The organism is Flavobacterium adhaerens (assembly GCF_040045115.1).
In the GTDB taxonomy this organism is placed as follows: domain Bacteria; phylum Bacteroidota; class Bacteroidia; order Flavobacteriales; family Flavobacteriaceae; genus Flavobacterium; species Flavobacterium adhaerens.
The window spans coordinates 115,344-173,014 of the sequence record NZ_JBDLZX010000008.1; the positions used below are offsets into that span (position 1 = coordinate 115,344).

Below are 57,671 nucleotides of genomic sequence, written 5' to 3' on the forward strand. Positions count from 1 at the left end.
AAAAACTGCTGCTTCCAGAAGCTAACATTTCGTTTACCCATGCAGCAGGCTCTAAACCTTCCGCTTTCATAATTTCAATTCCTTTTTCAACACCAATAGCATCCCAAATTTCGAATGGACCATTTTCCCATCCAAAACCAGCTTTCATAGCGTCGTCAATTTTATAGAATTCGTCTGTGATTTCAGGAACTCTGTTTGAAACGTAAGCAAACATTCCAGTAAAACTTTTACGGTAGAATTCACCCGCTTTATCCGTTCCTTTTACTAAAACTTTAAAACGATTGATTGGTTTATCGATAGTTTTAGTTAATTCTAAAGTTGCAAAATTTGCTTTTTTTGCAGCTCTATATTCTAATGTATTTAAATCTAAAGAAAGAATGTCTTTATCTACTTTTTTGTAGAAACCTTGACCAGTTTTGCTTCCTAACCAGTTATTCTCCATCATTTTGTTGATGAAATCAGGAAGTTTGAATAATTCGTGTGCTTCGTCGTTCGGACAGTTTTCGTAAATACCATTGGCAACGTGTACCAAAGTATCCAATCCAACAACGTCAACGGTACGGAAAGTAGCCGATTTTGGACGACCGATAACTGGACCAGTCAATTTATCAACTTCTTCAATTGTTAATCCCATTTCTTTTACAAGGTGGAATAAACTTTGGATTCCGTAAATACCAATTCTGTTTCCAATAAACGCCGGAGTATCTTTAGCCACAACCGATGTTTTTCCTAAGAATTTAGATCCGTATTCGTTTAAGAAATCTAATACTTCTTTTGAAGTTTTTGACCCTGGAATAATTTCAAATAATTTTAAGTAACGCGCAGGGTTAAAAAAGTGAGTTCCGCAGAAATGCTGTTGGAAATCTTCGCTTCTTCCTTCACTCATAAAATGAATTGGAATACCAGAAGTGTTCGAAGTAACCAATGTTCCCGGTTTACGGAATTTGTCTATTTGTTCAAAAACCAATTTTTTGATGTCTAAACGTTCTACAACCACCTCGATAATCCAGTCCACATTGGCAATTTTTGCCATATCATCTGTTGTATTCCCTGTTGTGATTCGGTTAGCGAATTTCTGACTGTAAATAGGAGAGGGTTTTGATTTTAATGAATTCGCCAAATGTTCGTTTACCACACGGTTGCGAACGGCTTTGCTTTCAAGCGTAAGTCCTTTTTTAGCTTCGGCTTCGGTCAGTTCGCGGGGTACAATGTCCAGAAGCAAAACTTCGACACCAATGTTAGCAAAATGACAAGCTATTCCTGAACCCATGATTCCGGATCCAATTACAGCAACTTTTTTAATTGTGCGTTTCATAAATAAATATATTTTGTTTTAAACGTATTTTTATTTGGATTGAAATAGTTTAGATAAAAAACATTTCAGTTTTAATAAAGTAATACGTTGATTGTTTTAGCTTTTGAAAAGAAAACGCCTTTTTCTTTATTTTTTAGAATCTAGAATTGTAGCGTTTTCTTCATCTGATTTAAATATGTTCTTATTTTGAATTAGTTCGTTGATAATCTCTGCAACTTCAATGAAATTGTTTATTTTTTCCTCAGAAATATTTTGTCTTACAGATTCATTAAATTTTAGAACGGTATTTTTAGAAAGTTCCCTTTTTTCTTTTCCAAATTCGGTTAAGTAAATCAAAACACCTCTACCATCTTCTGGGTTTTTCTTTCTGATAATTAACCCTTTTTCTTCCATCGATTTAAGGGTTCTGGTCAAACTCGTAGCTTCCATTCCCATTCGAGGTCCCAAAGCTGTCGAAGGTGTACCTTCTTCTCTATCTATACTTAATAAAGCAAATCCTGTTGCCATTGTAGCATCATATTTATTAGCTTCTTCGTTGTACATTCTGGAAACGGCTTGCCAAGTTGCTCTTAGGATATAATCTAGTGTTTTGTTTTTCATATGTTACTATATCGTTTTCAAATATAATAAAAAATACTATGCATGCATAATACATGTTGATTTTTTTTAAATTCTTTGTATAAATATAACGAAAACTATTGATAAGTAAAGTGCTGATAGGATATGTAAGTTCTGTTTGTATTGTATTTGAAGAAATTTCTAGGGGTAATTATTTTTTTGTTAGAGCTTATAATTATATCATTTAAAGCAGAAATAATTTTAATGAAACAAAGTTTGCTATACAAAATGTTTGAGCAGAATTTAAATTTTGAGTAAAAAAAAAACGGCTGTCTTACTATCTAGACAGCCGTTTTTGTTTGGTAATAATTTGATTAATTAGGATTGTATATTTTATCATAAAGATCTTTATAGATTTCTTTTATGATTTTACGTTTCAGTTTTAGAGTAGGTGTCAAATGACCACCATCTATAGACCATACATCTGGAGTTAATTCAAAACGCTTAATTTGTTCCCAATTCCCGAATTTTTTATTTAAACGATCAACTTCCTCATGAATACGGTTTACAACCTTTGGATTAGTTATGATTTCTGCATTGGTTTTTCCAGCTTCGATACCGTGTAGTTTTGCCCATTCTTTTACAAATTCAAAACTAGGTTGAATAAAAGCACCTGGCATTTTTTCCCCATCTCCAATAACCATAATTTGTTCGATAAAACGAGATTGTTTCATTGTGTTTTCTATAAGTTGAGGAGCAATATATTTTCCGCCTGAAGTTTTAAACATTTCTTTTTTTCTATCCGTAATTGATAAGAAACCATCTTTGTCAACATTTCCAATATCTCCGGTATGAAAATAGCCATCAATTATTACTTCTGCTGTTTTTTCGGGATCTTTGTAATAGCCCATCATAACACTTGGACCTTTACAAAGAATTTCGCCGTCTTCGGCAATTTTTACTTCTACATTGTTGATGATTTTTCCAGCAGTTCCAATTTTAAACCCTTTGTTACGCAAATCATTTACGGAGATCACAGGTGAGGTTTCTGATAATCCATAACCTTCCATGATGTAGATTTCTGCAGCGGCAAAAATTCTAGCCAATCTTGGTTGCAATGCAGCACTACCGTTTACAATTAAATCGAGTTTTCCTCCCAAAGCTTCTTTCCATTTGCTAAAAATGAGTTTGCGAGCAATTTTCAATTGGAATTCATACCAAAAACCATTTACTCCATACGGTTCGTATCGGTGTCCAATTGCTACAGCCCAAAAGAAAAGTTTTCTTTTGATACCAGTAAGATCTGAACCTTTGGCAATAATTTTTTCATAAACTTTCTCGATAAGTCTTGGAACACCTGTCATTACAGATGGACTGATTTCTTTTATGTTATCGGATATTTTTTCGATAGATTCTCCAAAGTAAATCGAGCAACCGTGAAATTGATAAATATAAGTTACCATTCGTTCGTAAATATGACAAATCGGTAAAAAACTTATTGCACGACTGGATCCAGCGTCAAATGGAATTCTATCGGCACTATTCAAAACATTTGAAACAATATTTTTGTGGGATAACATTACACCTTTTGGTCTTCCTGTTGTTCCAGAGGTGTAAATAATGGTTGCCAAATCTTCGGCACTTACATTGTTTTTTCTTTCCTCAACTTCATTTTGATTGCTTTTGTCTGCGCCAAGTTGTAATAGTTCATTCCAATTTTTGCAGCCTTCAATTTCATTAAAAGAATATACTTCTTTAAGCGAAGGAATGTTTGCTTTTATAGTATTGATTTTCTTGAACAAATCTGCATCAGATACAAATACATAACTTGCTTCAGAATGATTTAGAATGAATTCATAATCGTCTTCGGAAATTGTTGGATATACAGGAACGTTTTGAGCACCAATTTGCAAAATACCAATATCCATAATATGCCATTCGGTTCTATTATTACTCGAGATAATAGCTATTTTATTATTTTTTTGAACACCTATTCTTAATAATGCTCTTGAAATGGCATTTGCCTTATCAATATATTCTTGGGTCGAGGTTTTAACCCATACACCATTTTGCTTAGTTGCCAAAGCATCAGGAAGGTTATATTTTTCCAATTGATAATATGGAAAATCGAATAGGCGATTGATAGTTATCATTATGTGATTGTTAAATTGTATTGCAAATTAAATAAAATTTAATAATAATATTTGGTTTCTAATAATTAATTATGGCTATTCTAATTACAATATTGGAAATCAACGAAATCGTTTTCTTTATTTCTTTGAATTTGGATGACTTTAATAGAAAAATCCCTGCTTCATTTTTGTTTTTAGGAAATGAATAATTTCTAAAACATAAGAAAAACAGGGATTTTAATAGTGGTTTTGACTTGAAGGATCTATTCTATGTATTCTTTTACACGATCGCCTGAAATGAATATTTTCTTTTTGTCATAATGAATGGTAAATGATTGCTGAATCCAGTTTTTGTCATCACTTGATTTGGCTTCGGCATTGCCTGTTATTCTATACCAAAATGTATAAGATGCACTATTAAATCCTTCTTTGAAAATTGGAATTCCAGATTCTGAACATTCGATTCCCCAAATAATATTGTTTTTTTCCAAATCTTCATTTTGTATCATTCCTGTACCATCAGGGTTAAGGATGGTTATAGGTTCTAGTTGATTTACATAGTTGTATTGACCGATGATAGGATATCCAATTGAGTTGGCAATAAAATGCTCTTTCTGGTCAATTGTGATTTTTGTAATATTAATTTGTGCAAATGAATTCATTGCACTAGCAATAAGTGCAGTTAGCAGTAAAGTAATTTTTTTCATGAAATGTAGGTTAGTTAAGAAAGACTAAACAATATTGGGATTATTCTTTAGTCTAGAATTAGAGTTTGATTTAGGCTAATGTACAAACTGATTTTTATATAAAAAAACTACAAATAGATATAGTTGTAAAGATATAAATAACCTTCTGTGAATCTTTTGGTTCCCTTTGGAGAATAGACATAGGTTTTTGCTTTTTTCTCTACAATATTACCATTTGTATCAAGCTTGTAGATAAATAAAGTCTCTTCGTTGGGTAATTTAGTATTGTTATCGGCTTTTATGGTAGTAATGCGAACCAGTTTTTTACTGTTGTCGTATCTGTATATGTTCTTATGAGATAAGATACCGGATTTTAAAATCCGCGTTTCTGTGACTAAGCCATTCGCATCATAACTATATTGTGTAGCACTATCAATATCTTGATTGACAATTTGAAAAATTTGATTTTTATCATTAAAGTGATAAAAATATTCTTTTCGAGTAGTTATTTTTTTAGGTAGGTTTACAGCGTAGTCTTCACCTTTGAATAATATGTTTTTTTTCTGCACATATTTATAATCAAGGGTAGAAAAGTCAGGTTCTATGGCTGTACTGGTAATTGAATCGTGTGCATCAATGTTATTAGAAAAACGAGTGGTTTCAATATCAATATGCGAGATTAGCCCTTTGTTGGTATAGCTAAAAAACTTTTTTTTGGATTCTAAATTCCGCAAAGTTTCTTCAATTTCTTTTGTCAATCCGTTTTGATCAAATCGGTATAGATTACTTATAGAGGCTGAGTCATTTATAGTGTGACCTTGTTCGTTAATTACAAATTGATGTTCTTGCATTTCGGCAATTTGACCTTTTAAGCCTAGTGTTTTTGTGTTTATTTCTAATTCTAATAAAGGATTTACTTTAGCAATAGTATGAATAGATTGTGCCGAAGTTGGCGTAATGAAAAACAGAAGATTTAAAATAATAATGGCATTTTTTAAAAAAATCATAGGGGCGCTTTTTAAAATTGATTTTAATATATCTAATTGAATTTCTCATGAAAAACCCGTCTCAAAAAGTAGGATCAAGAGACGGGTTTTGAATTATTTTGAAGAACGGTTTGGATTATTTTTGATTATCAATCCATTTTCTAGCATTCACAAAAGCTTCTAGCCAAGGTGTTACTTCATCGTTTCGGTCGCTTGGGTAATGTGCCCAGTTCCATTGAAAAGTAGAGCGCTCAATATGTGGCATCATTACTAAATGACGACCTGTAGCGTCACACATCATGGCTGTATTGTAGTCAGAACCGTTTGGATTTGCTGGATAGTTGTCGTAACCGTACTTTCCAACAATGTTGTAGTTAGCTTCTGGTTCTGGTAAATTGAATTTCCCTTCTCCGTGCGAAACCCAAACTCCCAAAGTGCTTCCAGCTAAAGTTGATAACATGACCGATTTGTTTTCTTGAATGGTCACCGATGTAAAGATACTTTCGTGTTTGTGACTGTTGTTGTGGTGCATTTTTCCGTGAACTTCGTGTTCTGGATTAATCAATTCTAATTCCATTAATAATTGGCAACCATTACAAATTCCGACAGACAAAGTATCTTTTCTTGCATAGAAATTTTTAAGAGCAGTATTCGCTTTTTCGTTGTATTTGAAAGCTCCAGCCCAACCTTTGGCAGAACCCAATACATCCGAATTTGAGAACCCTCCAACAGCTCCGATGAACTGAATGTCTTCTAAAGTTTCACGACCCGAAATCAAATCGGTCATGTGAACGTCTTTTACATCAAAACCTGCTAAGTACATCGCATTTGCCATTTCACGTTCGGAATTACTTCCTTTTTCACGGATAATAGCTGCTTTTGGTCTCTCAACTGCGCTCGAGATGACTGGTTTTTTACCAGTGAAGTGAGCAGGGAAAGTATAATGTAAAGGTTGATTTTTGTAATTATCGAAACGTGCCTGAGCAGTTCCGTTTTTAGATTGTTTTTGGTCTAATAAGAACGAAGTTTTAAACCAAACGTCTCTGTATTTAACGATGTCAAGCTTACATGGGCCAAAATCTAAAGTAGCTTCAGTAGTTGCTTTTCCTAGTTTAAAGAATGAAATATCATTAGCGTTTAATTTGTTTTCTAAAACAGCATCTTCTTTGGCTTGGAAAACGATACCAATATTTTCAGCAAACAAATATTTGATGATGTCTTTTTCTTCAAAAACAGAGAAGTTTATTTTAGCTCCCAAATTCACATCTGCAAAACACATTTCTAATAAAGTAGTGATCAAACCACCACTTCCTATGTCGTGTCCAGCTATAATTTGGTTGTCACTTATTAATTCCTGAATAGTGTTAAACGCATTTTTAAAGAAAGAAGCATCTTTTATCGTTGGAGCTTCATTTCCGATACTATTCAAAATTTGAGCAAATGATGAACCTCCTAATTTGAATTCATCTTGAGAAAGATTGATATAATAAATAGAACCGCCGTCTTTTTGCAAAACAGGTTCAACTACTTTTTTAACGTCAGTACAATGTCCAGCAGCAGAAATGATTACTGTTCCTGGAGCAATTACTTCGTCATTTGGATATTTTTGTTTCATCGAAAGTGAATCTTTTCCAGTCGGAATGTTGATTCCTAATTCGATTGCGAAATCCGAACAACCTTCTACAGCAGCATACAAACGAGCGTCTTCACCTTCGTTTTTACAAGCCCACATCCAGTTGGCTGATAATGAAACTCCTTTTAGACCGTCTTTAATTGGAGCCCAAATGATGTTGGATAAAGACTCTGCAATTGCAGTTCTACTTCCAGCTACTGGGTCAATCAAAGCAGCGATAGGAGAGTGTCCGATAGAAGTAGCGACACCTTCTTTTCCATTAAAATCCAGTGCCATTACCCCAACATTATTCAAAGGCAATTGTAATGGTCCTGCGCATTGTTGTTTGGCCACACGACCACCCACACAACGATCGACTTTATTGGTCAACCAGTCTTTAGACGCAACCGCTTCTAACTGCAATACGGCTTCTAAATATGTTGCAATGTTTTTAACATCATAATTTAAACCGTTGTATTTGTAATCTATCGTTTTATCGGTCATGATTGTTTTTGGTGAACTTCCAAAGAAATCTTCCAAAGCATAATCCATAGGTTTTGCACCTGTTGTTTTAGATTCGAAAGTAAAACGGTGATCGCCTGTTACATCACCCACTTGGTACATTGGGGCGCGTTCTCTTTCGGCAATTCTTTGTAGTGTGTCAATGTCTTTCTGACCAATAACCAATCCCATTCTTTCTTGAGATTCGTTTCCGATAATTTCTTTAGCAGAAAGGGTAGGGTCACCTACTGGTAATTTATCCAAATCAATCAAACCTCCTGTTTCTTCAACCAATTCCGAAAGACAGTTTAAGTGTCCACCTGCACCGTGATCGTGAATAGAAACAATTGGATTGTTATCACTTTCTACCAAACCGCGAATGGCGTTGGCAGCACGTTTTTGCATTTCTGGATTTGAACGTTGAATAGCGTTCAATTCGATTCCTGAACCGAAAGCTCCTGTATCTGCAGAAGAAACCGCAGCACCACCCATTCCGATTCTATAATTTTCTCCACCAAGGATAACGATTTTATCGCCTTCCTGTGGTTTTTGTTTGATAGATTGATCTAATTTTCCGTAACCAATTCCACCCGCTTGCATGATTACTTTGTCGTAACCTAATTTTCGATTAGCTTCTTGGTGTTCGAAAGTTAAAAGGGAACCCGTAATTAACGGTTGACCAAATTTATTTCCGAAATCCGAAGCTCCATTTGAAGCTTTAATCAAAATATCCATCGGAGTTTGGTACAGCCACTTTCTTTCTGCTACACCATTTTCCCAATTTCTATCGTCAGCTAAACGGGAGTATGAAGTCATGTAAACCGCTGTTCCTGCCAATGGCAAAGAACCTTGTCCACCTGCTAAACGGTCACGAATTTCTCCTCCTGAACCCGTTGCAGCACCGTTAAAAGGCTCAACCGTAGTTGGAAAATTGTGTGTTTCGGCTTTTAAGGAAATAACCGAATCAAATTCTTTTGTCTCATAAAAATCAGGTTTGTCAGCTGATTTTGGAGCAAATTGTTCTACTCTCGGCCCTTTTACAAAAGCCACATTATCTTTGTATGCCGAAACGATATCGTTCGGATTTTCTTGAGATGTTTTCTTGATAAGTTTAAAAAGAGAAGTCTCTTTTTCTACACCGTCAATAATAAATGTTCCGTTGAAAATTTTGTGACGACAGTGCTCTGAATTCGCTTGTGAGAATGCAAAAATCTCTGAGTCAGTTAATTTTCTACCCAATTTGGTAGCCAAATTATTCAAATAATCTTCTTCTTCGGTGCTCAAAGCCAAACCTTCTTGCTTGTTGTAAGCAGCAATATCATCAATCTCTAAAATAGCTTCTGGCTGAATGTTGATAGTGAAAATATCCTGATTTAACTCGCTGTACTTTTGCGAAAGCATTGGATCGAAATCAGTAAAATCCTCAGTAACTTTTTGAAATTCCTCGATGCGAATGATTCCAGAAATACCCATGTTTTGAGTAATTTCTACTGCATTGGTACTCCAAGGGGTAATCATGGCTGCGCGAGGTCCAACAAAAAAATCCGTCAATGCGGATTTCTCTATTTTATGTGCGTCGGCAAATAGCCAGTTAAGTTTTGAAATGTCTTGAGCTGAAATTTCGTTTTGCGTGTGTACGGCAAAAACGGTGTTGCTTTGGTTTTCAAAGAAATGGATCATTGTTGTGTAGTTTGTTGTATTTAACGGTGCAAATTTAGGTTAAATAAATAGTAAGCGCAAATTTGAAAACGAACTCTTTTGAAAAATAAATAACAAAAAATAAACACGAATTTCACGAATTAGTACGAACTGGATTATGTCTGAAATTTTCACAAACTGTGTCTATAATTTCAGATTGTCGCTTTTTTTTATTATTTTTTTCTTCGTGTTAATTAGTGTAATTCGTGTTGGAATTTTTAAAGGTTTGTGAAAAAAATCATAGCAACAGTATTCGTAATAATTTGTGTTTTTAATCTATTTCGGAAACGGTTTACTTTGATATGCTCCTAAATCGGGGGGTAAGGTTCTTGTTATCCCTAAAATATCCAACGGAATCAAATAATCTGAATTCCCTTTTGCGAAAGCGGAAGAAGAATCATCTATGTTGAAATTGTTAATATTTGGGTTAAAGAATTTAGGGTCTTTATTCAAGATTATGGCGTTATAATGTGCTGGGTCGTTTTCAAATTGGTATAAAGCATCATTTGTTTTGTTCGATTTAATCAAACAATTGTTGAATTGGTATTCAAACAAAGCAGTTGTTTTTTTGTCCAAAAACAGTTCGTTTGAATACGAACCGTAAATGATACAATTATTGAAAGTGGCAGCTGTTAAGTTGTTTGTTTCTGGGTTGGCAGCTGTGATATAATTGCTAATATACACAGCGTTTTGTTCAGGACTTGACCAGTTGTTGTAGAAAGTGGAGTGGGTAAATTTGTAATTTCCGCCATAAGTGCAAGCAAGACTAGCTTGTCCTGTATAATTGATAACGATGTTCTCTCCATCAATCAACGCATTTTTTCCTTGAATACCATAGTGTGTGCAATTGTAAATCTGAGTGTTTTTTATGGATGTTGTTGTTCCATCATTACCATCAATTAATAATCCAACAGTGGAATTTTTCAGCGTCAGATTTTGAATTTTATTATTGGTGCTTCCATTTTGTAACCAAATGGTTCCCCATTGGCCAGGAATGTAAGCAAAATCGGGTTGTTGACGGTCGCTGCTGAAAATGATTTCATTCTCTAATTTGTCTGTAGTCGATGTGGTTCCGTTAATTTTTAACGAAGCATTTTTGGAAACAATCAGTCCAGAATTGGCATGAAAATAGACTCTGGTTCCAGGATCAAAAGATGCGGTTTCGCCTTCTGGAACAGTGGCATAACCGTAAATTACGTAGGCTTTTTGGTTGGTAAAATGAAGTTCATTACCATTAATAGGGTCGTTTTTGTCTAAATAAAATCCATTTACTTTTTCATCACCAATCGGAATGGTTTCGATTGTTCCGTCTGAATTTTTATTTGGATACAATAAAATAGCATCTTGAACCAATGTTACCAGTTCAACCTTTTGTAAATTCGTGCCGCTGTCAAATTCAATTTGGTCGGTGTATAAAAATTCGGTTGGAGTCGTATTATCACTTTCGACAGTGGTTTCGATAAAAATATACAAACTGTCTTTCGCTAAAAGAGTAATGTTTTCGAATATTTTACCCTGATTTCCTTGTGTTCCATCAACAGACATTCTGTATTTTGAATTGAGCCCTTTACTAAGTTTTATGATTGGAATATTAATATCATTTTTAGAACGATTGTAAACTTTTAAAGAATAAGTGCTCGAACTCAAATTGGTGAAAATTGTATCTAGATAAACGGTGTCTTTAGAAAAGGTTAGATTGCCAGAACTCGCTATGGTGTCAAAATCGGAGCGGCAGGAACAAAAATAAAATAGTATTCCGATTAGAAGGAGTGTTGTTATGCGAGGCATTTTATTTCTTTTTTTGGTAAAAATAGGAATAAATTAGTTTTTAAATACAAATTTTCGCTACACCTCTTGTTGGTTGTTTTTTAAATCAGAATAGAACTGTTTTAATTTGCAACTGAAATTAATTTTTATAATTGCTTTATTTTTTGAATTGTCATTTTAGCGTATTTTTACAATCTTTAAAATAAAAAAATGCTAATGGATAAAGATAAAATACTCCAATATTGCAATGAGTTTTCCAAATATACTTTGATGGAAACATTGAAAATTGAGTTTATAGATGCAGGTGAAGGTTTTTTGGTGGCCAAGATGCCTGTGAATTCAGCAGTTCATCAACCAATGGGATTGTTGCACGGAGGGGCTTCTGTAGCTTTGGCAGAAAGTGTTGGGAGTGCAGCTTCGCATTTTTTTATTGATGCTAAAAATCAAGAAGTACGTGGAATCGAAATTTCAGCAAATCATTTGAAAAGTATTCGGGAAGGAATCGTTTTTGGTACAGCAAGAATCATTCATAAAGGGAGAAGTTTACATCTTTGGGAAATTAAAATTACTGACGAAGAAGGAAATCTGATTTCACTATGTAAATTAACTAATATGGTTTTGACAAAAGGAAGTTAGGGAATGATGAATGAGTTTTTTAAAAAAGTAGCAGAACATAATCTGCAGAAAAAACCTTTTGTATTGTATCGCAAACCCAATTCGAATACTGTAATAGGAATGTTTCAGCTTAACGATGATTTGTATGATGTAAATAATTTTACCGAAAAAGGTTTTGTTTTTGCTTCTTTTGATGGGAATAAAATCTTTTTGATCCCAGAATATCAATCAGAAAAAATTGAATTTGTTTGGGAAAATGAAGCGTTTGATAGTATTGATAATGTAGAGAATGTGCTCAATACAGCAGATAAAGAGTATTTTGAAAATTTAGTTGCAAAAGGAATTCAAGCCATAGAAAATGGAATATTTCAAAAAGTTGTGCTTTCCCGTAAAGAAATAATCGAACTTGATGATTTTGATTTGATCTCCACTTTTCAAAAAATGATTCAAAGTTATCCAGCAGCCTTTGTGTACTGTTTTCAACATCCCCAAATTGGTGTTTGGTTAGGAGCAACACCAGAACAATTGTTGAAAGTTGAAGGTAATGTTATTAAGACAATGGCTTTAGCTGGAACGCAAAAAAATACTGGTAATGAATATGTTGAGTGGGAAGATAAAGAGAAAAATGAACAACAATTTGTTACAGATTACATTGTGTCAGAGTTGGGTAAAATAACAGAATCTATTTCGATTTCTGAACCTCGCAGTGTGAGAGCTGGGAATATTTGGCACATAAAAACGGATATTTCTGGAATAATTAGAAGTGACCAAAATTTGAAAGAAGTGGTTGAATTATTACATCCTACACCAGCTGTTTGCGGTTTGCCAAAAAAGGAATCTCGAAAATTTATCATTGAAAATGAAAATTACGATAGGAGTTTTTATACTGGCTTTTTAGGTGAATTGAATTTAGATACCAAAACAGATTTGTTTGTCAATTTGCGAAGCATGGAAATTGTTATAGAACAGCTTTCACAAAAAACAAAAGCAAATTTGTTTATAGGTTGTGGTATTACTAAAGATAGTATTCCAGAGAAAGAGTGGGAGGAGAGTGTAAACAAATCGATAACGATGAAAAAGGTATTAGGATAGTTTAGAATGGTTTAAGTGTTTAAAAAATTAAAGGTTTAAGAGTTTTGTTTTTTTAGCTTTTTCAATTTTTAGATCTTTTTAAAATAAAAAATATGAAATTAGATATATTAGCCTTTGGTGCCCATCCCGATGATGTAGAATTAGGGTGTTCAGGAACTATCTTGAAAGAGATTTCTTTGGGAAAAAAAGTAGGAATTGTTGATTTGACAAGAGGCGAATTAGGAACACGTGGTTCTGCCGAAATAAGAGATAAAGAAGCAAAAGCGGCTGCTGAAATCTTAGGGGTTTCGATACGTGAGAATTTGAAGATGCGCGATGGTTTTTTTGTAAACGATGAAAAACACCAATTGGAAATTGTTAAAATGATTCGGAAATATCAGCCCGAAATAGTATTGTGCAATGCAATAGACGATAGGCATATCGATCACGGAAAAGGGAGTAAGTTGGTTTCGGATGCCTGTTTTTTATCTGGATTGATGCGAATAGAGACAACTTTGGATGGGAAAATACAAAAAGCGTGGAGACCTAAAGTAGTGTATCATTATATCCAATGGAAAAATATCGAACCCGATTTTGTGGTTGATATAACTGGATTTACAGATACTAAAATCAAAGCAATTTTAGCCTATAGTTCGCAATTTTATGATCCAAATTCTAACGAACCAGAATCTCCAATTTCAAGTAAAAACTTCTTAGAAAGTTTAAATTATCGATCTAGAGACTTAGGAAGACTAACAGGAGTAGAACATGCCGAAGGTTTTACAGTTGAAAGGTGTTTGGTTGTCAATAGTTTAGGGGATTTGAAATAAAAATGTTTAATTTTTTTTATTTTTTTGTTTGTAGAAGTAAACATTTGTTCTATCTTTGCAACCGCTAAGCAGAAATGGTGGTTGTAGCTCAGCTGGTTAGAGTAGCGGTTTGTGGTGCCGCGGGTCGCCGGTTCGAACCCGGTCAGCCACCCAAAATAAAAGCTCCTTCATATGAAGGAGCTTTTTTTGTGGAGTAGATTTTACAAACTTAAATTGGGTAAAATAAAAGATTTAGTATTCGGGTGTAATCGTATCCATAACCCTGGATTAGCATTTAATTGCAGTACCGCCTCTTCTTTATTTGAACTCAATTGTGTGTGAAGTACTTTTGCATAGGTTTGGATTTTTGCAGGAGCTGTATCGGCATCTACTACAGATTGCACAACTTTTTTTGCTTGTAATATGGCAGCGGGTCCTAAAGTTAGGATATACTCAGCAGATCTACATTCTTTTTCATCACTTTCATTTACAAGACTTCCTCCTGCTTTAAATTTACTAATGTGATGTTCCAAAATACTGCTTGATATAGGAATTATTCCCGCAACATGATGAGATTGTGCACCAGAAAAAGGTTTAATATAGGCAAGGTGAGATGCTTGATTTTCTTCAGGTCCATGACCAATGAAAAAAATATCCAAACCACCTAATTTTTCTAATTGAGTCAAATATTCTATAAGTGAGGATTCTAGATCGTTGGTATCCGTTCGCATAGGGGTAAAGCTTTTAATTTTTTTGAAAAAAGCATCTCCCAAAATACGTTCAAAATCACGAACAAAACTCAAACTATTATTCATACCCATGGGGGCAAGTGCATCCTGAGTAAACACATTTAATCTAGCGAGTAGTTCATCTTGTTGTGTTGTTTTAGCTAATTCTCCCAGTAATCTGTGTAACTCTTGAGCGCCTCGCCCTCCTAGAAGTGCAATATTAATATCGCCTTCTTTAGATTTGGCAGTGAGGTACAGTTCGTTTAACATTGCCAGTCCAACTTCGGCTTCGCTATTAAAGACTGTTGGGATTATGCCAAAATCGTTAGAATTAAATTCTGTTTTTTTTATATGAGATAACCATATAGTATTGTTGTCTTTATTTTGTATAAATTGGGTGTTGTTTGAATTCATTTTGTAATTAATTTATTCTGATGTATTACTAATTGAGGTTGATTACTAATGAGCAAGATAAACTTTCTCAACGGATTATTGTTGTTAAGATTTAGTAAAACCCCAATACAACAAAAAAAAGCGTCAATGGTTTGAACCTTGACGCTTTTTTAAATTTATTTTTTTCAAAACTAATTGCTAATAGTTTGCAATTCTCCGTATTTATAACTTGTTCCTAATTGGAAGTTACTATTTCCTTTTTCCAGAGTAACATTTTTAAGAACAATAGTGTGGGTAAAAGCATTCCCTGATGTTGTAGTTGTAACTTCTATTTCTCCTCCAACTCTTCCTAGCCATTCTTGAGCAACACTTGGTAAAGCTGGATCTGTAGTTTGACAAAAATAATCTTCTGTCACAATACCATTTTCATACGTATGATACACTAATCTGTTATTTTCTAAACCAATTGTTCCTTTTCTTGGCTGGTCTAACGGAGTAACTTCATTTTTAATTAAATTAGGATCAATGTCGAGAGTCAAAGATTCGCTGTCATTAAATTCATATATCAACCCACTATCACATTGCAACAACAATTGCTCAAAATCTAATTCTAATGGCGTAATCGTTCTTAGGTAATCCCCAAAACTAAAAACATCATAAAATTGAGTGGTACCATCTCCTTTTGCAAAAGTGATGTTTCTAAAAACAATTGTATTTTTATACCCCGTAATTCTGGTACTTCCATCATCTTCATCTGCTGTTTTTACGGCTTCGGTAGTAATTTCTATAACTCCAGAAGCTGCTGTCCATTGTGTATTTATATTTGGAGTAGCAGGCGGTATCAAATCACATATATTATCCGAAGAAACTTGTCCGTCATAAAAATTATATACCACTCTGTTGGTCGAGTTAATATTCAACGTAATTGGTTCTCCTGTTTCGGTAACATCATCTTCAAAAGTATCCTCAGGTACATCCAAAATTAAAGATTCACTATCTTTAAGCTTAAACAAAAGATTGTTTTCTGTACAAGTACTTGTAGATACTTCATCAAAATTAATGGTATCTACTATTAAATCGCCATCATCACAAGCTGAAAAAGCAATTGTACAACATAAAATTCCGAAAATTCTTTTCATTCTTTTTCTATTTTGAGCAAAAATAGAATTTTTAATCTGTATCCTAAACTTTACCGATTAAAAACCCATTATTTAATATTTTTTTATGTAAAAATCGACTTAATAATCCTAAAGTATTCATAGAATTTGATTTCGGAAGACAAAACCTCGGATCTAAATTTAAAGTGTGCCATCATAAATTCTTATCTTTGCTTTGAATTTTACTTTCAATGAAAAAATACAATTTTTATTTAGCTGCTTTTACAGCATTTTTTATTTGGGGCTTTTTTAGTCTAGCGTTAAAACCAATAGCCAATTATCCTTCTCTCGATATTCTTTTTTACCGTGTGTTTTTTAGCGTTTTTACGATGACTGCTATAAACCTCTGTTTTAGACGAAAACACATTCAAAAAAACTGGGAAGATTTTAAAATTATTTCAAAAGAAAAAAAAAGGAAAATCATTCAGCTTACCTTAGTTGGTGGATTAATTCTAGCCTGTAATTGGTTTATTTTTATTTATGTGGTAAATCATGTGAGTGTCAAGGCGGGCTCTTTAGCCTATTTGATATGTCCTATTTTGACCACTGTTTTTGCCTTTTTTATGTTACATGAAAAATTGAGCAAATGGAAATGGGCCGCAGTAATGATTAGTAGTTTTAGTTGTATTCTTTTATCATTAGATCATTTTCAAGATATTTTTTACAGCTTAATCGTTGCCTCAACTTATGCTTTGTACTTGGTGAGTCAAAGAAAAAATAATGAAATTGATAAATTTCTAGTTTTAAATATTCAATTGTTATTTGTTGCCATATTAATTTTACCGTTTTATCCAAGTTATAGTGGTGCCATACCAACTGAACCGTTGTTTTATATGTGTTTATTTTGCATCGTTGTATTTTTTACCATTATACCTTTATTTCTAAATCTGTATGCTTTAAAAGGTCTTGACTCATCGACGGTTGGAATTTTAATGTATATCAATCCGATAATAAATTTCTCATTGGCAATTTTTTATTTTAGAGAAGATATAAGCTTTGTACAAATGATTTCATATTCACTAATTTTGGTCTCAATTCTTATTTTTAACAAAAAGGTTCTTTTTGGAAAGAAAAACAAAACGTTAGTTGAGGGCTCAAAATCAATTTAGCACATGAAAAAAGTATATCTCGACAATGCTTCTACAACAGCTCTTCGTCCAGAAGTAATTCAAGAAATGACCAAAATATTATCCGAAGATTATGGTAATCCATCTTCAACACATAGTTTGGGGCGCAATGCCAAGAGCATTCTTGAACTTGCTAGAAAATCTATTGCTAAAGAGTTGAATGCTTCGGCATCGGAAATTATTTTTACTTCTTGTGGTACCGAATCGAACAACTGGATTATGCGGTCGGCAATAAAAGATTTAAAAATAGAACGCATTATTACCAGCAAAATAGAACATCATGCGGTGTTGCATACAGCATTAGCACTCGAATCCGAGTTTAAAACTCAAATAGATTACGTAAACATAAATTCAAATGGAGAAGTAGATTTGACTCATTTGGTCGAGTTATTATCCGATGGAAAAAAAACTTTGGTTTCCTTAATGCATGTCAATAACGAAACCGGAGTTATTTTAGACTTAGAAAAAGTTAGCCAAATTTGTCAAGAGCACCACGCTTTATTTCATTCTGATACAGTTCAATCTATTGGAAAAGCCAAAATTGATTTGCAAAAAAATCCGATTGATTTTATTGTTGCAAGTGCACATAAATTTCATGGCCCAAAAGGAGTTGGATTTGCTTATCTTAGAAAAAATTCTGGATTGCAACCTTTATTTTTTGGAGGAGAACAAGAAAAAGGATTTCGTCCAGGAACCGAAGCGGTTCACCAAATTGCAGGAATGGCAAAAGCACTTGAACTTTCGTGTCAAAATCTGGAAGCCGAAAGTAATGATATTGCCTCTTTGAAAAATTATACCATTGAGAAACTTACCGAAAAATTACCCGGTTTTAAAATCAATGGTGAAAATACTTTCTACAATTTATTAAATGTAACATTACCGCTTGACGAGAGTAAAACTGCTATGATTTTATTTCATCTTGACATGAAAGGAATTGCAGTCTCAAGAGGAAGCGCTTGTCAATCAGGAAGTATTAAACCATCGCATGTTTTAGCCGAAATGCTAACTGAAGAAGAATTAAAAAAACCAAACATTCGAATATCATTCAGCCATTACAATACAAAAGAAGATATAGACATGCTCATCGAAGGGTTAAAAATGCTTGAATAATAATGTAATCTAACTGTTAATTTTAGTAAATTAGTCTAATAAAACATTCTTTAAAACAATAAAGAAATTAGTTTATGGCTAAATTACTCTCCTATTTCAATTGTTTAAAATCAATAAACCAACAACGGTTTGCATTGATTCTTTCAGTGAGCTTTTTTTTATTGAGTGACCATTTTATAAATGCCCAAAAAAAAGATCAAATTAGCATTAATAAAGAATTGATAAAAGACACGATCGATGGTAAAATCGATTTGAGTAATTATATTATCAATGCGCATGGAGTTATTGTACTTCCTTACATCATTACAGAACCAGCCATTGGAGGCTTTGGAGTAGCACTTGCCCCATTGCTAATTACGCCCAAAAAAAGACCAGAAGGTTATAAAGGCTACATTCCACCAGATATTACGGCAGGCTATGGCATGTACACTGTAAACAATAGTTGGGCTGCTGGAGCTTTACGAGTGGGGAATATTCCTAAATATGGTTTAAAATATCGTGTTGGTTTTACTTATGCCAAGCTTAACTTATCTTTTTATAGAGATATTGAAGGGTTCGGAAATCAAGAGCTTGATTTTAATATTCGTGCAACACCAATTACCCTTGAAATATCCAAAAAGATAGGCAAAACTGAACTCTATTTTGGGACCAATTATTCGTTTTCTAAAAATGTATTAAAACCAAATTTTTCTGAAGACTTATCAGAATTTTACAGCGAAAAAGAACTGAATAGTAATATAGGAAGTTTAGGAATCTTTTTGGATTATGACAAGAGAAACACCATTTTTACACCCGATCATGGTTATAGAACCAACTTGTTGTATGCTGTCAATGACAATTGGACAGGGAGTGATTATAAATTTCAAGACTTAAACGGATACTTACAGTATTTTCTCCCCATAAAATCCAATTGGATAGGAGGGTTTCGTTTAGATTACAAACAAAATTTTGGTGATACTCCTTTTTATAAATTACCTTATATCGATTTAAGGGGTATTCCAGCCGAAAGATTTCAAGGAAACACAGTTCTTGTAGCCGAAACAGAACAACGATTTGACATTAGTTACCGCTGGAGCATTATTGGTTTTACTGGAATTGGAGAAACTATTAATGACGGCCAAAACCTAAAAACCGGAAAATTTGCTTTTACTTATGGAACGGGTTTTAGGTATTTTTTGGCTAGAACTTTTGGTCTTAGAACTGGAATTGATATTGCAAAAGGCCCTGATAGCTGGGGATATTATTTGGTTTTTGGTCATAGCTGGAATCGTTAATTTACTTTACCAAATTTATTATACAAAGGATTGAAAATCCATATATAGATATTAAAAAATATCCAGCCTACCGTTATTAATACCAACAATGCGATTTTTTGTTTTACTATACTCTCGATATTTATAATTTTTGCCAAAAATTTAGACAAAAAGCCTACCAAAAAGATAATCAATGTAAATCCTATAAGTTTGAATGAAATATTAATTTGTTTAAATGGCTCAGGATTATTCCAATTGTAAATTAAATAATAGAGTGTTGTTAGTAGTAGAACACTACCTATTCCAATAACCAAAAACTTAATAAAATTTGACATCCGTACAATTTTAAAAGGAACAAAACTGCTTACTTTTAATTGCTTAACTAGTTTTTTATCTTTTGCTGGATACGTACAACTCTCGCTAATTTTCAAAAATTTCCAATCTACCTTGTCTTTATTTACAGTACCAATTTCATGAATCATTTGTTTGTATCCGCTATACATTAAGGCATAAGCTTCTAGATCATTAAAAGAATCCAAATCGGTTCTCACTTCGCTAAGACGTTTCTGGATTTTTTTCATCAAACCATATTTCAAAAGCGCATTTTCATCTTCGATTTCTTTATCATACAAAATACCTCTATTGACATCCGTACAATCAATCCAGCTCACAGGCAGTTGTGCTAATCCATTTTTTAGATGAACGATAGAAAGTTTTGCCAATATCGAAGTGTATTTTCGGGATTTTAAATCTAATAATTGAATTTCACGCAAACGTTCTTGTAAAATAGAATCGACTCTAAAAAATAAAGACATAGAGTTTTCGGTATTTACTGCATTATCGGCCATTTGTGCACTAGCATCGCTAATAATAATTTCATTGCACTCTTGTTCCAGTATAGAAGCAATTCCTTGATTATCATGAACACCTCCATCTATGAGTTCCAAATCAAAATTTTGATAAAGCTTTTTTAAAACCAAAGGTTGAAACAAAACAGGTACACAAGAAGAAGCGGCAACAGCATAACCCAATCTAAATTTTTGATACTGTTCTGGAGCATTTTCGTAATACATCCTTCTCAAACGAGGTTTTACATCAAATTCATCCGAAATGTAAGTGGGCGGTTCTCCCATCCAGGATGCTGTGAATTGCCAGTTATGTCCTGTGTTTACAACTGTAGCGTTTAGAATCAGCTGAGGGATTTTATTTATTCTTTTCCAGTTATCATCATTCAATCTAAAAGTCTCTTCACCAAAAGGAGTAATAAATAAATCATTCATATAAATTGGTTCCAACGAATCTTTGTCCCCTTTTTTGAGTAATGAGTTATAAAAATATTCTTCGTACAATTCTCCCAATCGGTTAGAACGAGAATAAGAACTGCCTTTCCACATTTTTATATTCTTATAAAAATTAGTCAGCAAACGCATTCTAATGTTTTTTTGAACAGCATTTAAAAATTCGGTTTCAATTTCCTTTACAATCCGAATGTAATCTTCTTGTTCGATGGTTTCATCTGATTTTGTTTCGAATAATTGTTTGATTTTTAAATAATAAAAAGCGCCAATAATTGATCCCCCCGAAACACATGAAATAACTTCTATATCTTTCAATTTATCTTTCTCAGCAAGGGCTGCCAAAACTCCAATGTGAAAAATAGCCGCTCTAAAACCTCCTCCGGAGAGTCCTACCCCTAATTTGGTTTGTTGCTTTTCTTTTAATTCGCGTTTGTCTGAATTCTCATTAGCATTAAGGTTTAAAGCTATTAAACAAATATTTTGTTCCTCCTCTTTTATTTCATTTTTTTGAAAAGGGTCTTTGTTTATAGATTTTTCTTTTTTTTGGGCTATTTGATAATGAGCCAAATTATAAATTTGCTTACTAAAGGACTTAATTTGCCAATTTTCATTTTTGTCCTGAGTATATAATTTGATGAAATGAAGTGCTTTTTTATACATTCTCAACCCAAAAAAAGCTTCAGCCAAAGCAGCATATAATTTTTCTTTAGCTTCAATTCCTTCTCTAAAAACAATTTCTTCTCCATCAACCAAGTAAGCATCTACAATTTCTCTTCTAGTTGTTTGTGCAGTTTCAAACCTCGTAATGGTTTCGGCGGTAATCTCACAAGTTTCGGAGAGTCTTTCTAAATTTTCGATTACAATTAATTCATTACTGTTCGCATAATTTACAGCGGTATTAATGCACTCTGTTTCTGTTTGAATCGATTTATGGGGCTTGTTTTTCCAAATTAAATAGCCTTTTTTGTAATAAGCTCTCGATTGCAATAAGTTATGAAACTGATGATCGAATTTCCATTTGCTTTTATAAATATCGCCAGCAATTCCAAGTGTTTTAGAATTTTTGGTGTGTTCCAAATCACAAAATGATTTAAGAATATTGATGGCTTTATCAAATTTAAAATAAGATGACAACGAGCTGTCTTTGTGCACATTATCAGCCAAATTCTGATATTTAGTAAGTTTTACTTCGGCACCCTGATCTTCATCTTCTTCAATTTTTTTTAGCAATATCTCGGTAGCATAACCATATTGTTCAAATTGTATTAGATTCAAATACAATTTATCAAAATAAACATCATTCGAAATATCTTCGCCACGCAAATAACTTTTTGCCCATGCTATTGCTTTCTTTTTATCTTCCATTGGGTATAATATTGAAAATCAATTATTAAGTTTATAAAATTATGAAAACATAAAGATATTTTAACAAAAAACTTAAAACATTTCTTATTTTTAAATAAAACTATTCTTTCTTCAAAAAAAAGCATATTTTTACTAGACAAACCTTACAACCAATAATAAAAATGAAAAAAACATTTCTTGTCTTGACCATCGCATTTGCATTGCTATCAAAATCCTATTCACAAGAAGCAAAACTAGAAGCTTCGGTTGAAGGAATCAAAGAATACAGTTTACCGAACGGATTAAAAATTTTGTTGATTCCAGATGCAACACAATCCAATGTAATCGTGAATATTGTTTATGGGGTTGGATCACGTCATGAGGGATATGGAGAGTCGGGTATGGCTCATTTATTAGAGCATATGTTATTCAAACGTTCTTCAAAATTTACCGATATCAAAAAAACCATTGCCGACAAAGGGGCTCAGGCAAATGGTACTACCTATTACGATCGCACCAATTATTATGAGGTTATGCCAGCAACTGACGAGAATTTAAAATGGGCACTCGAAATGGAATCGGATCGTATGACAACCTCTGCAATTCTTCAATCTGATTTGGATAGCGAATTTAGTGTGGTTCGAAATGAATTTGAAATTGGCGAAAATGATCCTCGAAGTGTCTTAAATGAGCGTATTCTTTCTACAGCTTATTTGTGGCATAATTACGGAAAATCAACTATTGGAAGTAAAGAAGATATCGAACGTGTAAAAGCTAATCGCTTAAAAGTGTTTTACCAAAAATACTATCAACCTAATAATGCCACACTAATTATTGGAGGGAAATTTGATGAGAAAAAAACATTATCATGGATAAAAGAATTCTTTGCTCCTATCCCAAAATCAAAAAATGAAATTGAAAAAACCTATACGGTAGAGCCAGCACAAGACGGAGAACGTTTTGTTGAACTCAAAAGAAACGGTGATTTACAATATATCGGAATGGCTTACCACACCCCAAGCTATTCTGACAAAGAGTTTGCAGCAAATGATGCTTTAATTTCAATTCTTACCAATAACCCTTCTGGGGCTCTATACAAAGCTTTGGTCGAAACTAAATTATCAACTAGTGTTTATGGCTATACCTTATCACTAAAAGACCCCGCCTTTAGTTATTTTACATGCGAAATAGCAAAAGACAAAGACATCAACGTTGTTCAAAAGGCTTTTCTCGAAACTATGAATGCCGTTCCAACCATGACATTTACGGAAGAGGATTTGAAACGTGCCAAAAATGAATTATTAAAGCAATTCGAAAATACCTACAACAAAACGATCAATCTGAGTGTTGCTTTGACAGAATTTATTGGAGCTGGTGATTGGAGACTCTTTTTTATCAATCGAGACAATTTAGAAGCTCTCACAGTTGCTGATATTCAAAATGCTGCAAAAAAATATTACCTTCAAAGCAATAGAACTTGGGGACGCTTTATTCCTGAAGCTAATAATCCAAGAACTACTGTAGCTGAAATAACAGATATTGATGCCTTAGTAAAAAATTACAAAGGAAAAGAAATGGAAGCCAACACAAGTGCTTTTGAAGCTACTGTAGCCAATATTATTAAATCGACAGAAGAAGGAAAACTAAGTTCAGGGGGCAAATATGCATTATTAGAAAAACCAACCAAAGGAAATAAAATTGAAGGCAGAATGATTTTGAGAATGGGAGATGAAAAATCATTGAGCGAAAAATCACTCATAGCCTCTCTTACAGCTAATATGCTAAAACGAGGAACTAAAAACAGAACCAAAAAAGAAATTAACGATCAAATTGATCAATATAAACTTAACCTTAGTTTTGGTGCGATTGTCGATGGTTTGTATGTTCGAATCAGTACAGACAAAGCCAATTTAAATAATGCTTTAGACTTGGTTACCGACATTTTGAGAAACCCTTCATTTGATGTTGAAGAATTCGAAAAACTAAAATTGGAAACCAAAAATAATCTAGAAGCCAACCGTAACGAACCTCAAGCTGTAGCAACCGAAGAGTTAACAAAACTTACTCAGGCCTATCCTAAAACACACCCTTATTATTCTGAAACCACTGATGAAAGCTTGGCTTCGTTAAACAAAATCACCTTAGAGGATTTAAAAAACTTTTACAACACTTTCTATGGCGGAGGTAATAGTGTTTCCTCGTTTGTTGGCGGAATCGACAAGCCTGTTATAAAAGCTTTCTTAAACAAAACCTTAGAAAATTGGACACCAAAAATAGCTTATAAAAGAATCGCGTCTCAATACTTTGATGTAAAATCTAATGATAAGACTATCCAGATTAATGATAAAACAAATGCTGTTTTATTCGGAAAAGTGAATCTGAATATTAGCTCTCAAAATCCAGATTATCCAGCAATAGAAATGGCAAATGAACTATTGGGAGGTGGTTCTTTTTTAGCATCAAGAATCCCACAGCGTTTAAGAGAAACAGAAGGGTTAAGCTATGGTGCTGGTTCGTTTTTGCAATCAAATTATAACGATCCAACAACTGATTGGGGGATTTATGCTTTTTATAATCCAACCATGAAAGATAAATTAACAACGGCTTTGAATGAAGAAATTCAGAAAGCTCTTAGTAAAGGTTTTACCAAAGAGGAATTTGATAATTCTTTGAATTCTTGGTTGCAAGGAAGACAAACAATGCTAGGAAGTGATGAATTCCTAGTTCGCGAATTAAGAGATAACTTAGATCTTGGAAAATCATTTAAAGAGTATGAAATTTTTGAAAACAAAGTTAAAAGTCTAGATGTTCAGAAAGTAAATTCGGCTCTAATTAAATATTTCAATCCTAAAAAATTTGTGGTTGTAAATGCTGGAGATTTTGTAAAAAAATAATCCTCACAAAACAAGGAGCATCAAAAAGTATTGAGAAATCAATACTTTTTTTGTTTTAAAATCGAAATAAAGTTTTAAAAAAAGTAATTTTAATAGACCGTACAACTCTTAAAAATAACAAAATGAAATACCGAATAGAAAAAGACACCATGGGGGAAGTTCAGGTTCCAATTGATCGATATTGGGGAGCACAAACGGAACGTTCTTTAAATAATTTCAAAATTGGCCCTTCTGCTTCTATGCCTAAAAAAATCATTGAAGCTTTTGCATATCTCAAAAAAGCTGCCGCTTATACCAATTGTGAATTGGGAATTTTGTCTATAGAAAAGAGAGATTATATCGCTTTGGTGTGCGATGAAATTCTAGCAGGTAAACTTCAAGAAGAATTTCCTTTGGTAATTTGGCAAACTGGTTCGGGTACACAAACCAATATGAATGTCAATGAAGTTATTGCTAATAGAGCGCAAGTATTAAAAGGATTGCAAATTGGTGAAGGCGATTCCTTTATCAAGCCAAATGACGATGTAAATAAATCCCAATCCTCCAATGATACTTTCCCTACGGCCATGCATATTGCCGCTTACAAAACCATAGTAGAAAACACAATTCCTAATATTGAAAAACTGAGAGATACTCTTGATACAAAGGCCTTACAATTTCAATCGGTTGTCAAAATAGGACGTACACACCTAATGGATGCCACTCCTATAACACTGGGGCAAGAGATTTCGGGTTATGTGGCACAGTTGGATTATGGTTTAAAAGCATTACAAAATACATTACCCCATTTATCTCAAATAGCATTAGGAGGGACTGCAGTGGGTACAGGCTTGAATACCCCAAAAGGCTATGCTGAAAAAGTTGCGCAATACATAGCTCAATTTACTGAACATCCATTTATAACTGCACCCAATAAATTTGAAGCATTGGCAAGCCATGACGCTATTGTTGAAACCCACGGTTCCTTAAAACAATTGGCAGTTTCTCTTAACAAAATTGCAAATGATATCCGAATGCTTGCCTCTGGCCCTCGTTCGGGGATTGGTGAGATTTTGATCCCCGAAAATGAACCTGGATCGTCAATAATGCCAGGAAAGGTAAATCCAACACAATGCGAAGCTTTAACTATGGTTTGCGCCCAAGTAATTGGAAACGATATGGCTATAACCATTGGTGGAATGCAAGGTCAGTATGAGTTAAATGTTTTTAAACCTTTGATAGCATCCAACTTTCTTCAATCGGCTGAATTACTAGGGGATGCATGTCAATCATTTAACGAAAACTGTGCTCAAGGAATTGAACCCAACTACAAACGTATTTCCGAATTGGTTGCAAAATCATTAATGTTGGTCACTGCCTTAAACCCTAAAATAGGCTATTATAAATCGGCCGAAATTGCCCAAACAGCTCACCAAAACGGGACAACTCTCAAAGAAGAAGCTATTCGTTTGGGTTACCTAACTCCTGAAGAATTTGACGAATGGGTGAAGCCTGAGGATATGGTTTAAAAAAAATTATGAATTATGAATTATGAATTATGAATTATGAATTATGAATTATGAATTATGAATTATGAATTATGAATTTTAAAATATTTTTTAATCCATAAACTCTATTTAACTTGTAAAAGCATCCTATCCTTATAACATAAATCATTTTTCATCTACATAATCTTGTAAATAACTAAAACGCTGGGTCAGTTTTCCGTTTTCGGTTATTTTGGCTCTTTGTAGAATTCCATCTTTATCTCCGTTAAAAAAAGCTGGAATGACAGACTGCGAAAACATTTCGCCAAAACCTTCGCTAGCATCTTTTGGTAATTCGCAAGGCAAATTATCAACGGCCATCACCACAACCGCTGCTGGATGAAAAAGATCTACTTCTTTGTCTTCATTTGGCAAATAACCGTATAATGGTTCTGCAATTGTCGAAGAACGCAAAGTGCAAGCGATTGGACCATTAACATCACAAGAAATATCAGCTACAATTTTTAGCTTGCAATCACTTGCATTTAGCATTTCACGAGTTAAAATTACAGGTGCTTCATTGGCATGAAAATGTGCCGTAATGTAAATATCTGAAACCTTGGTAAATTTCTCAAAGTCTGATATATACTCAGAAGGATTGTTGTGAAAATCGGTAAAATCAAGTACTTTACCGTCTTTTCGTTTATTGTATTCTAAAACATCTAATTGAGTATAAACGGCTTGTGTGTAGTTTTTGGACAAAAAATTACCTGGTTCGACTTCTTTGACTTTCATGGCGTCCAGAATTTCTTTGGCACCACTTCCCACTTTTCCAGTACCGGTTACTACAATTTTTAGTGGAGGTATTACGATTCTTTTTAAATGAGTGATTAAAGCATCTCTACCTGAAAGCGTTTCTGCTTTTGGCATTTTGTACAATTCAAACTTGATCCCAAAGGCTCTAAAAGCGTTGTAAACCCCAACCATTCCAGCATAGCGCCCAAAACCTATTAATCTGAGATTATGAGCATCAACAATTGTCTCATGATCGTACAAAGTAATTTTTTTTTCTAAAACTGCTTGAAGTAATTTTCTATTATGAGGTTGTTTTTTTATGGTATGCGAAAAAAAGAAATACGATTTATTGGCAATTAAATCATCAACGGGAACTTCTTTTACTCCAAAAAGTACATCACAATCACCTACATTATCTGTAACTTCTATCCCCATGTTTTTATAATCGATATCCGAAAAAACACGTATATCCGAACTCTCTACTTTTACCGTACAATTAGGATACAATTGCTTTATTTTGACAATTTCATTTGGAGAAAAAACGACTCTACGATCAGGTGGATTTTTTCTTTCTTTTATAATTCCGAATTTCATTATTTTATTTTTTTAATTTATTATAAATATAACTTTTTTATTTTAATTTGTTACAAGTGTAACTTTTAGATTGTTTTTAATACTTTTTAAAATAAAAAAAAATACTTCAATAACTTCATATAGTGTTCATTAATCAGTGGTGAAATCTGTTATTAAAAAACTTTTAAAATTTTCATAACAATTCAAAAAAAATAATCCAAAACCAAAGGATTATATATATTTGCTTTTTAAGCATCAAACAAATGAATTTTACCCAAAAAGCAAATATACTATTTTTACTGCTCGCAAATATAACCTTGAATTCCTGTAAAAACGAATCCAAGGATCCCAAAAAAGAAGAAATTACCGAAGTTAAAGATGCTGATTTACCTAAAAACGTTTTACCTAAAATGAAACCAATGGGTAAAGAAAAAACGTTATCAGCTTCATACCTAACAGAAAAGAAAAACCAGATAGATTCATTTTATAGAAAAAACTGGCCAAATCATACAATGAATGGCGGTTTTCTTGTGGCAAAAAATGGTCAAATTATATATGAAAAATATGAGGGATATGCTAACTTGAGAGATAAAACTCCTATTTTGCCTGAGACTCCTATTCATATTGCCTCTGTAAGTAAAGTGATTACTGCAACAGCAATTTTAAAATTAGTGAATGCCAAAAGAATAGATTTAGACCAAAAAGTAACTGATTTTTTAGCTGAATTTCCTTATCCAGATGTTACTGTAAGAATGTTATTGGATCATAGAAGCGGTATGCGTAATTATGCTTATTTTACAGATCGTGATAAAAGCGTTTGGGACAGACACAACACGCTCACCAATCAAGATATTTTAACCATTATGGCTACCAAAAATATCGGATTAGAGCATAGAACAGGAACTCGATTTGCTTATTGCAACACTAATTACGCCATGTTAGCATTGATTATCGAAAAAGTTACCAAAATGTCATATCGAAATGCAATGGAAGAAATGATTTTTAAACCACTTGGAATGAAAAATACTTTTGTATTAGATTTTGACAAAGATAAACACAATGTTGCCCCATCCTATAAAGCAAACCGAGTAGAAATAGGTATTGATTATCTTGATAAAGTGTATGGAGATAAAAACATTTATTCAACACCTAGAGATTTATTGAAATTTGACAGAGCTCGAAATTCTTCTTTCTTTTTAGAACCTGAATTGTTAGCACAAGTGTACAAAGGTTATAGTAATGAGCATCCTGGAACAAAAAATTATGGCTTGGGAATCCGAATGATAAATTGGACAACTGGAAAAAACTTTTATTTCCATAACGGTTGGTGGCATGGTTTCACTTCTTCCTACATTACTTTGATGGATGAAGAAGTAACCATAATAGCTTTGTCTAATAAATTCACTAAAAACACCTACGCTGTTCGAAAATTAGCGACAAAATTTGGTGATTATCCGTTTAAGGTTAAAGATATTGATTAAGTAGGCAGTATTCAGTTAATGAGTATTGGAAATTGCAACTTAATAATGTAAATTTGCAAAAAATATAAAAACTAAGTTTTTTAATTCATGTTCCAGAGTGGATATTAAAAAACAAAGTTCTGAATACTTAAAACACATGGGGTCGACTGGTTTTGACAGCAAGTCGAATTGAAATGTAAGCACGTCGAGAACTGGGATAATTCTCGTAAATAAAAGGTCTCAAACTTTTTACACGGCGAAGGAAACTACGCTCTTGCTGCATAATCTGAATCATAGTAAGATTAGCCTCGTCCTACAAGGTAGGAAAGCAGGATTCATCTCGAAAGCTTTGGTTTATAGCGGTCGGCCTAGATGAATCGTAAAGATAAACCTAGATTTCTGCAGGCTTTGGGCGGATTTCGAAATTAATAAAGCTAAGCAAAGTGTGGCTGTTTCTGGCCTAGCACCGAGTCGAAAATTTAATCAGGAAATAAGCGTGTAGAAAGCCTTTTGGTTGCTTGTTTGGACCCGGGTTCGATTCCCGGCGATTCCACAAAAAAGCCTGTAAACTCTTTGTTTACAGGCTTTTTATTTTTCGGTTGACAATTTCGTTGATATTTTTTATTGTTGATAAATATTAATCTTCAAATATAATTTGTCCATTAATTATCTCATGAACTTCAGATATACCCGATAGCGCGGATTTGCAATCCGTGCCCGCAATCAAAGACTGCTAAGACACTGCTAAAACAAATCTAGTAAAATAACTTCCAAATCATTTTCTAATCCAGCATAATTTCTGGCAGAGCTAAAATAATAATCCTCAGGCAAAGTGACAATTTTATCTTTCACGGGATTGTTATGAGTGTATTCTACTTTCTGTTTAATAAACAAATTACTGTAAATATGCTCGGCATGATAACCGTCTTGCCAAACTTTAAATTGTTGTTCTCTTTTTAAATGTTCGCAAGATTTTTTAAAATAATCCAACATCCATTCTCTTCTGCTCTCTGGCTCGTCATTTATTTTTTGAATTATTTTTTTAGAGGTAAACTTTTTAAAATCCCTTATTACATCTGATAAAACAAAACCATTGGTTGCTTTGCAGAACAAATGCAAATGACTGCTCATTAAACAATAAGCATAAATTTCTAAGCCTCTGTTTACTTGACAATATTTTAATGAATCATTGATAATATATTTTTGATTTAATCTGGTAAATAAATCAATCCATCCTACAGTTGTTATTGTTACAAAGAATACTTCTTCTGTTGTCGTTGCTTTGTATTTTGTTGACATCTTTTTTTTGTTTAAAATACAAAAAAAGCTACAAAAAAAACATCTTGTAGCTCTTTTAAGTGACCAAACTTTGTGTCTCATCGTTGCGGGCACGGAAAAAATTTCCGCGCTATCGTTGCATGTACACACAAAAGAGATTTAGACATGTCCGAGCGTTCGGGTAACTTTATTCAGTAATTAAGGTATGTTAAACTGTAATTTATATAAAAATAATTCACAAAAAAAGTTGAAATTTATAAACAATTCTAAATGCATTAAATGATAAAATTTTTTATACATTAGTATTTATATAGTGATAACAAGTTCCTGTTTGTGAAATAGTAATAATTAGATGATGGTCTCAAAAAATTACGAATACAAAAGTTTCAAACGATTTCCGGTTTTTCCGGTTTTTTTTGTTATAATTATCATTTTGGGTTTGGTGTGCAAGGCAAAAACCACTTCGGTTTCTTCTTATGATGTGATACCATTAACTAAAAAGAAAGATAGTGTAGCTTCTGTAGTTGCTTTCAAGAAAGTATATTCTGTACTTACACATCCCAGATGTATGAATTGCCACCCAATAGGAGATATTCCGCTACAAGGTGATGACAGTCATATTCACAATATGTTACCCCAACGAGGTGTGGATGGAAAAGGAATTGCAACGATGAAATGCATTACTTGTCATTCCTCTACGGGAGTTCCGGGCGAACATACACCTCCAGGTAATGCCAATTGGCATTTGCCTCCGGCTGATATGAAAATGGTTTTTCAGGGACGTTCTCCTAGAGCGTTGGCGTTACAATTGGTAAATCCAAAATTAAATGGACATAAAAATTTAAAAGATTTACGAAAACATGCTGAGGATGCTTTGGTAAAAGGCGGATGGGAAATGGGAGGCGATCGTGAACTTCCTCCATTGACTTACGAGGAGTTTAAAGAGGTTTGGTACACTTGGATTGACAATGGTGCCTATGCACCAGCAGAATAATTTGGATATTTTTAACAATAATAAAGAACAAGTTATGGCACTCTATACGATTAATGTAAACGGAAAATCAATCAACGTAGATGTAGAACCTGATACGCCAATTCTTTGGGTATTACGAGATAATTTACAACTGTTAGGAACCAAATACGGCTGCGGAATTGCTCACTGTGGGGTTTGTACTATTCATTTAGATGGAGATGCTGTTCGTTCTTGTGTATATCCAATAAGTGATGTAGGAAAGAAAAAAATTGTAACAATCGAAGGCTTGTCTCAAAAAGGAGATCACCCAGTGCAAAAGGCTTGGTTGGCATTAGATGTTCCGCAATGTGGATATTGTCAAGCAGGGCAAATCATGACTGCTTCAGCCTTATTAGCGCAAATTCCAAATCCTTCCGATGAAGAAATCAGACGTGCCATGAACGGAAATCTTTGCCGTTGTGCTACCTATACCCGAATTAATCAAGCCATTCGTGCCGCTGCTAAAGAAATGTAATTATGGCTACAGTAAAAACACACTTTGATAGACGCTCTTTTCTAAAGCTATCCGCTGCAGGAAGTGCTGGGTTAATGCTTCAATTCAGTTGGTTTTCTGGTTTGGCGGCAGAAAATCCAAAACTAGAAAAAGCTTTTGAACTCAATGGTTTCATCCAAATAGATACTAATGGTATAGTAACCATTGCTTCTCCTAATCCTGAAATTGGCCAAAATGTAAAAACATCTATGCCGATGATTGTAGCTGAGGAATTAGACGTGAATTGGAAAGATGTTCGCGTGGTTCAAGCGCCTCTAAATACTACAATTTTTAAAAGACAATTGGCAGGAGGAAGTCAATCGATTAATGCCAGTTGGAACGCTTTGCGAATGGCTGGTGCTGCAGCAAGATATATGTTAGTAGCCGCCGCTGCAAAAGAATGGGGTATTCCTGTAGCCGAAATAACGGTGCAAGAAGGTATTATTTCAAATAATCGTAACAATAATAAATTGAGTTTTGGTCAAATAGCTGAAGCTGCTACAAAAATAGAAGTACCAAAAGAAGTTGATGTTAAAAACATCAAAGATTTTAAAATTGTCAGACATTCCCAATTTAATGTAGATGGACCAGCAATAGTTACTGGAAAAGCGGTTTTTGGTTTGGATGTTTATCATGATAATATGGTATTTGCCTGTATTGTGCATCCGCCTGCTTTTGGAATGAGATTGAAGTCTTTTGATGCTTCCGAAGCGTTAAAAATGAACGGAATTCAAGAGGTTTTTACCATTCAAACCTATCCAGAAGGATTTGAAAATAATTATTTTGACGTTTCTGCTTTTCCGGAACTTATTGTAATTACGGGAGATTCCACTTGGCAAGTGATGAAAGCCAAGAAAACCATTAAAGCAGAATGGATTCCATTCGAATCGTATTCTATAAAAGTGAAAGGATTTGACGGTAAGGCAAACGACCAGATGGTACCAGCTGGAAATGAAGATACAGCTGAAAAATATGCCGCAATGAGCAAAAAAAGCCAAGAAACTGCAAAAGAAGTCCGCAAAGATGGTGATCCCGACAAAGCTTTTTCTGAAGCTACAAAAATTATCGAACGTTCTTATACTGCTCCGTATTTGGCCCACAGCCCTTTAGAACCGCTTAATTTTTATGCTAATGTTACTGCGGACAAAGCAGAATTGATCGGACCTATTCAAACTCCAGAGTACATGGAACAGTCTGTGGCGCAACGATTAGGAATGAAATTGGAACAGATCGATATTCAAATGACGCGTATCGGTGGCGGTTTTGGAAGAAAGTTATTCGGACATTATTTGGTAGAAGCTGCCGTTATTTCTCAAAAAATAAAAAAACCAGTAAAATTAATGTACACCCGAGAGGATGATATGACTTTTGGAGCTTATCGTCCAACGTATCATGCCTATTTTAAAGCCGGTTTAGATAAAAATAATAATCTGATTGCTTTTCAAGTAAAAGCTGGAGGTATTCCAGAAAGTCCTTTGTTTGCGAATCGGTTTCCTGCTGGAGCAGTTGATAATTATGTAGCAGAATCCTGGACCATCGAAAGTAATATCACAACGGCTGCATTTAGAGCGCCACGATCTAATTTTATGGGAGCTGTCGAGCAAGCTTTTTTAGATGAGGTTGCTGAATTGGCAGGCAAAGATCCTATCGATTTTAGATTAGAACTTTTTGAAAAAGCCATTAAAAATCCAATTGGAAAACGAAATGACTACGAAGCCGAACGTTATGCTGGAGTTTTAAAACTTGTTCGAGAAAAAGCCAATTGGGGTATGCCAAAACCAGGTTTGAGCAGAGGAGTTGCAGCCTATTTTTGTCACGATAGTTATGTAGCTAATGTGGTAGATCTTAGAATGGAGGGCAACAAACCTGTAATTGAAAAAGTATATTGCGCTGCCGATTGCGGAATTGTAGTAAACCCAATAGCAGCTTCTAATATGGTGGAAGGTGGAGCTGTGGATGGAATTGGTCACGCATTGTACAGTATGTTAACCGTTAAAAATGGTGTGCCTCAACAAAACAATTTTCACAATTATCATTTAATAAGAAATAATGATGCGCCTTGGGATGTGGAGACACATTTTGTAAATAGTGATAAGCATCCTACAGGTTTGGGAGAACCACCTTTTGCACCAGCGGTAGGAGCATTGGCAAATGCACTTTACAAAGCAACAGGCAAGAGACAATACCATCAACCTTTTACCATAGATGTGGAAGGAATGTATTTAAAAGAGAGAGAAATAGCTGTAAAAACTACGGATGACACACGAATTTAAAGACATACTAGAAGTAGCACAATTGTGGCAAAAAGAAAACAGAAAATCCGTGTTGGCCACAGTGGTGTGTTTGGAAGGATCTTCTTATCGAGGTTCGGGTGTGCAAATGCTTATTGGTGAACATGGTGCCATGGTTGGCGCTGTAAGTGGTGGTTGTGTAGAAAAAGAGGTGCAACGTCAAGCGGAAAGTGTTTTTACCAGCGGCATTCCAAAAGTGATGACCTACGATGGTCGTTATCGATTGGGTTGTGAAGGAGTTTTATACATTTTGTTAGAACCATTGGTCGTAACAAATGAGTTATTTCAAGCGGCTCAAACGTGTTTTGCAAACAGAAAAGTTTTTCAATCCAAATCGTATTTTCAACCTCTTTTTTCTGAAAGTGATTCATTTGGAACCATTTTAGAAATAGAAGGTAAAATGTATAATTTGAGACCTTCATTTACAGTTGAAAAAGAAAGTAATCTTGAAATTTTTAAGCGAGTTTTTACGCCACTTTTTCAATTGTATATTTTTGGAGCTGAACATGATGCGGTACAATTGTGTGATTTAGGAAGTAAAATGGGTTGGGAAGTACACATCATTGCAAGTCCTGATGAACAAAAATCAATTGATTATTTTAAAGGAGCTACAACACTTTCTTCGCCTATCATTCAAAATATCGATGTTTCAGCCATAGACCATAATACAGCTGTGGTTATCATGTCACATAGCCTTACCAAAGATTTGCAATACCTTATAACACTCCAAAATACCAACCCGAGTTATATTGGCTTGTTGGGTTCCTCAAAAAGAAGAGAACGATTATTTTCGGAATATATGAATCATGCTTCGGAGGTTTCTTTTGAATTTTTAGAAAGAATTCACGGCCCAGTTGGTTTAGATATTGGAGCTATAACACCTATCGAAATTGCTGTTTCAATTATTGCAGAAATAATTAGCGTGACCAGAAACGTTGAGGTCATGCCACTGCGAGAAAAAATGGGTAGAATTCATGGCTAAAATTCAAGCGCTTTTGATTGCAGCAGGAGAATCTAAAAGAATGGGAATCGCCAAACAATTGTTGCCGTGGGGAACCAGAACGTTTATTGAGCATCAAATCGAAATTTTACAGCAGGCCAATTTATCTGTTGCAGTAGTTTTAGGAGCGAATGCTGAATTGATTCGAAAGAAAATGAATTCAGCTAACATTCAGATTTTTGAAAATAAGAATTGGAATGAAGGAATGGGAACTTCTATTGCGTATGGTGTAAAGGAAATGATGAAAAAGGATGTTACTGCGGAAGGAATACTCATTGCCTTGGTAGATCAGCCTTTGATTTCATCAGAGCATTATAAGCAATTGATAAATGCTTTTGAAAGTGGCAAAAAACAAATTATTGTTTCGCAATCGGATAATGGTTTGCTGACTTCTCCAGCCATTCTTGATAAAAGTTATTTTGAAGAACTTATCCAATTGACCGGAGATAAAGGTGCTAAAATTTTATTTGAAAAATATAAAAACGAAATTGTTCCCATACGCTCTATTTGCAATTTACAAGACATAGATACACCTACTATGTATCAAAAACTTTTGAATGATTGGAATGCCAAACAGTAAATACTTTTTTAGTAGGCTGCTCTAGGGTGTAATTAACTTTTATTGAGGAGCAATATGTGGGAAGTCTTTTTTATAAACTTAAAATTTTAAGAGTATGCGATTAGTAATAACAGCTTTATTGTTGAGTTCGATGATGATTACGTGTTGTTCTAAATCTGATAATGAACAAACGCCAGATCCACAAGATCCAGATACTGAAACACCTGTTACGGGAAATCCGGTAGAAACCAATCCTGCTAATACCAATTACCAACCCGCTTTTACAGGTCAAACCCGAATTGGAAGTGTACAAACTACCACACCTTTTGCAGCTACAGTACTAACGAGTTCGCTATCGAGTCCGTGGGGAATAACATCATTACCAGATGGTAGATTATTAATTACGCAAAAATCAGGAACTATGCGTATTGTAACTACATCGGGTTCCGTAGGGAGTTCAATTACTGGAATTCCTGCCGTAAATTCAGGCGGACAAGGTGGATTGTTAGGTGTAAGAGTCGATCCCAATTTTTCTTCCAACCGAATGATTTATTGGGTTTTTTCAGAAAATATAACAGGCGGGACCGTTACCTCAGTTGCCAAAGGGAGATTGGCAGATAACGAAGTTACAATTGAAAATGCAACGGTCATCTATCGGGCATTGCCGGCTGCCAACAGTACCGCTCATTACGGTGGGCGCATCTTATTTGACGCAACGGGAAATTTATTAGTGAGTACTGGCGAACGTTCTAATACCGCTACACGACCATTGTCACAATCGGTTACGGGTGCTTTGGGTAAAATTGTTCGCATTACAACTGATGGAGCCCCAGCTCCCGGCAATCCAACTTTTGCAGTCAGTGGTGCTTTACCTGAATTGTACAGTATTGGGCATAGAAACCCGCAAGGGATAGCGTTTCATCCTGTAACAGGTGATTTGTGGCAAAGCGAGCACGGTCCTCGTGGCGGCGATGAAATCAACCGCGTACAAGCCGGAAAAAATTACGGTTGGCCTACTATAACTTATGGAATCGAGTATGGCGGTCAAGCTATTAGTGGAGGAGCAACACAACAAAACGGATTGGAACAACCTGTTTACTATTGGGATCCAGTGGTTTCGCCTAGCGGAATGACTTTTTACGCAGGAATCCGAATTCCAGAATGGCAGAATAATTTATTTTTAGGTGCATTAAGTGGACAACATATTGTGCGTTTGGTTATTGATAGTAACAATCATGTCACAGGAGAAGAACGTCTTTTGTCCAACGAAAACCAACGTTTTAGAGATATAACTCAAGGCTTAGACGGTGCTTTATATGCTATTACTGATGGCGGTCGTTTGTACAAAATAGATAGGCAATAGTAGTTGAACTATATTATTTTTTAATAGTATCATTCGTAATATTGGTAAATCAAATTGTAATGGGGATAAGTGGTTATAGGTGTATATTGTAGAGATTTGCAAATAAAGAGAAATGTTTTGTGTTACAGAAGGATAAAAAAATAAGATGTGAAAACGCTGAAATTTGATAAAACAGAATGAGGCGTAGTTTTTTTACTAAATGTATTATCTTCCAAAGTACTACAGGGAGGACTATTAAATAAATAAACTCTCAGATACTGATTTCTTTGAAATATTATTTTTTAGAAAGGGTTGTGGCTATTTAGTACTAAACCATTAAAAAAGGTAATGTGGTCAAAAATAGTTGGTGATTTTCAATTTTTAAATAGTTAAATTACTCTATCAAATTCAAGAGGATTTTCTAAATGATTTTTTTTCAGATAAACTATTTACGTATCACTTGCTTTATTTTTATCTATTGGAATTTGAATTGATTATAAAAATTAACAGTGCTATAATAGAGCGATACTGTCTCCTGCTATCAGAAATAAAAGCTAAACTAAAAAAAGGCCGAATCTTGTGTGATTCGGCTTCCTTAATTTAATCTAATGTGCTTATTTAGTGTTTTGTTTGAAATATACTTCGGTAGCACCTTGACCGTATTTTTGATAATTGGCATCTTGAAAAACGATATTATCATAACGTCCCAAAAGAAAATCCAATTCGGCTTTAAGAACACCTTCGCCAACCCCATGAATAAAAACAATTTTTGGAATTCGGTTTCGAATAGCAAATTCGATATGGCGTTGCGCTGTTTCGGCTTGCAAAGTTAGGATATCGTAATTAGACATCCCTCGTTTATTGGGAACCAATTTCTCGATATGCAAATCAAACTCTGGAACGGGTAATTCGTTTCGATCCTTTTTCTCTTTGACAAAACTTCTAGGTTTTGGTATTTCTTTTTCTTTTTTGATTTCATTGAAATTAATCCCTTTAATTCCATCCATCAAGTTGGTGTTAGAAGCACCAATTTTTATAAGCTCGTTAGCCTCAAAATTCATAACAAAACCGTCAACAGTTTCGATCGTGATGGTCTTGTCTTTTACAGCAATTACGATACCATCTACTGCATCATCAAGTACCGAAACTTTATCTCCTTTACTGAACATCATCATCGTTATTATCTTGGTTTTTACTTGGTGTTTTACTACTTAATCGCATCATTCCCATCATAAAAATTACAACAGCAATAACCATCACGTATACGTTTTGGTTGTCACTGGATTGTTCGTAAAAAGCAACGCCAATGGCGAGAAACATCAATAGAATTACAAATTTTTTCATTAGTCTTTTTTCAGATTCCAAAAATACTAAACTTTAAGAGAGTTTTTGTGCAAACTTTATAGGTTTTTAGGTTCTTTGATTGTTTTTGAAGTTTTAGAAAACTGAGTAATCTTGCCCCTGTTTACTCTGTCAACTGGATTTGCTCGTGTATAGCGGAAATTCTTGTGAGCTGGTGTGCAGCTCACAAGATTGAAGCGGATAGCAGGAAATAGCTTTGAATTAAATTTTTTATTTATTCCAGTCAATTTTTCTGGAGCAATACATTACCGCCGCAAGAATGGCAAACAAACCAATACTACCTACAAGAAGAGCATAATTTTCTAATTGGATAATTACATAGATAAAAGTGTATAAACCAGTAAGCGCAGCGGCTATAAATAGAGGGAATTTTTTCTTTTTTAGAATAGAAATTGAGTACAAAGATATTAATGAAATGACCGCAATTGCTGCTATTAGATAAGCTTTTGTAAAACTACTGTGTTCTGTAATAGAGATGAGTAAGGTGTAAAATAATACCAAAGCAAGACCTATCATAGAGTATTGAAAAATGTGAATTTTGATTTTACTAATGGATTGTATGAGAAAGAAAATCAAAAAGGTCAAACCAATTACAAGAAACCCATATTTGGCAGCTCTTTCGTTTTGCTGGTATTGATTTATCGGAATTACAAAATCGACCCCGAATGAATATGCACTTAAATCGGGAAGGTTTTCGAAAAATTGTTGCGAAAACGCTCTGTTGATATGAAGAATTTTCCAGTCGGCATTAAATCCTTTTGCCGTAATTTTTTTGGTTTTGTCATCCGGAAGAAAGTTACCCGTAAAACTTGGCGAAGGCCAATTGGATGCTAAGCTTAGTTGTGTTGTTTTGCCAATAGGTACCATCTTGATTTGCTTGCTCCCGTTGTAGGTGATGTTAAAATTAAAAGTGGTTTTGGCTGTTTTTAAGTCGTTTTTTAAGTTGATAAAATTGGTTTCTAATGCTTGAATAGTGTCATTTGAATTGGTACTGTAAACAGGTTCGAAAGTGAATTTTTTTTCACCCAAATTAATTTTCACTTCATCTTTGATGCTTTTTAAGTTGGTGGTCTTAATCAAAATAGTGGCTTTATCCCACTGAATAGCATCGGTTGAAATGTTTTTACTACTGAAATCGGGCTGGATATAATGACCGTTAAATTTTGTATTCGAACTGTAAACCACCGATTCATAATTGTTTCGGTTAAGGACTTTGGTGGTTACATTGGATTGTGCTTTTAAATCTTCTGGAAAAAAATAAGCATATTTTGTAATGGCTTTTTGTTGTTTTAATGTCTCATTGGTTTTTTGGTTTATAGACAATGTTTCCTCGTAAACGGTATAAGGAATCTTTAGAATTGGCCCATAAAAATAAACACTTTCGCCCCATTTGTCGTTAATTTCCGAGATGACTTCTTTTTGACGATACGAACGTTCTGTTATTAATTCTTTTACAAATGCTAAAGGAATCAGCAAAAATAGGGTTAGAAATCCTACCATTAGCATTTTAGCTGTGTTTGATTGTAAAATGGATTGAAAAAAGGTGAGTGGTACTGAATTTTGATTTTCTGTTGTTTCCATGTTTTTAAGTGTTAATAGGTTGAAATTATAGGAGTTTGAAATTGATTAAAATATTGTAATACAAGAATGCGATAGGGATGTTACACAACAGAATCACAATTTTTATTCCGATGTATTTTCGTTGATCGGGTAGTTTGCAGAAATGATAGAGTAGGTGATAAAGCATAATTATATTCAGTGGCGTTGCAAGAACAATGAAGAGAAACGCAACGAGTATCAGCGATGAATTGTCTAATAAGATAAGATACAATAAGAATAGTATTGTTCCTATAGCGAAACAGCCAGCGGCTAATTCTGTTGAGGTTTTGCCTTCAAAAGGTTCCTCATGGGGTGAGATTGTTTGCATAATTAGTTGTTTATAGAGGAGTAAACTTTTTTTAAGAAATAAAAGAGATAGATATAGGCTCCAAAATAAAAAGAGAAGAGCATGGCATCGAGTGTTGTAAAAGTATTCAACAATGCATAGAACAACTCCATTGGACTACTCATTATATCCCAACTGTTAAAGCGGAGGATGCGACCTAAATAAATACCAATTCCCGATAAAAAGCATATTATAGGCATTATTAAATTGGTAATTAGTGGTGATATATAATTCTTTATGATGTTTTCAAATTCTATCAACGAGAGGATGCCAATTGTGAATCCAATTAAGGCATAGGAGCTTATTACAATCAAATCGAACCAAAATCTATTGTGATACGATTGGGTTAGGTGAATTAAATCGGTAAGAATATAAAAAGAGTTTGGAAGAAAAAGCAACCATAGCACTAACAAGATGAAGGTTTTGATTTTGTTTGATTCTATGGCTGTTTGCGTCTTTAAATAGCTAATAAATAGGTAAGGAACAAAAGCAAGAAATAAATTCCATACTAGAAAAAAATGATAAAATGTGTGTGTTAATTTGGCTCGAATAAAGAGTAAAATCAAACAATAAGTTGAGAATAGTAATAAAACACTGTTTGTTTTTCGGTCACTGTTGAATAATTTGATAAGAAGTTGCATTGTGGGAATATTTTAAATTAATTATTTCAAAAAGTACTTTGAATTTCAAAGTTTATGTGTAAAAAAATATTATCGTTTTTGTATTAATTTTTCAAGAGCATCAATATGATCTTGAAAAGCTTTGCGTCCGTCTGTGGTAGCCCTATAGCTTGTGTTTGGCTTCTTGCCAATGAATTGTTTTTCTACAGCTATGTAGTTTTCTGTCTCTAACGCTTTGGTATGACTTGCAAGATTACCATCTGTGACGCCTAGTAATTCTTTTAGCGTACTAAAATCAGCAGATTCGTTAACCATTAGAATAGACATAATGCCCAATCGAATTCTATGATCAAAAGCTTTATTTATATTTTGAATTATATTTTTCAAATCTTAATAGGTATCTATAATCTTGATTACTTTTTTGGATTGTTCCAAGTTGGATGGCGCGACAACATTTTCGTCTAGTGGGATTTTGTTACCAAATCTTTCGGCCAAAATAGCTTGAATTCTAATGTCTTTTAAATTAAAATCTTTCATTTTTTGAAGTGGACACAGTTCGATTCCCGCACCGTTTTTGTAAATTTTCCAAATCAATTCCGAACAGTATATTTTGTCATCAGACCATTCGAAATAAGAGTCATAATTTTTATGATTTAATTGTTTGCCATAGGCTTTCATTTTTTGCAATGTGCTTGGGTCGAGTATTTTTTGAGCCTCTTTTAAGCGAGTTACCACAAATTGATTGTTACTGCCATGTGTAATCCAAACTTCAAGAGGTGTTAATTTAACAGGTTGCACAGCTTCAAAAACATATTTTTTCCCTTTATCAATAAAAATTATTCCACAATGCGAAAACTTTGAATTTGTCGCTATTCTTACGGCTTCACATTGTTCGGATTGCGAGGTTTGAAAAATCATATCTCCCTCTTGAATTTTGTCTAAAAGTGAAACGGGTTTTTTACCAAATAAAATATTTCCAAACATAGAATTGGCTACGATCAAAGCGCATCCAAAACTCATGATAAAGGTTATTATGGCAAAAATATACTTTGTTTTTTTTAAAGTCATTTGTTGTTGTATTTGTCTTTTAAACAATTAATATCTCATTCTTTTGTACAATCCAGATTCAAATTACCAATTTAATTTCGATCGTATTTAAAGTACATCATACTTCCGTAAATAATGTGACAAACTCCAAATCCTAGTGACCAAAATTCGAGTGCATATCCAGAAAATTCTGTCGATAAAAGTCCTAAAATTATGATGGTGATGCCTAAATAGCGAACATCTCTCAATGTATATTTGCTTGCGTTTACACAAGCTAAACCATAAAATATTAAGGTTGTAGGGGCAATCAAGCCATAACTTCCGTTGCGTAGCAACAACAAGCTAAAAATTCCTCCAGTTACTAATGGAATCAAGAAATTTGTTAAAAGCCTCTTGGATGTTGTATTCCAAACTGTTTCTCCTTTTCTTTTGGCTTTGTTAATGGTCAACAAACAAGCTGTTGTGATAGAAAGTAATAAAACTGCCAAAGCTGTAATGAGTACTAACTTAAAAGTGGTACTTTCTAATGTAATGATATGATTTTCGTTTTTCAGAATAATTTGATAGCTGATGTAAGAACCAATCAAAGCGTAAATGCCTGCCATGATTCCAGCTAGACCACTTAAGGAGATGAACTGCGAAGATCTATTCATCATGTTTTTGATCTCACTAATGTCTTTTAAATATTTATCTTCCATATATAAAGTACTTTGAAATACAAAGTAAAATATAAAGTTTCAATTACACAATATTTTTTTAAAAATTTTTAATGAAAAATTAGCTGATGAAGTTGATTTGAGGGTAAAAAAAAATCTCCCGAAGGAGATTTGTTATGTTGTTTTGTATTAAAGTCTGAAAATACCACCAAATGATACTATAGTTTCTCCGTACCAGAAGTGATGTTGAGCATGACCATTATCGTAGGTTGTTCGAACATCAGTCATGTTGATGTAGCCACCCTTTAGCTCTGTTTGCATATAAAAATGCTTGAAAAAAGTAAAGTTCAATCCTGCATCACCCGAAAATCCGTAACCAGCAATATGAAACTCATCGTGTCGATCTTGACCTAAAACTGTAGCATCTGTTCTTGGGTATAACAAACCGAGACCCACTCCTTGGGTAAAATTTAACTGAAAAATATCAGTATTTCGAATTCCAAAAATAGAGGAGATGTCAACAAAATGAGCTACTTCGGTAAAAACATAGTTGAGTCCATTGGTATGTTCGAATTTTAAAAATTTACCATCAGTTAAATCTACAGGTTGGTTATTGTAGTTTCCGTTGAATGCTGAGCCAGTCTCTGTAGAAGGTAAATTTATGTTTCCGTTTACCAAGGCGGTTTGATTCTGAGTCATTACATATTTCATATGATCGACTCCCACTGATACATTGAATTTGTCATGAAAGAAATACCCAGCTTTCCAATTGGTTTGAGAAGTTGTCAACTTGCCTGGAGTGATATAATCGATGTGCCACCCTTTGGGGACATCATGTGCTTGAGCATTTTCTACTGTAAAATTATAACTATCTCCTTCAAAATGTAAATCGGATGTAGTGTAATAACTTCTGTTTCCTCCCATGTTAAAAAAGAATTTTCCTTTGTTGTGTGCGGTATATAACTCTTTGGTTACAATGTCATCTTGTGCAAAGAGTGTGCTTCCAAAAAAAAGAATAAAAATAACTGACTTTAAAAATTTTGTTTTCAATGTGTTTAAAATTGGTTAATGTTATCAAAGCCTTTTATATAAAAAAAATCTCCTATTTTTAGGAGATTTATATGTAAGATGAAAAATTATAATCTAAAGATTCCACCAAATGAAATCATTGTTTCGCCAAAAAAGAAATGTTGTGATGCACTATCAGCAGTACTTTTTGTAGTACGAATATCAGGCATATTGATATAGCCTCCTTTCAAAGAACCTTCTATAGTGAAATATTTGAAAAAAGTAAGATTGATACCAGCTCTTAATGAGGTTCCAAAACCCGAAATATGAAAATCATCATGTCTTTCTTGTCCCATAAGGGTAGTATTAGTTTTTGGATACAAAACTCCAATTCCTACACCCTCGTTGATGTTTACTTGAAATTTATCGGTATTTTTAATTCCAAACCAGTGCGAAATATCATCTTGTCTAGCAAATTCTGTATTTACATAATTTAAGCCATCGGTATGTTCAAACATTAAGAATTCCTCAGTCATTTCAGTTGGAGTGCTATTGTAAACACCGTTAAATTGCGAACTAGAATGCTCAAGAGGATAATCAATTATACCTGTTACATTTGCAGTTTGAAACTGAGTCATCACATATTTCATGTGATCTACTCCGATAGATATCATGTATTTATCACTGATGTAATATCCTAATTTAAAATTAGTTTGAGGGATAGTCATCCTTGCAGGATTTACGTAATCGATATGCCATCCTTTTGGTTTGTCATGCGCTTTTGCGTCTTCTACTGTAAAGCGATAGTTGTCTCCTTTAAAAGTAATATCCGAATCGGTATAATAACCTCTGTTTCCTCCCCAAGAAATTGTGAATTTTCCTTTGTTATGAGCAGTGTAACGATCTTTTTGGGTAGTGTCATTCTGTGAAAACGCATTAATCGAAATAAATAAAATTAATACGTTTAAATATGAAAATGTTTTCAATGTGATGTATTCTAAAATATTAAAATTGGTTGATAGTTTTTCTGATGGCAACCAGTTTGGTCATTAATCCTTCAAAAAGATCTAAATGCAACATATTTGCGCCATCACTTTTAGCATTTGCAGGATCAAAATGAGTTTCGATAAAAATCCCATCAACTCCAACAGCGATACCAGCTTTGGCAACGGTTTCAATCATATCAGGTCTTCCGCCAGTAACTCCAGCAGTTTGGTTTGGTTGTTGTAACGAATGAGTTACATCTAAAACAGTTGTTGCATATTGTTGCATTGTTGGAATTCCTCGGAAATCTACAATCATATCTTGGTAACCAAACATAGTTCCACGATCGGTAACCATAACATTTTGATTCTCACAATCCAAAACTTTTTGTACAGCATGCTTCATGCTTTCTGGACTCATGAATTGTCCTTTTTTTAAGTTTACGGCTTTTCCAGTTTTGGCAGCAGCAACTACTAAATCAGTTTGACGAACAAGAAAAGCAGGAATTTGCAAAACATCTACGTAAGCTGCAGCCATTGCAGCATCTTCATTGGTGTGGATGTCTGTTATGGTAGGAACTCCAAATGTTTTAGAAACTTTTTCAAGGATTTTAAGGGCATTTTCATCACCAATCCCAGAGAAACTATCAATTCTAGAACGATTGGCTTTTTTGAAAGAGCCTTTAAAAACATAAGGAATTTCTAATTTGTCGGTGATACCAACTAATTTTTCAGCGATACGCATTGCCATTTCTTCTCCTTCAATTGCACATGGTCCTGCCAATAAAAAGAAGTTTCCACTATCAGTATGTTTGATTTGAGGTATGTTTTGTATGTTCATAACATTTTGTTTTTTTGAAAGTGCAAAGGTAGCTTGATTTTGCGATTCCTTAATTAGTTTTATGATATATTTTTAAATGGATGTTGGTTCGTAAGTTGTTAGTGCAAATAACCTAAAATAAATTCCAAACTATTTCTTTAGACTTAGCCCAACAGGAACCATCAATTGTCCTCTTTCGTAGATGTTCAAATAGAGAATAATTGGTGTTTTTTGTCCTTCCCATTTTATTTGATAAACATCAAGAAATCCAGCTCCGGTGTCGCTGTTTTTTGTTGGAAAAGGACAACAGTTCTCAACTTTGGTATATGTGATTTTTTCGCCTTTTGGCCCTGCCAAAGCATTCAAAAAATATTTTTGATTGATAGTGTCGTTTTTAGTGCCTCTGTAATAAATGTTTATTGGATAATCTTTATCATAACCATATTTTTTGTCTTTGCTGTAAGTGGTAATTACAAAAGCACCATTTTTTACAATTGGGGATGGAGCCGTATTATCAACATTTTTTATTGTTGATTTAACACTTCCACAAGAGACTATAAGTAGGAGTAAAGCAATAAAAGAGAGATTTTTTTTCATTTGTTTGAGTTTAATTTTTTGCAATTGCAAAGGTCAAATTACTTAATCAAAAATAAACAAATTGTTATTAGTATTTGATTTGATAAAGAATTTTGAAGTACATTTTTTAGTAATGTAACATTTCTCACATTGCTACTATTATTAGCTTTATATATTTGTAAAAAAAATGTAACATTATGGATCTAATTTTTCAAACATGGCCTTGGTATGTTTCGGGCTTTTTAATCGGTATGGTAATGCTGGCTCTGATTTATTTCGGAAAGAATTTTGGTATGTCAACAAATCTTCAATCGCTGTGTTCTATGGCGGGATTAGGCAAACAAATTTCGTATTTCGATATCAATTGGAAAGCGAACCGTTGGAATTTGGTTGTTGTGCTTGGCGCTATGGCTGGCGGATTTGTTGCAGTTCACTTTATGAGCGATCCTTCGAATGTGAATATTAATCCCAAAACTATCGCTCAACTATCGCAATTGGGTATTGAAGCTCCAAACGGGCAATTAGTACCTCAAGCTTTATTTGGAGATCAAATTTGGCAATCACCAAAGAGTATTTTGATCCTTCTTGGTGGAGGTGTTTTAATTGGTTTTGGAACTCGATATGCGGGTGGTTGTACTTCTGGACACGCTATTTCGGGATTGAGTAATTTGCAATTACCGTCTTTAAAGGCTGTAATTGGATTTTTTGTTGGTGGGTTAATCATGGCACATTTTCTATTGCCTTTAATTTTTTAAATTATGAAAGTATTAAAATTTTTTCTGGTTGGATTTCTTTTTGGAATTGTATTAACCAAATCAGAGGCGGTTTCGTGGTATCGCATCTATGAAATGTTTCAATTTCAATCTTTTCATATGTATGGAATTATTGGAGTTGCTGTAGCTACAGGTGTTTTGGGGATTCAAATTATTAAGCGAAATAATATTAAAGACATACAAGGGCAACCCATCGAAATTAAAGATAAAGAGAATGGGAATGCTAGGTATTTTATTGGTGGAATTTCCTTTGGTCTAGGATGGGCGTTGGTAGGTTCGTGTCCTGGTCCTATTTTTATCTTAATTGGAGCTGGTTTTATGCCTGTTGTTTTGGTGTTAGTAGGAGCCTTGATTGGGACTATTATTTATGGTGCTTTAAAAAGTAAATTACCACATTAATTAATTTATAGTAATTGCAATGCAAAAAAAAGCCTACTTAAGATTGTACTTCTTAAATAGGCTTTGCGAAAACCTCGTTTTTGGAAAAGGTATTGTGTTTTTAAATAATTTCTGCACTCAAGCCAGCTTCTAATAAGCCGATACATTGTACTTTTAATTTGTCATATTCTCCAGTTTTTACGGTACATTTTCCGTTGAAATGAACAATCAATGAGCATTGTTCTGCTTGTATTGGGGTATGATCGCAAACACGAACTAGGGTTTCAATAACGTGGTCAAAAGTGTTTACGTCATCATTATACACTATGATTTCGTTGTTCATAGTTGTTACTTCTTGTTCTATCGTTTTTTCTTTTTCTAAAGTACTCATGCTGTTGCGTTTTATACGTTTTTGAAATATAATGTATTACGTTAATTTACGTATTTTAATGATACCCAGTTGTTTTTCTGTAATTTTTTGACATACGTTAATCCTTTCTCTACGCAAGAAGCATCTATGTATGGGATATCTTCTTCATAAAAACCGCTAAATAATATTGTTCCGTTAGGATTTAGACTATCAACATAACTTTGCATATCGTTTAATAAAATGTTTCGGTTAATGTTGGCTATGATTAAATCATATTTTTTGTCTTTTAATAAAGCAGCATCGCCTTCATAAACGGAAATATGTTTACAATTATTGCGTTCAGCGTTTTCGATTGAGTTTAAATAACACCAATTATCAATATCTATGGCGTCTATTGGTTGAGCTCCTTTCATTTCGGCCAATATTGCTAAAATGGCTGTTCCGCAACCCATATCTAACGTTTTCATTCCTGTAACATCCATTTCAAGTAAATGTTGAATCATCATATGCGTTGTTTCATGATGTCCAGTTCCAAAACTCATTTTAGGTTCAATCACAATATCATATTGAGCATTTGTTTTTGGGTGAAAAGGAGCGCGTACATGACAACTACCATCAACGTCTATAGGTTCAAAGTTTTTTTCCCATTCTTCGTTCCAGTTTACTTGCTCGATTTCTTCGAAAGTATAATCTATTTGAAATTCTTCGGATTGTAATATTTGAATATCTTCAAGTATCATTTCGTCCCAAAGGTCTTTTTGTACAAAGGCTGAAATTCCAGTTTCGGTTTCGGTAAAGCTTTCAAATGCTTTTTCTCCTAATTCGGCTATTAATATTTCAGATCCAGGTTCTTTTGGTTCGATGGTAAAATGATAACCAATGTAAATGTTTGACATGTTAATTTTTTTCGCAAAGGTAAGAATAAGAATGCAATACTTTTTTATTTTAAAATATTTTAACGGAATGTTATTGATTTGATTTACAGTTAAATGTTTTTTTTTTTTTGTTTGAGTTTGTGTTTTCTTGCAAGAGGGATAGTAGCTAGCTACCAAAGTAGCGCAGATAGCCCGACCACATCCCGATAAAAGGCTGAGTAACCGCATCGAAAAATGACCCTTTTTTCGGGATGTGGGCTTGCCCAAATGATTTTAAAACTGATTGATGTTATTGAAAATAAAAAAGCTATTTCAAAACTGTTTTGAAATAGCTTTTGGTATAATTATCAATTTTAGGAAATTGAATACTTGATTAGATAGAGGTTACGATTGTAATAAAATCTTTTGCTACTAAAGCAGCGCCCCCAATTAGTCCACCGTCAACATCTGGTTTAGAGAAGATTTCTTTGGCATTATCTGGTTTTACACTACCACCGTAAAGGATTGTAAGTTCTTCAGCAATCTCGTTTCCGAATGCTTTTCGAACTGTTTCTCTGATGAATTCGTGCATTTCTTGTGCTTGGTCTGGAGAAGCTGTTTCTCCAGTTCCGATAGCCCATACTGGTTCATAGGCTAAAACAATTTTTGACCAATCTTTTGCTTCGATGTGGAATAAACCGTCTTTTAATTGGTTTTCGACTATATTGAAGTGATTCCCTGATTGACGGTCTTTTAATTCTTCTCCAAAACAAAAAATTACCGTTAAATCATGTTTTAATGCTGTAGTTACTTTGTTTGCAATTAAAGCGTCTGTTTCATGAAAAATAGATCGGCGCTCAGAGTGACCTAAAATTACGTTGTTTACACCAATACTTTTGATCATATCAGCCGAAATTTCTCCTGTAAAAGCACCTCCTTCGGCTTGGTGAATGTTTTGTGCAGCTACTTGTATATTTGAGTGAGTCAAATTCTCTACTGCTGATGCTAAGTTTACAAATGTTGGAGCAACAATTACTTGAGCAGTTGTTTCAGCTGGGATTTGAGTCAATAATTCGTTTAATAATTCTTTTGTTTGTGCAGCATTTTTATGCATTTTCCAGTTTCCTGCAACAATTTTTTTTCTCATTTTTTTAGTTTTTGTATATTAATTAGTTTGTAATTTTTTTAAAGTTTCGTTGATTTGATCAAAGTCGGTTTCGATAGCGCGATAGGTAACTATTTTTCCTTTTTTGTCAATTATTATGTATCTCGGAATCCAATCTAAGTCGATTGCTTGACCAAAAGTACCTTTCATTCCATCATTGGCCATAAATTGTAATCCTGTTAATTGGTGTTTTTCGATCCCAATTTTCCATTTCTCAGCTGTTTTATCCATAGAAATAAAAACATAAGATACATCTGGATTGTTAGCTTGTAGTTCTTTTAGTTTTGGCATTGCTTTGATACAATCTCCACACCAAGAAGCCCAAATTTCGATAACAGTTGTTTTTCCTTTTTGTGATTTTAGAATGTCTTGAAATTTGATTTGTTTACCATCTGTAGCTAATAAAGTTTCAGAAAGTGCTGTTTTTGAAAATTCAGTTTTCTGAGCTTGTGAACACGAAAATGTTACAAAAGCAATAATCAATAATGCTATTTTTTTCATTTAAAATAAGTTTTTACAAAGTTAATTAAAGAATTGTAAAATGGTGAAGCGGTTTTTATAATTTTAAGGCAATTCAATCTAAAAACAATTACAATATCGTTATAGTTAATATTTTTTTGTTTTAGTTTGTTGGCTTATCAAAAAAACAACAACCTTGTAGGAATTCTATTTTCTACAAGGTTGTTTGGTTGTTTGTATATTATAATTAAAAAACTAAATCGTCAATGTCGTTGTAATGTACTTTTTGTTTTATAGTTCCTTTTTCAAGAATAACAAAACTTGGATTGGCTCTTTCGATAGTTTTTAGCGGAATAGCATCGCAGAAATAAAAATCGAATGTGATACCGTATTGTTTCTTGATTTTTGCAATTTCTTCATTGGTAGATGCAGTCATACCAATTACTTTGTATCCTTTTGCGGTTGCTTTTTGGTTTAGTATTTCTGCTTTTGCAAGACCGTCAGCGTTGGCAAGAGTGAAATCATAGGCAACAATCATCAGTAATTTTGGCTCTTGAAGGAGTTCGTCTTTATAGTCAGATCCATCTTTTTCCATAACAAAATCATGGATAGGAGGGACGTAACCCTCGGTGATGACTTTGTCTTTTCGATCTACAAATGTTGCTCCAGCTGGGATATTGGCTAGATCTTTTTCGCTAAATTCTTTGTTGACTCCATTTACATTGTAAATGAAAATCATTTCCACTACTGATTTTGGAGCACCTTCTGGTATCTCCATTCCTTTTTGGATATTAGTGCCTACTTGGTAAGGGCGAAAATCTTTTAAAGGCAGGTGGTTGATAACCCAAAATCCCATAAAAGCACATAATATAAGGGTTGTTATTGCCAGTGCATTTTGAATTTTATTCGAAAAAAGAGGTTGCACTAATTTCATGTTTACGAACAAAATCAATATGAAAAATAATAGAATTACATCTTTGCCAAAAGACTGCCAAGGGGTAAGATGTAGGGCATCTCCAAAACAACCACAATCTTTAACCACATCGTAATAGGCTGAATAAAAAGTTAAGAATGTAAATTTGATAATCATTAGTAATAATAACCAAATTGTTAGTTTAGATTTATAACCAATGAGTAACATTACTCCCAAAACTACTTCAAGGATTACTATAAATATTGCAATAGCCAATGAAAATGGTACAAAAAAGGGCATGTTAAAAACGGGTTCACTAAAATATTCTGCTAGCTTATAGGAGAAACCTATTGGATCGTTGAGTTTTATTAAGCCTGAGATTATGAACAGTACTCCGACAAAAATCCTGGAGAATTGAGTAATAATATTTTTCATTTTTTGGGGTGTTATTTTAATAGTGGAATTATTTTTTATCCATAAGTATTAAAGCAAAAACCGAATAATTAATCATGTCTTGATAATTGGCATCGATTCCTTCAGAAACTAGCGTTTTTCCTTTGTTGTCTTCAATTTGTTTTACGCGTAGTAATTTTTGCAGAATTAAATCGGTAAGTGAACTGATTCGCATTTCGCGCCAAGCTTCACCATAATCATGGTTTTTGTTTTCCATTAATTTTTTGGTCAATGCTACTTTTTCATCGTAAAGTTCGGTTGCTTTTGCTGTATCTAAATCAGGTTGATCGACTACACCTAACTCTAATTGTATTAAAGCCATGATAGAATAATTAATGATTCCGATAAATTCTCCGCTTTCGTCTTCGTCGATTTTTCGAATTTCATTTTCTTGTAAACTTCTGATGCGTTGTGCTTTTATAAAAATTTGATCGGTTAGTGATGGAAGTCTCAAAATACGCCAAGCACTACCGTAATCTGTCATTTTATTGATAAAAAGGGTTCGACAAACGTTGATTACCTTGTCAAATTCTTGTGAAGTTTTCTTCATTATTGGTGTATATTTGTGTAAAATTGTTTTCAAAAATAGCAAAAATGTTTAAGAGTTTAAAGTTATTGACGTAAGCTTTTCTGCAACTTTAAACTTTAAGCAAATAAACTTTAAACGGATAGGATTAGAATGAACTGCAAAGGACAACTCATCGATTTAACCACTCCAAAAGTTATGGGGATTTTGAATATTACCCCAAATTCTTTTTTTGATGGTGGAAAATATAAAAACGAAAGCGAATTATTGTCTAGGGTTGAAAAAATGTTAGATGAAGGTGCTACTTTTATTGATGTGGGAGCATATTCGAGTAAACCAAACGCCGAATTTGTTTCGGAAAATGAAGAAATAGACAGGATTTTGCCTGTAGTGAATTTGTTACAAAAGCATTTTCCAGATATTTTTTTATCAATTGATACTTTTAGAGCAGGTGTAGCCAAAGCTTGTATCGATAATGGTGCAGCGATAATTAATGATATCTCTGCCGGAAAACTAGATGACAAAATGTTCGAAACAATAGCCCAATATCAGATACCTTATATTATGATGCATATGAAAGGGACTCCACAGACTATGCAAACTTTAACACAGTATGATGATATGATTAAAGATATTTTGTATTACTTTTCGGAAAGAATTGCAACGGCAAGATCTTTTGGTATAAACGATTTAATTGTAGATCCAGGTTTTGGTTTTGCAAAAACATTGGAACAAAATTATGAATTGATGCATAAATTAGACTTGTTTAAAATGCTCGAATTACCAATGTTAGTTGGTGTTTCTAGAAAGTCTATGATTTATAAAACATTAGAAATTAACGCTGATCAAGCATTAAACGGAACGACTTTTATGAATACGATTGCACTAACCAAAGGAGCAAAAATTCTGAGGGTTCATGATGTTAAAGAAGCTGTAGAATGTGTTCAGTTGTATTCTAAAATGCTAAGTGTTTAAATTGAAAACGTAAGAATGAAATATTTATTTGGAATCGTACTATTGTCTATTTTTTCATGTGGAAATAAAGAAGATGTTTTGTTGCCAAAAGCAAACGAAACTATTGTCAAAGAAGTAAAAGATCTTTCGCCTATTTATATGTTTTTTAGAGTTGAAGACAAAGATACTCTGACTGAGGTAAATCGTAGTAACAGTATCAGTACGACCAATTGGATCTTGAATATAGATAAGAGATTACCATTGAGATTAGTAATTCCCGAAGTGATAAAATTACAGGAAAAAAAACGTGGCGACAGTGCACACAAAAATGAAGCAGCTCAGAATTATTATTCGTATGCCGATACTGTGGGGAAAAACTTAGCATTTTTGCCTTTTACAGATGTTTTTTATACAATAGGGGAACCATCAGAAAAGGATATGGTTATAAAAATTACAAAAGGAAGCAATATGGTGGTGGTTGACGAGGAGTTGGTAAAAAAAAGTGAAGTGGTAGATTATGTTTACGGTCTTGACCACATGCTTAAACCTAATATCTCTTTATTATTCGATAAAAATATGTCCTACGGCGAATATATTCAGACCAAAATTTTACTTAGAAAATTAAATACATTTACTACCGAAGTGCCTAAAGAATTTATTTATTAATAAAGCTCATGTTTCTCTTTTTAGTTGTGTGATTTAAAGTGAATCGGGATCTTTTTTATTGATGATGATAAGGTTCGTTTCTCAAGATTGTAAATCCGCGGTACAATTGCTCTATAAAAAATAAACGCACCATTTGGTGTGAAAAAGTCATTAATGAAAGCGAAATTTTACCATTTGCTTTAGCATAAACTGTTTCCGAAAATCCGTACGGACCACCAATTACAAAAACCAATGTTTTGATTCCAGAGTTCATTTTTTTTTGCAATTCTGATGAAAAAGCTACACTGGAAAAAGTCTTTCCGTTTTCGTCTAATAAAATAAGTTGATCGGTTGGGGTTATTTTAGATAGAATAAGCTCGCCTTCTTTTTCTTTCTGCTGACTTTCTGATAAGTTTTTGACATTTTTGATGTCGGGGATAATTTCTAATTCAAATTTGATATAAAAAGACAAACGCTTGGTATAATCGTCAATTAAGGTTTGCAATGATTTATTGTCGGTTTTTCCGATAGCGATAAGTTTGATATTCATGTTAGGTTTTTTTTCAGAGAACAAAGTTATATCAATCACCCAATAATTCACTAGTTGTTTCTTTATTTAAAAGCTTTATTTTTGCGAATTCTAACTCAAAAAAAACTGACTCAAAAAATCTGATTGTTTTACTACTATAAAATTATTTGAATTTTCAACAAATTAATTAATTGGTTTTTACCCAATTTGATGTTCTTACGAAATGATTTTTACCACTTTATAAATTATTTGACTTTAATATGAAATTTTTTTTCAACTTATTTGATTTGTCTCAAAAGGTGAATTATAAAACCGAAATTTTGGCTGGTTTAACAGTGGCTATGACCATGATTCCGGAATCGTTGTCCTTTGCAATTTTGGCAGGTTTGCCTCCTTTAGTAGGGTTGTACGGCGCTTTTATAATGGGGTTTGTAACTTCTATTTTTGGAGGACGTCCTGGTTTGATATCTGGTGGGGCAGGAGCTACTGTTATCGTTTTGATTGCCCTGATGAAATCACACGGAATAGAATACGTTTTTGGCGCTATTGCATTGGCGGGAATAATTCAAATAGCTGTTGGATTGTTTAAACTGGGTAAATTTATTCGGTTAGTGCCACAGCCTGTGATGTATGGATTTGTAAACGGTTTGGCTATCGTTATTTTTATGTCACAATTAGAACAATTCAAAACAGTTGTCAATGGACAAGTTGCTTGGCTTACAGGAACTCCTTTTATGATTATGTTTGGCTTGGTGACTTTAACAATCGCTATTGTATTAGTATTTCCTAGAATTACTAAAGTTATACCTTCATCATTAGTTGCTATTCTCATTGTTTTTGCGGTCGTTTTACTTTTTAATATCGACACCAAACAAGTAGAAGATATTGCTTCTGTGAGCGGTGGTTTACCGCCATTTCATGTTCCAAATTTCCCAATGAATTTTGAAACGTTTCAAATTATTTTTCCATTTGCTTTGATTATGGCTGCTGTTGGACTCACCGAAGGCCTATTAACCCTTAATCTTGTTGACGAAATAACCGCTACCAAAGGAAATAGTAATAGAGAATGTTTGGCTCAAGGTGGCGCCAATCTTTTAAATGGTTTTTTCTTCGGAATGGGTGGTTGTCCAATGATTGCCCAAACTTTGGTTAATCTATCTGCAGGTTCCAGAGCAAGACTTTCGGGAATTATTGCTTCACTGACCATTTTGATAATTATTTTAGTAGGAGCTCCGGTTATTGGAAAATTGCCAGTGGCCGCATTAACAGGAGTGATGATTATGGTTGCTATTGGGACCTTTGAATGGGCGAGTTTGAAAATTTTTAAACGAATGCCAAAATCGGATATTGTTGTGATGATTATAGTAATGTTGATTACTGTTTTTCTTCATAATTTGGCCTTGGCGGTGTTAATTGGAGTTGTAGTTTCAGCCCTTGTTTTTGCTTGGGACAATGCCAAGCGCATAAGAGCAAGAAAGTACATTGATGAAAATGGGATTAAGCATTATGAAATTTATGGCCCATTGTTTTTTGGTTCTATAACTGGTTTTTCTGAAAAATTTGATGTTTTAAATGATCCTAAAGAAGTTATCATAAATTTTGCCGAAAGTCGAGTTGTCGATATGTCCGCAATTGAGGCTTTGAATACATTGACAAATAAATATTATAAAGTGGGCAAAAAAGTGCATTTGAAACATTTAAGCTCTGATTGTATTCGTTTACTTAAAAATGCAGAAGCAATTATCGAAGTCAATATTTTAGAAGATCCAACATACAAATTGGTTATTAACGAAGAATAGTTCGATCTAAAAATCTGAATCAAAATAGGTTTTAAACAAAAAACTAACCTGATTTCAATAGACATCAGATTAGTTTTTAGGTTTTGTATTAAGGATGTATTATCGTAACAGTGTTGTATCTACTCTGTTTGGGGTGTCTTTTCCGCTAATAATTGTAGAAGAACTTAAAGCAATTGCTTTGATAATTTCGGTCATATTGGGAATGTCCAATGTTTCAAATTCATCATCGGCTGTATGGTAGTTTTTTTCACTATCCATTTTTGAAGTTGAGATTGTATGCGCAGGAACTCCTAATTTTGCTAAAGTTGCATTATCAGAGCGATAAAATAATTGTTGATCTGGGTAGGGATCTGGATAAAATTTGAAATTTGTTTTTTCTAAATTCTTTTGCAGTATTTGACCAAAATTTGATTTTTCGAATCCTGTTATATAAGCAGAATTTTTTCCCCATTTTGACTCTGTTCCAATCATTTCCAAATTAAACATAGCAATTACTTGATCTGGAGGTAGCTGTTTTGAGAAAAATTTAGAGCCAAAACCACCTAATTCTTCGGCAGTAAAAGTGGTAAAGATGATAGTTCGTTCGTTGTTGTTTAATTTCTTGAAATAGTTTGCTAACATTATCACTGCTGTACATCCAGCTGCATCATCATTAGCTCCATTATAAATGGAATCATTAGTTGGATGTGGCATTCCTTCTTCGGGGGCTCCAGTGCCTAAGTGGTCATGGTGAGCAGAAAATATGACATATTCATTAGGTTTACTTTTGCCAGGAAGAACTCCAACTACATTATTCAATGTTTTTTTTGCAATTGTATTGGTTAAGTCTATCGAAAAAGTTGTTGCTTCCTGAGCCCCAAAAACAAATACAACACTATTTTCTCCAGGATTAGTTGTGATTTTTTCGATATGCTGGATTCTTGGTAAGATGTTTTTGAATGAATCATCAATCAAAACCAAATAATTTTGGGTACTGTTACTATAATATTCATTGAATTTTTTTCCAAAATGATCTCCTTTGTTGATTTTTACAACCTTTATATCATTTTTTTCGGTTAAAGAAACTTTTGATAGATAAGAAAAACTGACAATTTGATTGTTGTCTATTTCTTTTCCGTCGATTATGATTTTTGTTGAATTGTTTTCAGAGGTAGTCATTTCAAACTCTTGCCTGAAATTACTTAAACCTGCAAGAGGGTGTAAGCCAGTACTCTTAAATTCAGATTCTATAAAAGCAGAGGCTTTATCGATTCCAGGAGTAAAAGTTCTCCTTCCTTGCATATCATTGGCCGAAAGTATTTTCTCGATTCGGCTAACTTCTTTAATAGTAATCGTTTTGTCAATAGATTGGCCGCTAACACTAAAGCATACGCTCGCAATCACTACGCTTGCAATAAAATTCCTCATTTTGTTCTTTGTAATAACTATTGGATTAAGTATTTCAAATGTATGGTATTTATTTATATGGCTACAACGAAACTACTTTATTTTTGGAGTAAATGAAGAAGGAATT

At 33.7% G+C, this 57,671-nt stretch carries 52 protein-coding genes, 1 tRNA gene and 1 other RNA gene (1 of these 54 only partly in view); 22 read left to right on the forward strand and 32 right to left on the reverse strand.

All coding sequences use genetic code 11. The features are described from left to right. The 7 genes from ABEB18_RS12500 to ABEB18_RS12530 form a co-directional block, all read right to left on the reverse strand. Positions 1–1,315, reverse strand: partial view of a 3-hydroxyacyl-CoA dehydrogenase/enoyl-CoA hydratase family protein gene (locus ABEB18_RS12500; RefSeq protein WP_348799643.1) — the 5' portion only. Its footprint begins 1,076 nt before the window's first position; 1,315 of the gene's 2,391 nt are visible here — the first part of the coding sequence; it begins with the start codon at positions 1,313–1,315; its stop codon lies beyond the left edge, outside the window. Positions 1,316–1,441: 126 nt separating this feature from the next. Further along, complete coding sequence (locus ABEB18_RS12505; protein ID WP_348799644.1) at positions 1,442–1,915, reverse strand: MarR family winged helix-turn-helix transcriptional regulator; 474 nt, start codon at positions 1,913–1,915, stop codon at positions 1,442–1,444. A 332-nt stretch (positions 1,916–2,247) separates the two neighbouring features. Then, a complete protein-coding gene (locus ABEB18_RS12510) occupies positions 2,248–4,026 on the reverse strand; it encodes an AMP-dependent synthetase/ligase (RefSeq protein ID WP_348799645.1) in 1,779 nt (592 codons plus the stop codon). A gap of 242 nt (positions 4,027–4,268) precedes the next feature. After that, positions 4,269–4,712 carry a hypothetical protein gene (locus tag ABEB18_RS12515; protein WP_348799646.1) on the reverse strand — a complete coding sequence of 148 codons (444 nt, stop codon included), beginning with the start codon at positions 4,710–4,712 and terminating at the stop codon, positions 4,269–4,271. 107 nt (positions 4,713–4,819) lie between these two features. After that, on the reverse strand, positions 4,820–5,698 hold the full coding sequence (locus ABEB18_RS12520; RefSeq protein ID WP_348799647.1) for a hypothetical protein: 879 nt from the start codon (positions 5,696–5,698) through the stop codon (positions 4,820–4,822). A 115-nt stretch (positions 5,699–5,813) separates the two neighbouring features. Further along, positions 5,814–9,470 carry a phosphoribosylformylglycinamidine synthase gene (purL, locus tag ABEB18_RS12525; protein WP_348799648.1) on the reverse strand — a complete coding sequence of 1,219 codons (3,657 nt, stop codon included), beginning with the start codon at positions 9,468–9,470 and terminating at the stop codon, positions 5,814–5,816. A 294-nt stretch (positions 9,471–9,764) separates the two neighbouring features. Beyond that, the gene (locus ABEB18_RS12530; RefSeq protein WP_348799649.1) at positions 9,765–11,276 is read right to left on the reverse strand and encodes a hypothetical protein; all 1,512 of its coding nucleotides are present in this window, start codon (positions 11,274–11,276) and stop codon (positions 9,765–9,767) included. Between the two features lie 189 nt (positions 11,277–11,465). On the opposite strand from ABEB18_RS12530, the gene ABEB18_RS12535 reads away from it, so the two are divergent. The 4 genes from ABEB18_RS12535 (at position 11,466) to ABEB18_RS12550 (ending at position 13,922) form a co-directional block, all read left to right on the forward strand. Continuing rightward, positions 11,466–11,891: a PaaI family thioesterase gene (locus ABEB18_RS12535; RefSeq protein ID WP_348799650.1), complete on the forward strand. Its 426-nt coding sequence runs from the start codon at positions 11,466–11,468 to the stop codon at positions 11,889–11,891. 3 nt (positions 11,892–11,894) lie between these two features. Further along, entirely contained in the window at positions 11,895–12,962 is a 1,068-nt protein-coding gene (locus ABEB18_RS12540) for a chorismate-binding protein (RefSeq protein ID WP_348799651.1), read from the forward strand. Between the two features lie 92 nt (positions 12,963–13,054). After that, the gene (gene bshB1, locus ABEB18_RS12545; RefSeq protein ID WP_348799652.1) at positions 13,055–13,771 is read left to right on the forward strand and encodes a bacillithiol biosynthesis deacetylase BshB1; all 717 of its coding nucleotides are present in this window, start codon (positions 13,055–13,057) and stop codon (positions 13,769–13,771) included. Between the two features lie 77 nt (positions 13,772–13,848). Next, positions 13,849–13,922, forward strand: a tRNA-His gene (locus ABEB18_RS12550). A 49-nt stretch (positions 13,923–13,971) separates the two neighbouring features. On the opposite strand, the gene ABEB18_RS12555 is transcribed toward ABEB18_RS12550, so the two are convergent. Both ABEB18_RS12555 and ABEB18_RS12560 read right to left on the reverse strand, forming a co-directional pair. Next, entirely contained in the window at positions 13,972–14,892 is a 921-nt protein-coding gene (locus ABEB18_RS12555; protein ID WP_348799653.1) for a sugar phosphate isomerase family, read from the reverse strand. A 170-nt stretch (positions 14,893–15,062) separates the two neighbouring features. Beyond that, on the reverse strand, positions 15,063–16,010 hold the full coding sequence (locus ABEB18_RS12560) for a hypothetical protein (RefSeq protein ID WP_348799654.1): 948 nt from the start codon (positions 16,008–16,010) through the stop codon (positions 15,063–15,065). Positions 16,011–16,219: 209 nt separating this feature from the next. Between ABEB18_RS12560 and ABEB18_RS12565 the strand changes: the two genes are divergently transcribed. The 3 genes from ABEB18_RS12565 to ABEB18_RS12575 all read left to right on the forward strand — a co-directional run bounded on the left by ABEB18_RS12565 (position 16,220) and on the right by ABEB18_RS12575 (position 19,539). Next, positions 16,220–17,137: an EamA family transporter gene (locus ABEB18_RS12565; protein WP_348799655.1), complete on the forward strand. Its 918-nt coding sequence runs from the start codon at positions 16,220–16,222 to the stop codon at positions 17,135–17,137. A gap of 3 nt (positions 17,138–17,140) precedes the next feature. Then, on the forward strand, positions 17,141–18,265 hold the full coding sequence (locus ABEB18_RS12570; RefSeq protein WP_348799656.1) for a cysteine desulfurase family protein: 1,125 nt from the start codon (positions 17,141–17,143) through the stop codon (positions 18,263–18,265). Between the two features lie 74 nt (positions 18,266–18,339). Continuing rightward, positions 18,340–19,539, forward strand: a complete 1,200-nt coding sequence (locus tag ABEB18_RS12575; protein ID WP_348799657.1) for a BamA/TamA family outer membrane protein — start codon at positions 18,340–18,342, stop codon at positions 19,537–19,539. On the opposite strand, the gene ABEB18_RS12580 is transcribed toward ABEB18_RS12575, so the two are convergent. After that, positions 19,536–22,181 carry a patatin-like phospholipase family protein gene (locus tag ABEB18_RS12580; protein ID WP_348799658.1) on the reverse strand — a complete coding sequence of 882 codons (2,646 nt, stop codon included), beginning with the start codon at positions 22,179–22,181 and terminating at the stop codon, positions 19,536–19,538. The genes ABEB18_RS12575 and ABEB18_RS12580 overlap by 4 nt on opposite strands. 161 nt (positions 22,182–22,342) lie before the next feature. Here ABEB18_RS12580 and ABEB18_RS12585 point away from each other — a divergent pair, with 161 nt between their 5' ends. Together ABEB18_RS12585 and fumC are read left to right on the forward strand one after the other, a co-directional pair. Then, positions 22,343–25,054, forward strand: a complete 2,712-nt coding sequence (locus tag ABEB18_RS12585; RefSeq protein WP_348799659.1) for a M16 family metallopeptidase — start codon at positions 22,343–22,345, stop codon at positions 25,052–25,054. Positions 25,055–25,176: 122 nt separating this feature from the next. Then, positions 25,177–26,562 (forward strand): class II fumarate hydratase, encoded by a 1,386-nt coding sequence (fumC, locus tag ABEB18_RS12590; protein WP_348799660.1) that lies wholly within the window; start codon positions 25,177–25,179, stop codon positions 26,560–26,562. A 144-nt stretch (positions 26,563–26,706) separates the two neighbouring features. Here fumC and ABEB18_RS12595 read toward each other — a convergent pair whose 3' ends face one another. Then, positions 26,707–27,909: an NAD(P)-dependent oxidoreductase gene (locus ABEB18_RS12595; protein WP_348799661.1), complete on the reverse strand. Its 1,203-nt coding sequence runs from the start codon at positions 27,907–27,909 to the stop codon at positions 26,707–26,709. A 242-nt stretch (positions 27,910–28,151) separates the two neighbouring features. On the opposite strand from ABEB18_RS12595, the gene ABEB18_RS12600 reads away from it, so the two are divergent. Both ABEB18_RS12600 and ssrA read left to right on the forward strand, forming a co-directional pair. Then, positions 28,152–29,369, forward strand: coding sequence for a serine hydrolase domain-containing protein (locus ABEB18_RS12600; protein WP_348799662.1), 1,218 nt, complete (start codon positions 28,152–28,154; stop codon positions 29,367–29,369). A 138-nt stretch (positions 29,370–29,507) separates the two neighbouring features. Beyond that, positions 29,508–29,904: a transfer-messenger RNA gene (gene ssrA / locus ABEB18_RS12605) on the forward strand. 188 nt (positions 29,905–30,092) lie between these two features. Here the strand turns inward: ssrA and ABEB18_RS12610 are convergent. Next, on the reverse strand, positions 30,093–30,647 hold the full coding sequence (locus tag ABEB18_RS12610; protein ID WP_348799663.1) for an REP-associated tyrosine transposase: 555 nt from the start codon (positions 30,645–30,647) through the stop codon (positions 30,093–30,095). A 331-nt stretch (positions 30,648–30,978) separates the two neighbouring features. Between ABEB18_RS12610 and ABEB18_RS12615 the strand changes: the two genes are divergently transcribed. From ABEB18_RS12615 to ABEB18_RS12640, 6 genes are all read left to right on the forward strand, one after another. Continuing rightward, positions 30,979–31,620 carry a hypothetical protein gene (locus ABEB18_RS12615; RefSeq protein WP_348799664.1) on the forward strand — a complete coding sequence of 214 codons (642 nt, stop codon included), beginning with the start codon at positions 30,979–30,981 and terminating at the stop codon, positions 31,618–31,620. 34 nt (positions 31,621–31,654) lie between these two features. Next, positions 31,655–32,113 (forward strand): (2Fe-2S)-binding protein, encoded by a 459-nt coding sequence (locus ABEB18_RS12620; protein ID WP_348799726.1) that lies wholly within the window; start codon positions 31,655–31,657, stop codon positions 32,111–32,113. A 2-nt stretch (positions 32,114–32,115) separates the two neighbouring features. Next, positions 32,116–34,404 carry a xanthine dehydrogenase family protein molybdopterin-binding subunit gene (locus ABEB18_RS12625; protein WP_348799665.1) on the forward strand — a complete coding sequence of 763 codons (2,289 nt, stop codon included), beginning with the start codon at positions 32,116–32,118 and terminating at the stop codon, positions 34,402–34,404. Further along, complete coding sequence (locus tag ABEB18_RS12630; protein ID WP_348799666.1) at positions 34,388–35,404, forward strand: XdhC family protein; 1,017 nt, start codon at positions 34,388–34,390, stop codon at positions 35,402–35,404. The genes ABEB18_RS12625 and ABEB18_RS12630 overlap by 17 nt, the downstream gene beginning before the upstream one ends. Then, positions 35,397–36,002: a nucleotidyltransferase family protein gene (locus tag ABEB18_RS12635; RefSeq protein WP_348799667.1), complete on the forward strand. Its 606-nt coding sequence runs from the start codon at positions 35,397–35,399 to the stop codon at positions 36,000–36,002. Before ABEB18_RS12630 ends, ABEB18_RS12635 begins: the two co-directional genes overlap by 8 nt. A 94-nt stretch (positions 36,003–36,096) precedes the next feature. Next, a complete protein-coding gene (locus ABEB18_RS12640; RefSeq protein ID WP_348799668.1) occupies positions 36,097–37,344 on the forward strand; it encodes a PQQ-dependent sugar dehydrogenase in 1,248 nt (415 codons plus the stop codon). A 593-nt stretch (positions 37,345–37,937) separates the two neighbouring features. Here the strand turns inward: ABEB18_RS12640 and ABEB18_RS12645 are convergent. From ABEB18_RS12645 to ABEB18_RS12700, 12 genes are all read right to left on the reverse strand, one after another. After that, positions 37,938–38,492, reverse strand: coding sequence for a DUF8465 domain-containing protein (locus ABEB18_RS12645; protein WP_348799727.1), 555 nt, complete (start codon positions 38,490–38,492; stop codon positions 37,938–37,940). Beyond that, complete coding sequence (locus tag ABEB18_RS12650) at positions 38,482–38,667, reverse strand: hypothetical protein (protein WP_348799669.1); 186 nt, start codon at positions 38,665–38,667, stop codon at positions 38,482–38,484. The genes ABEB18_RS12645 and ABEB18_RS12650 overlap by 11 nt, the downstream gene beginning before the upstream one ends. A 228-nt stretch (positions 38,668–38,895) precedes the next feature. After that, the gene (gene creD / locus ABEB18_RS12655) at positions 38,896–40,266 is read right to left on the reverse strand and encodes a cell envelope integrity protein CreD (RefSeq protein ID WP_348799670.1); all 1,371 of its coding nucleotides are present in this window, start codon (positions 40,264–40,266) and stop codon (positions 38,896–38,898) included. Between the two features lie 25 nt (positions 40,267–40,291). Next, positions 40,292–40,612 (reverse strand): hypothetical protein, encoded by a 321-nt coding sequence (locus ABEB18_RS12660; RefSeq protein WP_348799671.1) that lies wholly within the window; start codon positions 40,610–40,612, stop codon positions 40,292–40,294. Positions 40,613–40,614: 2 nt separating this feature from the next. After that, positions 40,615–41,271 carry a DUF1361 domain-containing protein gene (locus ABEB18_RS12665; RefSeq protein WP_348799672.1) on the reverse strand — a complete coding sequence of 219 codons (657 nt, stop codon included), beginning with the start codon at positions 41,269–41,271 and terminating at the stop codon, positions 40,615–40,617. Positions 41,272–41,340: 69 nt separating this feature from the next. Next, on the reverse strand, positions 41,341–41,637 hold the full coding sequence (locus ABEB18_RS12670) for a winged helix-turn-helix domain-containing protein (protein ID WP_348799673.1): 297 nt from the start codon (positions 41,635–41,637) through the stop codon (positions 41,341–41,343). A gap of 3 nt (positions 41,638–41,640) precedes the next feature. Beyond that, a complete protein-coding gene (locus ABEB18_RS12675) occupies positions 41,641–42,318 on the reverse strand; it encodes a YiiX family permuted papain-like enzyme (RefSeq protein ID WP_348799674.1) in 678 nt (225 codons plus the stop codon). Positions 42,319–42,389: 71 nt separating this feature from the next. Next, positions 42,390–42,995 carry a hypothetical protein gene (locus ABEB18_RS12680; RefSeq protein ID WP_348799675.1) on the reverse strand — a complete coding sequence of 202 codons (606 nt, stop codon included), beginning with the start codon at positions 42,993–42,995 and terminating at the stop codon, positions 42,390–42,392. A gap of 147 nt (positions 42,996–43,142) precedes the next feature. Next, the gene (locus ABEB18_RS12685) at positions 43,143–44,003 is read right to left on the reverse strand and encodes a hypothetical protein (RefSeq protein WP_348799676.1); all 861 of its coding nucleotides are present in this window, start codon (positions 44,001–44,003) and stop codon (positions 43,143–43,145) included. An 86-nt stretch (positions 44,004–44,089) separates the two neighbouring features. Beyond that, the gene (locus tag ABEB18_RS12690; RefSeq protein WP_348799677.1) at positions 44,090–44,947 is read right to left on the reverse strand and encodes a hypothetical protein; all 858 of its coding nucleotides are present in this window, start codon (positions 44,945–44,947) and stop codon (positions 44,090–44,092) included. A gap of 19 nt (positions 44,948–44,966) precedes the next feature. Continuing rightward, positions 44,967–45,785, reverse strand: coding sequence for a 3-deoxy-8-phosphooctulonate synthase (gene kdsA / locus ABEB18_RS12695; RefSeq protein WP_348799678.1), 819 nt, complete (start codon positions 45,783–45,785; stop codon positions 44,967–44,969). Positions 45,786–45,914: 129 nt separating this feature from the next. Continuing rightward, on the reverse strand, positions 45,915–46,361 hold the full coding sequence (locus tag ABEB18_RS12700; RefSeq protein WP_348799679.1) for a 2-dehydro-3-deoxyphosphooctonate aldolase: 447 nt from the start codon (positions 46,359–46,361) through the stop codon (positions 45,915–45,917). A gap of 176 nt (positions 46,362–46,537) precedes the next feature. Here ABEB18_RS12700 and ABEB18_RS12705 point away from each other — a divergent pair, with 176 nt between their 5' ends. Then, positions 46,538–47,095 carry a YeeE/YedE family protein gene (locus ABEB18_RS12705; RefSeq protein WP_348799680.1) on the forward strand — a complete coding sequence of 186 codons (558 nt, stop codon included), beginning with the start codon at positions 46,538–46,540 and terminating at the stop codon, positions 47,093–47,095. Positions 47,096–47,098: 3 nt separating this feature from the next. After that, positions 47,099–47,512 (forward strand): DUF6691 family protein, encoded by a 414-nt coding sequence (locus ABEB18_RS12710; protein ID WP_348799681.1) that lies wholly within the window; start codon positions 47,099–47,101, stop codon positions 47,510–47,512. Between the two features lie 100 nt (positions 47,513–47,612). Here ABEB18_RS12710 and ABEB18_RS12715 read toward each other — a convergent pair whose 3' ends face one another. The 6 genes from ABEB18_RS12715 to ABEB18_RS12740 form a co-directional block, all read right to left on the reverse strand. Beyond that, positions 47,613–47,882: an ATP-dependent Clp protease adaptor ClpS gene (locus ABEB18_RS12715; protein ID WP_348799682.1), complete on the reverse strand. Its 270-nt coding sequence runs from the start codon at positions 47,880–47,882 to the stop codon at positions 47,613–47,615. Positions 47,883–47,923: 41 nt separating this feature from the next. Continuing rightward, positions 47,924–48,757, reverse strand: coding sequence for a 50S ribosomal protein L11 methyltransferase (prmA, locus tag ABEB18_RS12720; RefSeq protein ID WP_348799683.1), 834 nt, complete (start codon positions 48,755–48,757; stop codon positions 47,924–47,926). Between the two features lie 352 nt (positions 48,758–49,109). Then, a complete protein-coding gene (gene tpiA / locus ABEB18_RS12725; RefSeq protein WP_348799684.1) occupies positions 49,110–49,862 on the reverse strand; it encodes a triose-phosphate isomerase in 753 nt (250 codons plus the stop codon). An 18-nt stretch (positions 49,863–49,880) separates the two neighbouring features. Next, on the reverse strand, positions 49,881–50,381 hold the full coding sequence (locus ABEB18_RS12730) for a TlpA family protein disulfide reductase (protein WP_348799685.1): 501 nt from the start codon (positions 50,379–50,381) through the stop codon (positions 49,881–49,883). A 205-nt stretch (positions 50,382–50,586) separates the two neighbouring features. Beyond that, positions 50,587–51,687 carry a BT_3928 family protein gene (locus ABEB18_RS12735; RefSeq protein WP_348799686.1) on the reverse strand — a complete coding sequence of 367 codons (1,101 nt, stop codon included), beginning with the start codon at positions 51,685–51,687 and terminating at the stop codon, positions 50,587–50,589. 28 nt (positions 51,688–51,715) lie between these two features. Beyond that, positions 51,716–52,255, reverse strand: coding sequence for a DUF1599 domain-containing protein (locus ABEB18_RS12740; protein WP_348799687.1), 540 nt, complete (start codon positions 52,253–52,255; stop codon positions 51,716–51,718). A 123-nt stretch (positions 52,256–52,378) separates the two neighbouring features. Here ABEB18_RS12740 and folP point away from each other — a divergent pair, with 123 nt between their 5' ends. Next, positions 52,379–53,206 carry a dihydropteroate synthase gene (folP, locus tag ABEB18_RS12745; RefSeq protein WP_348799728.1) on the forward strand — a complete coding sequence of 276 codons (828 nt, stop codon included), beginning with the start codon at positions 52,379–52,381 and terminating at the stop codon, positions 53,204–53,206. Between the two features lie 15 nt (positions 53,207–53,221). Beyond that, positions 53,222–53,851 (forward strand): hypothetical protein, encoded by a 630-nt coding sequence (locus ABEB18_RS12750; RefSeq protein WP_348799688.1) that lies wholly within the window; start codon positions 53,222–53,224, stop codon positions 53,849–53,851. A 55-nt stretch (positions 53,852–53,906) separates the two neighbouring features. Here ABEB18_RS12750 and rlmH read toward each other — a convergent pair whose 3' ends face one another. Next, positions 53,907–54,380: a 23S rRNA (pseudouridine(1915)-N(3))-methyltransferase RlmH gene (rlmH, locus tag ABEB18_RS12755; protein WP_348799689.1), complete on the reverse strand. Its 474-nt coding sequence runs from the start codon at positions 54,378–54,380 to the stop codon at positions 53,907–53,909. 239 nt (positions 54,381–54,619) lie between these two features. On the opposite strand from rlmH, the gene ABEB18_RS12760 reads away from it, so the two are divergent. Further along, positions 54,620–56,158, forward strand: a complete 1,539-nt coding sequence (locus ABEB18_RS12760) for a SulP family inorganic anion transporter (protein WP_348799690.1) — start codon at positions 54,620–54,622, stop codon at positions 56,156–56,158. A gap of 99 nt (positions 56,159–56,257) precedes the next feature. Here ABEB18_RS12760 and ABEB18_RS12765 read toward each other — a convergent pair whose 3' ends face one another. Beyond that, positions 56,258–57,565, reverse strand: a complete 1,308-nt coding sequence (locus ABEB18_RS12765; protein ID WP_348799691.1) for a M28 family peptidase — start codon at positions 57,563–57,565, stop codon at positions 56,258–56,260. Positions 57,566–57,671 lie beyond the last annotated feature (106 nt).

Excerpts from the sequence above, each read along its gene's own strand:
- ABEB18_RS12505 (WP_348799644.1), bottom strand. The coding sequence starts at position 1,915 with ATGAAAAACAAAACACTAGATTATATCCTAAGAGCAACTTGGCAAGCC.
- ABEB18_RS12510 (WP_348799645.1), bottom strand. The coding sequence starts at position 4,026 with ATGATAACTATCAATCGCCTATTCGATTTTCCATATTATCAATTGGAA.
- ABEB18_RS12515 (WP_348799646.1), bottom strand. The coding sequence starts at position 4,712 with ATGAAAAAAATTACTTTACTGCTAACTGCACTTATTGCTAGTGCAATG.
- ABEB18_RS12520 (WP_348799647.1), bottom strand. The coding sequence starts at position 5,698 with ATGATTTTTTTAAAAAATGCCATTATTATTTTAAATCTTCTGTTTTTC.
- purL (WP_348799648.1), bottom strand. The coding sequence starts at position 9,470 with ATGATCCATTTCTTTGAAAACCAAAGCAACACCGTTTTTGCCGTACAC.
- ABEB18_RS12530 (WP_348799649.1), bottom strand. The coding sequence starts at position 11,276 with ATGCCTCGCATAACAACACTCCTTCTAATCGGAATACTATTTTATTTT.
- ABEB18_RS12535 (WP_348799650.1), top strand. The coding sequence starts at position 11,466 with ATGCTAATGGATAAAGATAAAATACTCCAATATTGCAATGAGTTTTCC.
- ABEB18_RS12540 (WP_348799651.1), top strand. The coding sequence starts at position 11,895 with ATGATGAATGAGTTTTTTAAAAAAGTAGCAGAACATAATCTGCAGAAA.
- bshB1 (WP_348799652.1), top strand. The coding sequence starts at position 13,055 with ATGAAATTAGATATATTAGCCTTTGGTGCCCATCCCGATGATGTAGAA.
- ABEB18_RS12555 (WP_348799653.1), bottom strand. The coding sequence starts at position 14,892 with ATGAATTCAAACAACACCCAATTTATACAAAATAAAGACAACAATACT.
- ABEB18_RS12560 (WP_348799654.1), bottom strand. The coding sequence starts at position 16,010 with ATGAAAAGAATTTTCGGAATTTTATGTTGTACAATTGCTTTTTCAGCT.
- ABEB18_RS12565 (WP_348799655.1), top strand. The coding sequence starts at position 16,220 with ATGAAAAAATACAATTTTTATTTAGCTGCTTTTACAGCATTTTTTATT.
- ABEB18_RS12570 (WP_348799656.1), top strand. The coding sequence starts at position 17,141 with ATGAAAAAAGTATATCTCGACAATGCTTCTACAACAGCTCTTCGTCCA.
- ABEB18_RS12575 (WP_348799657.1), top strand. The coding sequence starts at position 18,340 with ATGGCTAAATTACTCTCCTATTTCAATTGTTTAAAATCAATAAACCAA.
- ABEB18_RS12580 (WP_348799658.1), bottom strand. The coding sequence starts at position 22,181 with ATGGAAGATAAAAAGAAAGCAATAGCATGGGCAAAAAGTTATTTGCGT.
- ABEB18_RS12585 (WP_348799659.1), top strand. The coding sequence starts at position 22,343 with ATGAAAAAAACATTTCTTGTCTTGACCATCGCATTTGCATTGCTATCA.
- fumC (WP_348799660.1), top strand. The coding sequence starts at position 25,177 with ATGAAATACCGAATAGAAAAAGACACCATGGGGGAAGTTCAGGTTCCA.
- ABEB18_RS12595 (WP_348799661.1), bottom strand. The coding sequence starts at position 27,909 with ATGAAATTCGGAATTATAAAAGAAAGAAAAAATCCACCTGATCGTAGA.
- ABEB18_RS12600 (WP_348799662.1), top strand. The coding sequence starts at position 28,152 with ATGAATTTTACCCAAAAAGCAAATATACTATTTTTACTGCTCGCAAAT.
- ABEB18_RS12610 (WP_348799663.1), bottom strand. The coding sequence starts at position 30,647 with ATGTCAACAAAATACAAAGCAACGACAACAGAAGAAGTATTCTTTGTA.
- ABEB18_RS12615 (WP_348799664.1), top strand. The coding sequence starts at position 30,979 with ATGATGGTCTCAAAAAATTACGAATACAAAAGTTTCAAACGATTTCCG.
- ABEB18_RS12620 (WP_348799726.1), top strand. The coding sequence starts at position 31,655 with ATGGCACTCTATACGATTAATGTAAACGGAAAATCAATCAACGTAGAT.
- ABEB18_RS12625 (WP_348799665.1), top strand. The coding sequence starts at position 32,116 with ATGGCTACAGTAAAAACACACTTTGATAGACGCTCTTTTCTAAAGCTA.
- ABEB18_RS12630 (WP_348799666.1), top strand. The coding sequence starts at position 34,388 with ATGACACACGAATTTAAAGACATACTAGAAGTAGCACAATTGTGGCAA.
- ABEB18_RS12635 (WP_348799667.1), top strand. The coding sequence starts at position 35,397 with ATGGCTAAAATTCAAGCGCTTTTGATTGCAGCAGGAGAATCTAAAAGA.
- ABEB18_RS12640 (WP_348799668.1), top strand. The coding sequence starts at position 36,097 with ATGCGATTAGTAATAACAGCTTTATTGTTGAGTTCGATGATGATTACG.
- ABEB18_RS12645 (WP_348799727.1), bottom strand. The coding sequence starts at position 38,492 with ATGTTCAGTAAAGGAGATAAAGTTTCGGTACTTGATGATGCAGTAGAT.
- ABEB18_RS12650 (WP_348799669.1), bottom strand. The coding sequence starts at position 38,667 with ATGAAAAAATTTGTAATTCTATTGATGTTTCTCGCCATTGGCGTTGCT.
- creD (WP_348799670.1), bottom strand. The coding sequence starts at position 40,266 with ATGGAAACAACAGAAAATCAAAATTCAGTACCACTCACCTTTTTTCAA.
- ABEB18_RS12660 (WP_348799671.1), bottom strand. The coding sequence starts at position 40,612 with ATGCAAACAATCTCACCCCATGAGGAACCTTTTGAAGGCAAAACCTCA.
- ABEB18_RS12665 (WP_348799672.1), bottom strand. The coding sequence starts at position 41,271 with ATGCAACTTCTTATCAAATTATTCAACAGTGACCGAAAAACAAACAGT.
- ABEB18_RS12675 (WP_348799674.1), bottom strand. The coding sequence starts at position 42,318 with ATGACTTTAAAAAAAACAAAGTATATTTTTGCCATAATAACCTTTATC.
- ABEB18_RS12680 (WP_348799675.1), bottom strand. The coding sequence starts at position 42,995 with ATGGAAGATAAATATTTAAAAGACATTAGTGAGATCAAAAACATGATG.
- kdsA (WP_348799678.1), bottom strand. The coding sequence starts at position 45,785 with ATGAACATACAAAACATACCTCAAATCAAACATACTGATAGTGGAAAC.
- ABEB18_RS12700 (WP_348799679.1), bottom strand. The coding sequence starts at position 46,361 with ATGAAAAAAAATCTCTCTTTTATTGCTTTACTCCTACTTATAGTCTCT.
- ABEB18_RS12705 (WP_348799680.1), top strand. The coding sequence starts at position 46,538 with ATGGATCTAATTTTTCAAACATGGCCTTGGTATGTTTCGGGCTTTTTA.
- ABEB18_RS12710 (WP_348799681.1), top strand. The coding sequence starts at position 47,099 with ATGAAAGTATTAAAATTTTTTCTGGTTGGATTTCTTTTTGGAATTGTA.
- ABEB18_RS12715 (WP_348799682.1), bottom strand. The coding sequence starts at position 47,882 with ATGAGTACTTTAGAAAAAGAAAAAACGATAGAACAAGAAGTAACAACT.
- prmA (WP_348799683.1), bottom strand. The coding sequence starts at position 48,757 with ATGTCAAACATTTACATTGGTTATCATTTTACCATCGAACCAAAAGAA.
- tpiA (WP_348799684.1), bottom strand. The coding sequence starts at position 49,862 with ATGAGAAAAAAAATTGTTGCAGGAAACTGGAAAATGCATAAAAATGCT.
- ABEB18_RS12730 (WP_348799685.1), bottom strand. The coding sequence starts at position 50,381 with ATGAAAAAAATAGCATTATTGATTATTGCTTTTGTAACATTTTCGTGT.
- ABEB18_RS12735 (WP_348799686.1), bottom strand. The coding sequence starts at position 51,687 with ATGAAAAATATTATTACTCAATTCTCCAGGATTTTTGTCGGAGTACTG.
- ABEB18_RS12740 (WP_348799687.1), bottom strand. The coding sequence starts at position 52,255 with ATGAAGAAAACTTCACAAGAATTTGACAAGGTAATCAACGTTTGTCGA.
- ABEB18_RS12750 (WP_348799688.1), top strand. The coding sequence starts at position 53,222 with ATGAAATATTTATTTGGAATCGTACTATTGTCTATTTTTTCATGTGGA.
- rlmH (WP_348799689.1), bottom strand. The coding sequence starts at position 54,380 with ATGAATATCAAACTTATCGCTATCGGAAAAACCGACAATAAATCATTG.
- ABEB18_RS12760 (WP_348799690.1), top strand. The coding sequence starts at position 54,620 with ATGAAATTTTTTTTCAACTTATTTGATTTGTCTCAAAAGGTGAATTAT.
- ABEB18_RS12765 (WP_348799691.1), bottom strand. The coding sequence starts at position 57,565 with ATGAGGAATTTTATTGCAAGCGTAGTGATTGCGAGCGTATGCTTTAGT.